This window comes from Pseudomonas sp. IAC-BECa141, assembly GCF_020544405.1.
In the GTDB taxonomy this organism is placed as follows: Bacteria; Pseudomonadota; Gammaproteobacteria; order Pseudomonadales; family Pseudomonadaceae; genus Aquipseudomonas.
The window spans coordinates 3,033,479-3,091,149 of record NZ_CP065410.1; the positions used below are offsets into that span (position 1 = coordinate 3,033,479).

The 57,671-nt window shown below is 59.6% G+C and carries 45 protein-coding genes and 1 tRNA gene (1 of these 46 cut by a window edge); 26 read left to right on the forward strand and 20 right to left on the reverse strand.

Annotated features, from left to right (window positions below; translation table 11 throughout):
- From I5961_RS13835 to I5961_RS13845, 3 genes are all read left to right on the forward strand, one after another.
- Positions 1-834, forward strand: the 3' end of a protein-coding gene (locus I5961_RS13835; RefSeq protein ID WP_227235523.1) for an ATP-dependent DNA helicase. 1,485 nt of this gene lie to the left of the window's left edge; 834 of the gene's 2,319 nt are visible here — the last part of the coding sequence; its start codon lies off the left edge, out of view; the stop codon is at positions 832-834.
- Between the two features lie 10 nt (positions 835-844).
- Positions 845-2,764 carry a PAS domain-containing sensor histidine kinase gene (locus tag I5961_RS13840; RefSeq protein WP_227235524.1) on the forward strand — a complete coding sequence of 640 codons (1,920 nt, stop codon included), beginning with the start codon at positions 845-847 and terminating at the stop codon, positions 2,762-2,764.
- Between the two features lie 70 nt (positions 2,765-2,834).
- The gene (locus I5961_RS13845) at positions 2,835-3,371 is read left to right on the forward strand and encodes a hypothetical protein (RefSeq protein WP_085696192.1); all 537 of its coding nucleotides are present in this window, start codon (positions 2,835-2,837) and stop codon (positions 3,369-3,371) included.
- Between the two features lie 13 nt (positions 3,372-3,384).
- On the opposite strand, the gene I5961_RS13850 is transcribed toward I5961_RS13845, so the two are convergent.
- The 4 genes from I5961_RS13850 to I5961_RS13865 form a co-directional block, all read right to left on the reverse strand.
- Complete coding sequence (locus tag I5961_RS13850) at positions 3,385-4,743, reverse strand: cation:proton antiporter (RefSeq protein WP_227235525.1); 1,359 nt, start codon at positions 4,741-4,743, stop codon at positions 3,385-3,387.
- A 48-nt stretch (positions 4,744-4,791) separates the two neighbouring features.
- Positions 4,792-5,403 carry a Yip1 family protein gene (locus I5961_RS13855; RefSeq protein WP_085696190.1) on the reverse strand — a complete coding sequence of 204 codons (612 nt, stop codon included), beginning with the start codon at positions 5,401-5,403 and terminating at the stop codon, positions 4,792-4,794.
- A 90-nt stretch (positions 5,404-5,493) separates the two neighbouring features.
- Positions 5,494-6,351, reverse strand: coding sequence for a glucose 1-dehydrogenase (locus I5961_RS13860; RefSeq protein WP_085696189.1), 858 nt, complete (start codon positions 6,349-6,351; stop codon positions 5,494-5,496).
- 95 nt (positions 6,352-6,446) lie between these two features.
- Entirely contained in the window at positions 6,447-7,595 is a 1,149-nt protein-coding gene (locus I5961_RS13865) for a MalY/PatB family protein (protein WP_227235526.1), read from the reverse strand.
- A 362-nt stretch (positions 7,596-7,957) separates the two neighbouring features.
- Between I5961_RS13865 and I5961_RS13870 the strand changes: the two genes are divergently transcribed.
- From I5961_RS13870 to I5961_RS13905, 8 genes are all read left to right on the forward strand, one after another.
- Positions 7,958-8,905, forward strand: a complete 948-nt coding sequence (locus tag I5961_RS13870) for an IS110 family transposase (RefSeq protein WP_227234178.1) — start codon at positions 7,958-7,960, stop codon at positions 8,903-8,905.
- 188 nt (positions 8,906-9,093) lie between these two features.
- Complete coding sequence (gene fdnG, locus I5961_RS13875) at positions 9,094-12,159, forward strand: formate dehydrogenase-N subunit alpha (protein ID WP_227235527.1); 3,066 nt, start codon at positions 9,094-9,096, stop codon at positions 12,157-12,159.
- Between the two features lie 14 nt (positions 12,160-12,173).
- On the forward strand, positions 12,174-13,109 hold the full coding sequence (gene fdxH / locus I5961_RS13880) for a formate dehydrogenase subunit beta (protein WP_085696185.1): 936 nt from the start codon (positions 12,174-12,176) through the stop codon (positions 13,107-13,109).
- A complete protein-coding gene (locus I5961_RS13885; RefSeq protein ID WP_085702988.1) occupies positions 13,106-13,759 on the forward strand; it encodes a formate dehydrogenase subunit gamma in 654 nt (217 codons plus the stop codon). The genes fdxH and I5961_RS13885 overlap by 4 nt, the downstream gene beginning before the upstream one ends.
- A gap of 3 nt (positions 13,760-13,762) precedes the next feature.
- The gene (fdhE, locus tag I5961_RS13890; protein WP_227235528.1) at positions 13,763-14,689 is read left to right on the forward strand and encodes a formate dehydrogenase accessory protein FdhE; all 927 of its coding nucleotides are present in this window, start codon (positions 13,763-13,765) and stop codon (positions 14,687-14,689) included.
- Positions 14,690-14,735: 46 nt separating this feature from the next.
- Entirely contained in the window at positions 14,736-16,145 is a 1,410-nt protein-coding gene (gene selA / locus I5961_RS13895) for an L-seryl-tRNA(Sec) selenium transferase (protein WP_227235529.1), read from the forward strand.
- On the forward strand, positions 16,142-18,052 hold the full coding sequence (gene selB, locus I5961_RS13900) for a selenocysteine-specific translation elongation factor (protein WP_227235594.1): 1,911 nt from the start codon (positions 16,142-16,144) through the stop codon (positions 18,050-18,052). The genes selA and selB overlap by 4 nt, the downstream gene beginning before the upstream one ends.
- Before the next feature lie 6 nt (positions 18,053-18,058).
- Positions 18,059-18,154: transfer RNA gene (locus tag I5961_RS13905), tRNA-Sec, on the forward strand.
- 8 nt (positions 18,155-18,162) lie between these two features.
- Here the strand turns inward: I5961_RS13905 and I5961_RS13910 are convergent.
- Both I5961_RS13910 and I5961_RS13915 read right to left on the reverse strand, forming a co-directional pair.
- Positions 18,163-19,446 carry an OprD family porin gene (locus I5961_RS13910; protein WP_227235530.1) on the reverse strand — a complete coding sequence of 428 codons (1,284 nt, stop codon included), beginning with the start codon at positions 19,444-19,446 and terminating at the stop codon, positions 18,163-18,165.
- Between the two features lie 99 nt (positions 19,447-19,545).
- A complete protein-coding gene (locus I5961_RS13915; RefSeq protein WP_085696179.1) occupies positions 19,546-22,167 on the reverse strand; it encodes an EAL domain-containing protein in 2,622 nt (873 codons plus the stop codon).
- A 179-nt stretch (positions 22,168-22,346) separates the two neighbouring features.
- On the opposite strand from I5961_RS13915, the gene I5961_RS13920 reads away from it, so the two are divergent.
- A complete protein-coding gene (locus I5961_RS13920; RefSeq protein ID WP_227235531.1) occupies positions 22,347-24,533 on the forward strand; it encodes an OsmC domain/YcaO domain-containing protein in 2,187 nt (728 codons plus the stop codon).
- A gap of 150 nt (positions 24,534-24,683) precedes the next feature.
- Here the strand turns inward: I5961_RS13920 and I5961_RS13925 are convergent, their stop codons facing one another.
- Together I5961_RS13925 and I5961_RS13930 are read right to left on the reverse strand one after the other, a co-directional pair.
- Positions 24,684-25,982 carry a carbohydrate porin gene (locus tag I5961_RS13925; RefSeq protein WP_227235532.1) on the reverse strand — a complete coding sequence of 433 codons (1,299 nt, stop codon included), beginning with the start codon at positions 25,980-25,982 and terminating at the stop codon, positions 24,684-24,686.
- Between the two features lie 84 nt (positions 25,983-26,066).
- The gene (locus tag I5961_RS13930) at positions 26,067-28,472 is read right to left on the reverse strand and encodes a glucose/quinate/shikimate family membrane-bound PQQ-dependent dehydrogenase (protein ID WP_085702982.1); all 2,406 of its coding nucleotides are present in this window, start codon (positions 28,470-28,472) and stop codon (positions 26,067-26,069) included.
- Between the two features lie 348 nt (positions 28,473-28,820).
- On the opposite strand from I5961_RS13930, the gene I5961_RS13935 reads away from it, so the two are divergent.
- The 8 genes from I5961_RS13935 to I5961_RS13970 all read left to right on the forward strand — a co-directional run bounded on the left by I5961_RS13935 (position 28,821) and on the right by I5961_RS13970 (position 37,471).
- A complete protein-coding gene (locus tag I5961_RS13935) occupies positions 28,821-30,608 on the forward strand; it encodes a thiamine pyrophosphate-requiring protein (RefSeq protein WP_227235533.1) in 1,788 nt (595 codons plus the stop codon).
- A 139-nt stretch (positions 30,609-30,747) separates the two neighbouring features.
- Complete coding sequence (locus I5961_RS13940) at positions 30,748-31,407, forward strand: carbonic anhydrase (RefSeq protein WP_085702980.1); 660 nt, start codon at positions 30,748-30,750, stop codon at positions 31,405-31,407.
- 362 nt (positions 31,408-31,769) lie between these two features.
- Positions 31,770-32,501, forward strand: a complete 732-nt coding sequence (locus I5961_RS13945; RefSeq protein ID WP_085696174.1) for a GntR family transcriptional regulator — start codon at positions 31,770-31,772, stop codon at positions 32,499-32,501.
- A 132-nt stretch (positions 32,502-32,633) separates the two neighbouring features.
- Positions 32,634-33,923: an MFS transporter gene (locus I5961_RS13950; RefSeq protein WP_085702129.1), complete on the forward strand. Its 1,290-nt coding sequence runs from the start codon at positions 32,634-32,636 to the stop codon at positions 33,921-33,923.
- 29 nt (positions 33,924-33,952) lie between these two features.
- On the forward strand, positions 33,953-34,798 hold the full coding sequence (locus I5961_RS13955; protein ID WP_227235534.1) for an amidohydrolase family protein: 846 nt from the start codon (positions 33,953-33,955) through the stop codon (positions 34,796-34,798).
- 293 nt (positions 34,799-35,091) lie between these two features.
- Positions 35,092-36,477: a GntP family permease gene (locus I5961_RS13960; RefSeq protein ID WP_227235535.1), complete on the forward strand. Its 1,386-nt coding sequence runs from the start codon at positions 35,092-35,094 to the stop codon at positions 36,475-36,477.
- 137 nt (positions 36,478-36,614) lie between these two features.
- On the forward strand, positions 36,615-37,049 hold the full coding sequence (locus I5961_RS13965) for a YeeE/YedE family protein (protein WP_085702126.1): 435 nt from the start codon (positions 36,615-36,617) through the stop codon (positions 37,047-37,049).
- 2 nt (positions 37,050-37,051) lie between these two features.
- The gene (locus tag I5961_RS13970; protein ID WP_227235536.1) at positions 37,052-37,471 is read left to right on the forward strand and encodes a DUF6691 family protein; all 420 of its coding nucleotides are present in this window, start codon (positions 37,052-37,054) and stop codon (positions 37,469-37,471) included.
- 88 nt (positions 37,472-37,559) lie between these two features.
- Here the strand turns inward: I5961_RS13970 and I5961_RS13975 are convergent, their stop codons facing one another.
- Together I5961_RS13975 and I5961_RS13980 are read right to left on the reverse strand one after the other, a co-directional pair.
- Complete coding sequence (locus I5961_RS13975) at positions 37,560-40,697, reverse strand: autotransporter domain-containing protein (protein WP_227235537.1); 3,138 nt, start codon at positions 40,695-40,697, stop codon at positions 37,560-37,562.
- Between the two features lie 320 nt (positions 40,698-41,017).
- On the reverse strand, positions 41,018-41,464 hold the full coding sequence (locus tag I5961_RS13980) for a cupin domain-containing protein (protein ID WP_227235538.1): 447 nt from the start codon (positions 41,462-41,464) through the stop codon (positions 41,018-41,020).
- A gap of 288 nt (positions 41,465-41,752) precedes the next feature.
- Here I5961_RS13980 and arcD point away from each other — a divergent pair, with 288 nt between their 5' ends.
- Entirely contained in the window at positions 41,753-43,246 is a 1,494-nt protein-coding gene (arcD, locus tag I5961_RS13985; RefSeq protein ID WP_085696135.1) for an arginine-ornithine antiporter, read from the forward strand.
- A gap of 9 nt (positions 43,247-43,255) precedes the next feature.
- Here arcD and I5961_RS13990 read toward each other — a convergent pair whose 3' ends face one another.
- The gene (locus I5961_RS13990; RefSeq protein WP_227235645.1) at positions 43,256-43,453 is read right to left on the reverse strand and encodes a hypothetical protein; all 198 of its coding nucleotides are present in this window, start codon (positions 43,451-43,453) and stop codon (positions 43,256-43,258) included.
- Between I5961_RS13990 and I5961_RS13995 the strand changes: the two genes are divergently transcribed.
- Positions 43,382-43,864: an Hsp20/alpha crystallin family protein gene (locus I5961_RS13995; RefSeq protein ID WP_227235595.1), complete on the forward strand. Its 483-nt coding sequence runs from the start codon at positions 43,382-43,384 to the stop codon at positions 43,862-43,864. The two genes, I5961_RS13990 and I5961_RS13995, sit on opposite strands and share 72 nt — an antisense overlap.
- A 55-nt stretch (positions 43,865-43,919) precedes the next feature.
- Here I5961_RS13995 and I5961_RS14000 read toward each other — a convergent pair whose 3' ends face one another.
- The 8 genes from I5961_RS14000 to groL all read right to left on the reverse strand — a co-directional run bounded on the left by I5961_RS14000 (position 43,920) and on the right by groL (position 51,722).
- A complete protein-coding gene (locus tag I5961_RS14000; protein WP_085702076.1) occupies positions 43,920-45,062 on the reverse strand; it encodes an ABC transporter permease in 1,143 nt (380 codons plus the stop codon).
- Positions 45,059-46,543, reverse strand: a complete 1,485-nt coding sequence (locus I5961_RS14005) for an efflux transporter outer membrane subunit (RefSeq protein WP_085702075.1) — start codon at positions 46,541-46,543, stop codon at positions 45,059-45,061. Before I5961_RS14005 ends, I5961_RS14000 begins: the two co-directional genes overlap by 4 nt.
- The gene (locus I5961_RS14010) at positions 46,543-47,430 is read right to left on the reverse strand and encodes an efflux RND transporter periplasmic adaptor subunit (protein ID WP_085702074.1); all 888 of its coding nucleotides are present in this window, start codon (positions 47,428-47,430) and stop codon (positions 46,543-46,545) included. Before I5961_RS14010 ends, I5961_RS14005 begins: the two co-directional genes overlap by 1 nt.
- Positions 47,427-48,059, reverse strand: coding sequence for an ABC transporter ATP-binding protein (locus I5961_RS14015; protein ID WP_227235539.1), 633 nt, complete (start codon positions 48,057-48,059; stop codon positions 47,427-47,429). Before I5961_RS14015 ends, I5961_RS14010 begins: the two co-directional genes overlap by 4 nt.
- Positions 48,060-48,124: 65 nt before the next feature.
- Positions 48,125-48,379, reverse strand: coding sequence for an Lpp/OprI family alanine-zipper lipoprotein (locus tag I5961_RS14020; RefSeq protein ID WP_085702072.1), 255 nt, complete (start codon positions 48,377-48,379; stop codon positions 48,125-48,127).
- Positions 48,380-48,555: 176 nt separating this feature from the next.
- Positions 48,556-49,116, reverse strand: a complete 561-nt coding sequence (locus I5961_RS14025) for a nitroreductase family protein (protein WP_085702071.1) — start codon at positions 49,114-49,116, stop codon at positions 48,556-48,558.
- Positions 49,117-49,150: 34 nt separating this feature from the next.
- The gene (locus tag I5961_RS14030; RefSeq protein ID WP_227235540.1) at positions 49,151-50,038 is read right to left on the reverse strand and encodes a universal stress protein; all 888 of its coding nucleotides are present in this window, start codon (positions 50,036-50,038) and stop codon (positions 49,151-49,153) included.
- 67 nt (positions 50,039-50,105) lie between these two features.
- Positions 50,106-51,722, reverse strand: coding sequence for a chaperonin GroEL (gene groL / locus I5961_RS14035; protein ID WP_085702069.1), 1,617 nt, complete (start codon positions 51,720-51,722; stop codon positions 50,106-50,108).
- Between the two features lie 258 nt (positions 51,723-51,980).
- Here groL and I5961_RS14040 point away from each other — a divergent pair, with 258 nt between their 5' ends.
- The 4 genes from I5961_RS14040 to I5961_RS14055 all read left to right on the forward strand — a co-directional run bounded on the left by I5961_RS14040 (position 51,981) and on the right by I5961_RS14055 (position 55,237).
- The gene (locus I5961_RS14040; RefSeq protein WP_227235541.1) at positions 51,981-52,478 is read left to right on the forward strand and encodes a BCAM0308 family protein; all 498 of its coding nucleotides are present in this window, start codon (positions 51,981-51,983) and stop codon (positions 52,476-52,478) included.
- A gap of 63 nt (positions 52,479-52,541) precedes the next feature.
- Positions 52,542-52,772, forward strand: coding sequence for a hypothetical protein (locus I5961_RS14045; protein WP_227235542.1), 231 nt, complete (start codon positions 52,542-52,544; stop codon positions 52,770-52,772).
- A 181-nt stretch (positions 52,773-52,953) separates the two neighbouring features.
- On the forward strand, positions 52,954-54,795 hold the full coding sequence (gene ftsH / locus I5961_RS14050; RefSeq protein WP_227235543.1) for an ATP-dependent zinc metalloprotease FtsH: 1,842 nt from the start codon (positions 52,954-52,956) through the stop codon (positions 54,793-54,795).
- Positions 54,796-54,811: 16 nt separating this feature from the next.
- Positions 54,812-55,237 (forward strand): potassium channel family protein, encoded by a 426-nt coding sequence (locus I5961_RS14055; protein WP_227235544.1) that lies wholly within the window; start codon positions 54,812-54,814, stop codon positions 55,235-55,237.
- Positions 55,238-55,241: 4 nt separating this feature from the next.
- On the opposite strand, the gene I5961_RS14060 is transcribed toward I5961_RS14055, so the two are convergent.
- Positions 55,242-57,617 (reverse strand): phosphoketolase, encoded by a 2,376-nt coding sequence (locus I5961_RS14060; protein WP_227235545.1) that lies wholly within the window; start codon positions 57,615-57,617, stop codon positions 55,242-55,244.
- Positions 57,618-57,671 lie beyond the last annotated feature (54 nt).

Genomic DNA, 57,671 nt, shown 5'->3' on the forward strand with positions numbered 1-57,671 from the left:
CCGTTATCGCAGCTGTGCCTGCGCAACGTGGTGCCGGCGGCGTTCATCGGCCCGCGCCTGAGTGCGGCGCGCAGCAGCGTGCTGTTTTCCGCAACCCTCAGCCCGCGCCACTATTACGCCGACTTGCTCGGCACGCCGGCCGCCACCGTCTGGATCGATGTCGAATCGCCGTTCAGCGCCGAACAATTGCAGGTGCGGATCGTCAGCCGGATTTCCACCCGTTTCACGCACCGTCAGGCATCGCTGGAGCCGATTGTCGAGCTGATCGCCCGCCAGTTCAGTGAGCGTCCGGGCAACTACCTGGCGTTCTTCAGCAGTTTCGATTACCTGCAACAGGTCGCGCAGTTGCTCGCCGAGCGGCACCCGCACATCACCCGCTGGCAGCAATCCCGGGGCATGACCGAAGGCGCGCGGCAGGACTTTCTCGATCAATTCACCGCCGACAGCCAGGGCGTCGGTTTTGCCGTGCTCGGCGGCGCGTTCGGTGAAGGCATCGATCTGCCCGGCGCACGGCTGATTGGCGCATTCATCGCCACCCTCGGGCTGGCCCAGCTCAATCCGGTCAATGAACAGATGAAGCGGCGCATGGCCGCGATCTTCGGTGCCGGTTACGACTACACCTACCTGTTCCCCGGCGTGCAGAAAGTGGTGCAGGCCGCCGGGCGGGTGATCCGTACCCAGCAGGATCGCGGCGTGGTGATGCTGATCGATGATCGCTTTGCCGAAAGTCGCATCCGCCAATTGCTGCCACGCTGGTGGCACCTCGATCTCGCAGAAGCACCTTTCCAATCCGCCGGTTTGCCGCATACTCCGGTGATTGAAAAACTGTTTTGAGCCAAGCCTGATGAGCGAGAACAAGAAGTCCGCTGCAATTGAAGACATGCGCTTTCGTTTGCTGATCGATGCGGTGGTCGATTATGCGATCTACATGATCGACCCCGATGGCATCATCACCAGCTGGAACTCCGGCGCCAAACGCTTCAAGGGATACGAAGAATCGGAAATCCTCGGCGAACACTTTTCCCGTTTCTACACCGATGAAGACCGCGCAAAAGGTTTGCCGCAGCGAGCGCTGGACACGGCGATCCGCGAAGGCCGGTTCGAGGGTGAAGGCTGGCGGGTCCGCAAGGACGGCACGCACTTCTGGTGCCACGTAGTGATCGATCCGATTTTCAGCCCGGGCGGGCAACTGCTCGGGTTTGCCAAGATCACCCGCGACCTGACCGACCGCAAGATGGCCGAAGAAACCCTCAAGCAGAGCGAACAACAGTTCCGCCTGTTGGTGCAGGGCGTCACCGACTATGCGATCTACATGCTCAGCCCCGAAGGCCGGGTGACCAACTGGAACCCCGGTGCCCAGCGAATCAAGGGATACAAGCCGGATGAAGTGATCGGCAAGCATTTCTCGATGTTCTACACCCCGCAAGACCGTGAGGCGGGTGAACCCCAGCGCGCCCTGGAAACCGCGGTAAGCGAAGGCCGTTTCGAGAACAGGAGCTGGCGCCTGCGCAAGGACGGCACGCGGTTTCTGGCGCATGTGGTGGTCGATGCGATTCGCGGCGACACCGGCACCTTGCTCGGCTTTGCCAAGATTACCCGCGACGTCACCGAAGCTACCGAAGCGCAGCAGGCCCTGGAGAAAACCCGTGAAGCGCTGTTCCAGGCGCAGAAAATGCAGGCCATCGGCCAACTCAGCGGCGGCATTGCCCATGACTTCAACAATTTGCTGACGGTGATTCTCGGCAACCTGGAAATCGTGCGCAAACGCCTGGGCGAGGACCCTAAAGTCAGCCGTCTGCTGGAAAACGCCACGCAGGGCGCATTGCGCGGCGTTTCGCTGACCCAACGCATGCTGGCTTTCGCCCGGCGTCAGGAGCTCAAGACCGAACCGATCGAAATCCCGAAACTGGTGCAGGGCATCACTGGGCTATTGCGCAGTTCGCTGGGGCCGGGGATCCGCATCGAAACTCTATTCCCCGATGATCTGCAAGCCGTGTTGGCTGACAGCAACCAGCTCGAACTGGCGGTGCTTAACCTGGCGACCAACGCCCGCGACGCCATGCCCGATGGCGGAAGCGTCATCATCCGTGCCGAGCCAGAAGTTGTGCTCGAACAAAACGACTCGACCATGACGGCCGGGCGTTACGTCTGCCTGAGGGTGATCGATACCGGTGAAGGCATGGACGCTGACACGCTGGCATCGGCGACCGATCCGTTTTTCACCACCAAAGGCCTGGGCAAAGGCACCGGGCTTGGGTTGTCGATGGTCCACGGCTTCATCGAACAACTGGGCGGGCGATTCATTCTGAAAAGTACCAAGGGGCAGGGTACGACCGCTGAGCTGTGGTTGCCGGTAGCCATCGACAGCGTCGCCGCCACACCGCATGCCCCGGTTTTGTCCACCGACACGGTGCCACGCCTCAGCGTGCTGGTAGTGGATGATGACAGTCTGGTGCTCACCAGCACCGTCCTGTTGCTGGAAGACCTTGGCCATCGGGTAATCGGCGCCACTTCCGGCGCCCAGGCGCTGGAACTGTTCGATCAGGGCCAGGTGATCGACCTGATGATCACCGACATGGCCATGCCACAGATGAGCGGCGCACAACTGGCTCACGCCGTACGCATGCTCAAGCCGGATCTGCCGATCATCCTCGCCACCGGTTATGCCGAGCGCCTCGAAGGCTTTGCAGCCGGCTTGCCACGACTGTCGAAACCGTTCAATCAACTGAATCTGATGGAGATCATTGCCCGGTCGATGAAGTGAATCGGGGCAATCGAGCTGAACTTGTCCGGGACGTGGCGCCTCCAAACGCTTTGTCCTGGAGCGCTCTACCGTGCCACGCATATTGACCGAGCCGACCGCCGAAGAAACCCTGAACGAACATAACGCCAAAATGTTCGGCTCACCCAAGGAGCGGCTGGATTTCTACCGACGGGAAATCCAGTACGAAACCAGCATCCTGGCCAATCGAACCGACGCCTACCTGGCGGCGCAATCGTTTCTGGTGATTGCCTTCGCGTCCTGCATGGCCAACCTCAACCCCGAGTGGGGCAAGTTGTTCACGCTGGTGGTGCCACCGTTCCTGGCCTTGCTTGGCATGCTCAGTTCGCTCAATGCCTGGCCGGGGATTCGTGCCGCTTACGACATCATCGATCATTGGCATTTCAAACAGAGTGAATTGCTGCGCAGCGAACCCCTGATGGGGCTGGCTTATGACGAATCGCCTTTGTTCAGTGAGATGGAATCGAGCCACAAGGGCTATCGCAAGTCACTGCTGTTTTCCATTCGAACGCCGTGGATCTTTGCCACGTTCTGGATGTTGCTCGGCACGTATGCCATCTACATTCAGGTGACCAACCCGGGAAGCTGAAGCAGCACCGCGCTCAAGAGCGGTCTGTCGACTTGTCCGGCTGTTTACGCTGCTCGTAGCGGGCGAGGATCGGCTGGGTGCTGACGCCGTGCAGCAGAATGCTCAGCGCCACCACCGACAGGGTCAGGTCGGTACACAGCGTGCCCACGCTGTTGTCCAGTCCATGGTTCAGCGCATAGAAAAGGTAGAACAGACTGCCGATGCCTCGAATGCCGAACCAGCCGATCAACAACCGTTGGCGCCCCGCGAGTAGCGATCCCCATGGCATCAACGCTACGCAAACGGGGCGAATCACACAAAACAGTACGCCGCCGACCAGCAACGCCCGCCAGTCCCAGTGACTGACCAGCACCACGCCCAGCAGGGTCACCAGAAACACTTCCATCGCCCGCTCGACCAGACCTCCGAAAGACAGCATGTCGCCCATCATGATGCCGGCGGCCACTTGGCTGTCTTCCAGTCGTTCGGTATCGCCATGGACCGCCTGCTGCGGTTCGACGTTCTGATGGCCGACCACCGGTTGCACTAGATGCTCGGCGGGTGGTTGGTGGGCGCCGGTGAATTTGACTTCCTCCTGCCGCAACCCCAGGCCGGCGGCAAACACTGACAGAAAGCCGTAGCCACCAATGGATTCCGCCGCCACGTAAGCCAGTGCGATCAATGCCAGCGCCAGATAGTCGTTGGGGCTGAGGGTGCTGTCATCGTTGCGGATACGCAGTGACAAAGTCAGGCGGCCGATGCCACGGCCCATCCAGTAACCGCAAAGCAAGCCGGCGGGCACGGCCCAGAGCACGCTGCGTAGCACCCAGTCGGGCCACTCGGCGGCAAAACCTTCACCGTGCAGCAGCAACAGCCCGAGGATCACGAAAGGAAAGGCAATCCCGTCATTGAGCCCGGCCTCGCCGGACAGGCCGAACCGCACGCTGTCGACGTCCCGTGCATCGTTGACCTGTACCAGCGCAGCGAGTACCGGATCGGTCGGCGCCAGAATCGCCCCGATCAGCAACGAAGGGCCCCAATTCAGGTTAAAGCCGAAATGCAGCAGCAGGCAGACCCCAATGATCGTCAGCACCATCACCGGACCTGCCAGGCCGAATGCGATCCGCCAACGTTTGTCGCGCAGCGGCAATCGCAGTTTCAAACCGCAGACAAACAGAGAAAATAGCACCGCGACTTCGGTCAGGTGCTCCATCCACAAAGAGGCTTCGTCCAGCGGCAATTTCAGCAAATCAAGCCCGACCGGCCCGATGCCGACACCCAACAGCAGGCATACCGCAGATGTCGTCACCGGCATCCATCGCAGATAGGAGGACGTCAGTGCAAGCATGAGCAGCACGGCGCCGAGCACCGCGACCCAAACGATGAAGCTCACGACGGGAGGCCCGCCGCGCCGATTCGATGTCGCCGCAACATGCCCGACCTAACCCGCGGTCGTGCGCAGGTATTGCGGCGTCAGCACGTTGAACCACAGCAGAATCATCGATACCAGCAACGTCACCAGCACCAGCAGCGCAACGCCCCAGACGCTCGCCGAATACAGCAAGCCCTGTTCCTTGCGCTCGTGCATGAAGGTCGGCAGGCCAACGAACAGCAGAAACGTCGAATAAATCGACGCCGCGCCCAGCACCAGTACCGCCAGCCAGCGGCTCGGGTACAGGCCGGCGATCCCGGCGAGGAAAAACGGGCTGACGGTATACGCCGCGAAACCTATGCACTGATTGAGCGTCGGCCGCGCATCGAAGGTGCGCGACATCCAGCGGATGAAACCGCCGATGATCGCCACACCGACGACGATAGTGAGGTAGAGCATGACACTCAGCTGCAGAGCGCTGGCACTGCTGAGCCTGACGGTTTCACCCGCCGCCAGGCTCCAGCCGACATAAGTCGTGCCGATGAACAGGCACACCGCCGGAACAAGTGCCAGTAACAGCAGATGGGCGAGGTAATGACGCGGATGCGCTTCTTCTTCGCGGCGGATATCGGTCCAGGCGAAGTTCGGCTGGGTGAAGAGTTTGACGATAGGTGCGGACATGACGACCTCCTGATCTCTTGCAACCCGAACGGGCCATGAAGGTATGGAGAGGTCGCCTTGTCCAGCGGTTCACTTTTTTCGGCGGTGTGATCAGAGCATGGGTTTGCCGCCGGTCACGCCATAGCGCTGACCGGTGATGTAGCTGGCTTCGTCCGACGCCAGCAGCACATAGATCGGCGCGACTTCCACTGGCTGGCCGGGCCGGCCGAGTGGTGTCTGCTCGCCGAAGTTCTGCACTTCTTCATCCGGCATGGTCGAGACGATCAGCGGCGTCCAGATCGGCCCCGGCGCGACGCAGTTCACGCGAATCTCCCTCGGCCCGAGTATCTGGGCCAGACCACCGGTGAAATTGGCGATGGCGCCTTTGGTGGTGGCGTAGGCGAGCAGGGTGGGTTTGGGCATGTCCGAGTTGACCGAACTGGTGTTGATGATCGAAGCGCCGGGGCCCATGTGTTTGATGGCGGCCTGGCACAGACGGAAAATCGCGGTGATGTTGACGTCGAAGGTCATCACCCATTCATCGTCGGGAATCTCCTCGAAGGTTTCATGAGTCATCTGGAAGGCTGCATTGTTGACCAGCACGTCGATGCGGCCGAAGCGCTCGACAGTTTGGTCCACCAACGCCTGGCACTGGGCCTTCTGGGCAATGTCGCCGGGCAGCAGCAGGCACTGGCGGCCGGCCTGTTCGACCCAGCGCGCGGTTTCCTTGGCATCTTCGTGTTCGTTGAGATAGGCGACCGCTACATCTGCACCTTCACGAGCGAAGGCAATTGCCACCGCCCGGCCGATGCCGCTGTCGGCGCCGGTAATCAGCGCAATCTTGCCGGCCAGCCGACCGGAGCCGGTGTAGCTTTGCTCGCCGCAATCGGGGTAGGGCTCCATCTTGCGCTGGGAGCCAGGAACCGGTTGTGCCTGTTTCGGGAATGGGGGTTTTGGATAGTGCGTCATCGTCAATCTCCGGGTCTCATGTCAGGTAGGCCGGTTGACCCGGCCTGTCTTGAGTGAGTTCGATCGGATTGACGCTTGGGTTTGTCCTGACGTGATTACCGGGACTTCAAGGCTCGCTCCATCCGCGAGATCCCTTCTTCCAGCATCGAGCGCGGGCAGCCGAAGTTCAGGCGCACGAACTGTTGGCTGAGATCGCCAAAATCCAGGCCAGGGCTGAGGCCGACGCGGGCGTGCTCCAGGAAGAATTTCTGTGGGTCGTCCAGATCCAGCGCCGAGCAGTCGAGCCACGCCAGATAAGTGCCTTGTGGAACGTTGATCGTTACGCCGGGCAGACGGCTGCGAACCGCTTCTACCAGCCAGTCACGGTTGGCTTGCAGGTATTGCTTGAGTTCCTTCAGCCACGGACCGGCCTCGCTGTAGGCCACGCGGGTGGCTTCCATGCCCAACGGGTTGACGCTGTCGACCATGCCGCAACGGGCGTGGTTGACGCGTTCGCGCAGGGCGGCGTCCTGGATGATCATGAACGAGGTCTTGAGACCGGCGATGTTGTAGGCCTTGCTCGCCGACATCAGGGTGATGGTGCGACGGGCGATCTCCGGGCTCAGGGAGGCGGTCGGGATGTGCACACGGCCGTCGTAGCACAGCTCGGCGTGGATCTCGTCGGAGATGATCCAGGCGTCCTGCGCCATGCAGATGTCGGCCACCGCTTGCAGTTCTTCACGGCCGAAGACCTTGCCGATCGGGTTGTGCGGGTTGCTCAGCAGCAGGGCGCCGCCACCTTTCAGGGATTCACGCAAGGCATCCAGCGGCGTGGCGTAGGTGCCGTCGGCCAGAGCGTTGAATTCCAGTTCGACCTTGTTCAGGCCCCAATGGCCCGGCGCATGGCGCAGCGGCGGGTAGTTCGGGGTTTGCACCACGACGTTCTGCTGAGGCTGCACCAGCGCCTTGAGCGCCATGTTGAAACCCGATTCAACACCCGGCAGGAAGATCAGCTCCTGCGGTTTGACCCGCCAGGCGAACTTGTTCCAGAGGTCGGCAACGATGGCCTCGCGCAGGTTGTCCTGGGCCACGCTGTAACCCACCAACGGGTGCAGCAGGCGCTGTTGCAACGCCTCGATGACCACTGGCGGCGCAGCGAAATCCATGTCAGCGACCCACATCGGCAACACGTCGGCCGGATAGCGGCTCCACTTGGTGCTGCCGGTGTCGTGGCGGTCGAATACCTGATCAAAATCGAAAGTCATGCGCGGTCTCTGAAGGCGGAGATGGGTCGTGCCCGCCATGATAAGCCCATGCTCCTGAAGGAGCACACAAAACCTGTGGGAGCGAGCTTGCTCGCGAATGCGTCTGGTCAGGCAGCATCAATGTTGAATGACACACCGCTTTTCGCGAGCAAGCTCGCTTGTATGCTGGTACTTGAAGGGAGGAGGAGGGACAAGGCTCGATTCTGACTGTTGGCGCAGTACAGATCCGTGGGAGATTTCTCCCCTCCTCCTTTCACCCAAGCGCCGATAAAGAATGCATCTGGCTAGACCGACGATAGGAACAAGCCTGCGCCTCTGGGTGAGCCCTTCAAGTGCTCAAAACCATATCTCGGGGGTGTTCAATGGCAATGTCGGTTTCTGTTTCCAAGCCAATCGTGGGCGTGGATGTCGCCAAAGATGAGCTGGTGATCTACCAGACCGAACTGGATCTGCTGGAAACGCTTCCCAATAACAAGCCAGCCATCAAGAAATGGCTGAAAACCTTGCCGGCACCGGTCGACATAGCAATTGAGTCGACCAATATCTATCACTTGGAATTCGCCGATCTGGCCCATGATGCCGGCTGCACGATTTACATGGTCGGTGGCTATGAACTAAGCCACTACCGCAAAGGTGTGAAGGTTCGCGCCAAAACCGACGCGCTGGATGCAAAGCTGCTCGCCCGTTATCTGAAAAACGAATATGAAGAGCTTCACCCATGGACTCCACCATCGCCGCTGTATCGTCAGCTCTTGAGCCTTTTCCGCCGGCGCGCCGCGCTGGTTCAGGCACGAGTTGGCCTGGTACAGAGCTGGGCAAATGAGCCGCTGCTCAAAGCCGCTTTTGCCGAGCAAATAGCCTCAATGCAGAGGCTTGAAGTGCTGGTCGAGAAGATGATCAACGACCTCCTTAAAGAGGCCGGTTTACTTGTCCATCTAAGGCGCTGCATGAAAGTTGAAGGCATAGGCTTTTTGACTGGAGCTCGCCTGATCGCGGCGTTTCAACGGGGCGAGTTTAAAAACGCTGACGCATTCATCGCTTTTTTGGGGATGGATTTACGGGTTTCACAGTCGGGGCAGAAGGACGGTCGTCGCAGTCTGACAAAACGAGGTGATCCGGAGGCGCGCCGACTTTTGCACAATGCAGCCATGTCGGCCAGCCGAACAGCGACCTGGAAAGGTTTTTATGAAGAGCAACGAGCTAAAGGGTTCAGCACCACTCAGGCACTGGTGATTCTGGCCCGTAAACTTGCTCGGGTCGTATTCGCACTACTAAAGGGGCAGAGCGAATACCAGCCGAAAGCAAGTTGAGGGTTTCCCCTAAACCATAGAATCTCCCACAGGGAGGTGGTGATCCGACAAACGGCCGACGGTCGGTTTTCACACTGGCCAACCACACGTTGTCTACAGTGAAAAAGTCGGCACTCAAGTGCCGCAACCGTGATTGTCCAGAACAGACCCGGCACCAGTACCGGGTTCCACCTGATCAGGAGTGCACGATGGATCTCAGCCGTCGTCAGTTCTTCAAGGTCGCCGGTATCGGCCTTGCAGGCTCTAGCCTGGGCGCGTTGGGCATGGCCCCGACGCTGGCCTTCGCCGAGCAGGTGCGCCACTTCAAGCTTGCCCACACCCATGAAACCCGCAACACCTGCCCGTATTGCTCGGTCGGTTGCGGGTTGATCATGTACAGCCAGGGCGATGCCGCGAAGAACGTTGCGCAAAACATCATCCATATCGAGGGCGACGCCGACCACCCGGTCAACCGTGGCACCCTGTGCCCGAAAGGCGCGGGCCTTCTGGATTTCATTCACAGCCCCGGCCGCCTGCAGTACCCGCAGGTGCGCAAGCCCGGCAGCAGCGAATGGACCCGGATCACCTGGGACGAAGCCCTCGACCGCGTCGCCGACCTGATGAAGGCCGACCGCGACGCCAATTTCGTCGAGCAGAACGCCCAGGGGCAGACGGTCAATCGCTGGCTGACTACCGGTTTCCTCGCGGCGTCTGCAGCGTCCAACGAAGCGGGCTACATCACCCACAAGGTGGTACGCAGTCTCGGCATGCTGGGGTTCGATAACCAGGCGCGTGTCTGACACGGCCCGACGGTGGCAAGTCTTGCCCCGACGTACGGCCGTGGAGCCATGACCAACACCTGGACCGATATCGCCAACGCGAATCTGATCCTGGTGATGGGCGGCAACGCAGCAGAAGCCCATCCTTGCGGCTTCAAATGGGTGACCGAAGCCAAGGCGCACAACGCCGCGCGGCTGATTGTGGTCGATCCGAGGTTTACCCGGACCGCGTCCGTGGCCGATTACTACGCGCCGATTCGCACCGGCAGCGACATCGCGTTCATGGGCGGGCTGATCAATTACCTGCTGACCGAGGACAAGATCCAGCACGAATACGTGCGCAACTACACCGACGTGTCGTTCATCGTCAAAGCCGGGTTCGGCTTCGAAGACGGACTGTTCACCGGTTACGACGCAGCCAAACGCAGCTACACCGACAAATCCACCTGGGGTTACGAACTGGGTGACGACGGCTTCGTCAAAGTCGACCCGACCCTGCAGGACCCGCGCTGCGTCTATCAATTGATGAAGCAGCATTACAGCCGCTACAACATCGACCTCGCGAGCCAGATCTGTGGCATGCCGGTCGACGCGATGAAAAAGATCTGGGAGGAAATCGCCACTTGCTCGCAACCGGGCAAGACCATGACCATCCTCTATGCGTTGGGCTGGACCCAGCACTCGATCGGCTCGCAGATCATCCGCAGCGCAGCCATGGTGCAACTGTTGCTGGGCAACGTCGGCATGCCCGGCGGCGGGGTCAACGCCTTGCGCGGGCACTCGAACATTCAGGGCCTGACCGACCTCGGCCTGCTGTCCAACGCGCTGCCGGGTTACCTGACCCTGCCCACCGACATGGAGCAGGACTACAACGCCTACATCAAGAAACGCACGCAAGTACCGCTGCGGCCGGGGCAATTGTCCTACTGGCAGAACTACAGCAAGTTCCACGTCAGCCTGATGAAAGCCTGGTACGGCGCCAATGCCACCGCCGAGAATCAGTGGGCCTACCACTACCTGCCGAAACTCGACATCCCCAACTACGACATCCTCAAGGTGTTCGACCTGATGGGGCAGGGCAAGGTCAACGGCTACATGTGTCAGGGCTTCAACCCGATTGCCGCGTTGCCGGACAAGAACCGGGTGATGGCCGCATTGGCCAAGCTGAAATGGCTGGTGGTCATGGACCCGCTGGCCACCGAAACCTCGCAGTTCTGGGAACACGTCGGGCCGTTCAATGATGTGAAGAGCGCCGACATCCAGACCGAAGTGATCCGTCTGCCGACCACCTGTTTTGCTGAAGAGGACGGTTCGCTGGTCAACAGCAGCCGCTGGCTGCAATGGCACTGGAAAGGTGCCGACGGCCCCGGCGAGGCGCGCACTGACGTGCAGATCATGAGTGCGCTGTTCCTGCGCCTGCGTGAGCGTTATCAGGCCCAGGGCGGCAAATTCGCCGATCCGCTGTTGAAGCTGTCGTGGCCGTACAAGATCGCCGAAGAACCCTCGCCGGAAGAGATCGCCAAAGAGATCAACGGCTACGCCACCACGGATTTCACCGACGCCACCGGCGCGACGATCAAGGGCAATTCGCAACTGGCCGGGTTCGCCCAGCTCAAGGATGACGGCAGCACCGCGTCCGGCTGCTGGATCTTCTGCGGCAGCTGGACCGAAGCCGGCAACCAGATGGCCCGCCGTGACAATAACGACCCTTACGGCATGCATCAGCATCAGGGTTGGGCGTGGGCCTGGCCGGCCAACCGGCGGATTCTGTACAACCGCGCTTCTGCGGACGTCGCCGGCAAACCGTGGGATCCGAAAAAACGCCTGGTGTGGTGGAACGGCAAGGCCTGGGGCGGCACCGACGTGCCGGATTACAAGGCCGACGTGCCGCCGGAGGCCGGGATGAACCCGTTCATCATGAACCCCGAAGGCGTGGCGCGGTTCTTCGCCGTCGACAAGATGAACGAAGGGCCATTCCCCGAGCACTACGAGCCGTTCGAAACCCCGATCGGCATCAACCCGCTGCACCCGGAAAACAAGAAAGCCATCAGCAACCCTGCGGCACGGATTTTCGATTCGGTGTGGGACAGCCTTGGCGTCGCCAAGGATTACCCGTACGCCGCCACCAGCTACCGGCTGACCGAGCATTTCCACTTCTGGAGCAAGCACTGCAAGTTGAACGCGATTGCCCAACCCGAGCAGTTCGTGGAAATCGGCGAAGTGCTGGCCAAGGAAAAAGGCATCGCTGCCGGCGACCGGGTGCGGGTCACCTGCAAGCGCGGGTTCATTGAAGCGGTAGCGGTGGTGACCAAAAGGATCCGGCCGTTGCAGGTCAACAACCAGGTGGTGCACCAGATCGGCATTCCGCTGCACTGGGGCTTCACCGGCCTGACGCGTCACGGTTACCTGACCAACACCCTGGTGCCGTTCCTCGGCGATGGCAATACACAGACCCCGGAATCCAAGTCATTCCTGGTCAACGTGGAGAAGCTCTGATGGAGAATCTTTAGATGGCCAGCCAAGACATCATTGCCCGCTCGGCCACCACCACACCGGCGCCGTCGATACGCGACCAGGAACAGGTGGCCAAACTGATCGACACCACCAAATGCATCGGTTGCAAGGCTTGTCAGGTCGCGTGCTCGGAATGGAACGAGTTGCGCGACGAGGTCGGCCACAACCACGGCACCTACGACAACCCGCAGGACCTGAGCGCCGATTCATGGACGCTGATGCGCTTCACCGAGCATGAAACCGACGCCGGCAATCTCGAATGGCTGATCCGCAAGGACGGCTGCATGCACTGCGCCGAGCCCGGTTGCCTGGCGGCGTGCCCCAGCCCCGGCGCGATCATCAAGCACGCCAACGGCATCGTCGATTTCGACCAGGACCACTGCATCGGCTGCGGTTATTGCATCACCGGTTGCCCGTTCAACATCCCGCGCATTTCGCAGAAAGATCACAAGGCCTACAAATGCACGCTGTGTTCGGACCGGGTGGCGGTGGGGCTTGAGCCGGCCTGTGTGAAAACCTGCCCGACCGGTGCCATCGTGTTCGGCACCAAGGACGATATGAAGACCCACGCCGCCGAGCGCATCGTCGACCTGAAAAGCCGTGGCTTCGACAATGCCGGCCTGTATGACCCGGAAGGCGTCGGCGGCACCCACGTCATGTACGTGTTGCACCACGCCGACACGCCGAAAATCTACGCCGGACTGCCGGACAACCCCGAGATCAGTCCGCTGGTGGGCTTGTGGAAAGGCATCAGCAAACCGCTGGGCCTTTTGGCCATGGGCGCCGCGGTGCTGGCCGGGTTCTTCCATTACGTGCGGATCGGCCCGAACCGGGTCGAAGAAGATGAACATCCCGATCCGCCCGACACCTCGGTGCACGTCGTCGATCCGGCAGTGCACACCTTCGACCCACGCGGGGAGGGCCGGCCATGAGCAACAAGACGATCCTGCGCTACACCGCCAATCAGCGCACCAATCACTGGCTGGTGGCGATTCTGTTCTTCATGGCCGGACTGTCGGGGCTGGCTTTGTTTCATCCGTCGATGTTCTGGCTGACCCACCTGTTCGGAGGCGGGCCTTGGACGCGGATCCTGCATCCGTTCATGGGCGTGCTGATGTTCGTGTTTTTCCTCGGCCTGGTGTTTCGCTTCTGGCGCTCGAACTTCTTCATCGACAACGACTGGAAGTGGCTGCGGCGAATTGACCGGGTAATGGTCAACGACGAAGAAACCGTGCCGCCGGTGGGCAAGTACAACGCCGGGCAAAAACTGCTGTTCTGGACTTTACTGCTGTGCATGCTCGCATTGCTGTTCACGGGACTGGTGATCTGGCGCGCGTATTTCAGTCATTACTTCGGCATCACCACGATTCGCTGGGCCATGTTGCTGCACGCACTGGCGGGGTTTGTGCTGATCCTGAGCATCATCGTGCACATCTACGCCGGGATCTGGATCAAGGGTTCGGTGGACGCGATGATGCACGGCTGGGTCAGTCGCGCCTGGGCCAGGAAACACCATGCACTCTGGTATCGCGAGGTGGAAAGCCAGGATCCGCCAGAGCGACCGGTCACGAAAAAGGGCTGACAGTTGCCAACCATCCTTGAACCCGGAGAAATCGAAGCGGCCGCCAGTTCGCCGCCGTTTCTGCACTTGCCACCGCACAACCTGTTCATGTTGCGGGCCCGGCGTCTTGAACGTTTGGCCGAAGGTCATCCGCTGGCCGACTACCTGCAGTTGATTGCCGGGCTGTGCCAAGTCCAGCAGCAGATCCTCGATGATCCGCCCTCGACCGCGTCGCTTGATGAACAGCGGCTCGAAGTCTGCCGGCAACACGGCATGCCGCCGTTCGCCGCCGACACATTGATTCGCGAGGACACCTGGCAGCTTTATCTCGAAGCCTTGCTGCAGCGTTATGTCGCCCCCGAGCAACCTGCTGTGGTCGAGGCCGTGACCACGCTGCGCCTTGCCAGCCCCGGCCAGTTGCGCGCCTGGGCCGTGGCGCTGGTCAGCGGCCAATATTCGCTGGTGCCCGCGGCGCTGGTGCCGTTTCTCGGCGCGGCGCTGCAAGCGGCGTGGAGTCATTGGCTGCTCAGCGCAGCGAATCTGCAACTGACACCCGGCGACAGCCTCAGCCAGTGCCCGGCCTGTGGTTCGCCGGCCATGGCCGGGGTGATCCGCCATCGCGGCAAGCACAACGGCCTGCGTTATCTGGTGTGTTCGCTGTGTGCCTGCGAATGGCATGTGGCGCGGGTCAAGTGCGTGTATTGCGAACAGAGCAAAGGGCTTGAATACCTGAGTCTTGAGGATGACCGCCACGCCGCCAATCAGGCGCCGTTGCGCGCCGAAGTCTGTCCGGGCTGCAACAGCTATCTGAAGCTGCTGTATCTGGAAAACGACGCGGAGGGCGAGGCGCTGTCGGCAGATCTGGGCAGTCTGCTGCTCGACATGCGCCTGGCTCAGGACGGTTATCAGCGGCTGGCGCCGAATCTGCTGCTGGCACCAGGAGACGAATGACGCAAGGGTCTACACTCAGGCGCATCGGTTTTTTCCGGAGTGCCTGATGTCCGTCAGTGTCTTTGCCTTGCGTTTACCTTCCATCGACAGCCTGTTGCGCCATCCCGCGTGTCAGCCATTGGCCGAGCGTTACGGGCGCGAGGCGCTGTTGACGGGGTTTCGCCAGTTGTTGGATGACTTGCGCGAAGCCGTGCTGGCGGGGCAATTGACCGCCGTTGAAATCAGCCCCGAAGCCCTGGCCGGAAGGGTGGCCGAGCGTCTGGCGTTGAAGCAGCGCAGCCAGGTGCGCCGGGTGTTCAACCTGACCGGCACCGTGCTTCACACCAACCTCGGGCGCGCCTTGTTGCCCGAAGAAGCCATTGACGCGGTGCAACTCGCGGCGCGCTATCCGTTGAATCTGGAGTTCGACCTGGCCAGCGGCAAGCGCGGCGACCGCGATGACCTGATCGAAGGCCTGATCCGCGAACTGACCGGCGCCGAAGCCGTGACCGTGGTCAACAACAATGCCGCCGCCGTACTGCTGACCCTCAACAGCCTCGGCGCGCGCAAGGAAGGCATCATTTCCAGGGGCGAGCTGATCGAAATCGGCGGCGCGTTCCGCATCCCCGACATCATGAGCCGCGCCGGCGTGCGTCTGCACGAAGTCGGCACCACCAACCGCACCCATGCCCGCGACTACGAAGCCGCCATCAGCCCACGAAGCGGCCTGATCATGCGCGTGCACGCAAGCAACTACAGCATCGAAGGCTTCACCGCCCGGGTCCCGACCGCCGAACTGGCCGCGTTGGCCCATCGGCATGATCTGCCGCTGCTGGAAGATCTTGGCAGCGGCAGTCTGCTGGATCTGACTCGCTGGGGCCTGCCGGCGGAACCGACGGTGCGCCAGGCGCTGCTCGATGGCGCCGACATCGTCACCTTCAGCGGTGACAAATTGCTCGGCGGCCCGCAGGCGGGGGTGATCGTCGGGCGCAAGGAGTTGATCGCGAAGATCAAGAAGAATCCGCTGAAACGCGCGTTGCGGGTCGACAAACTGACCCTGGCCGCACTGGAAGCGGTGCTCGGTCTCTATCGCGACCCGGATCGTCTGGCCGAACGTTTGCCCAGCCTGCGCCTGCTGACCCGGCCGCAAGCCGAGATTCTGGCCCAGGCCGAACGCCTGCAACCGGCCATGTCCGAATTGTTGGGCGAGGGCTGGACCGTCACCGCAGAACTTGCGCTGGGCATGATCGGCAGCGGAAGCCAACCGGTGGCACGCCTGCCGAGCGCAGCGCTGTGCCTGCGCCCGCAGGTATCGAAACGCCTGCGCGGACGTAGCCTGCTGAACCTGGACGCCGGGTTGCGCGCCTTGCCGATCCCGGTGCTCGGGCGCATCGATGACGACGCGTTGTGGCTGGATCTGCGGCAACTCGACGATGAACCGGCGTGGCAGGCGCAACTCGGGCAATTGCAAACGTGATCATCGGCACGGCAGGGCACATCGACCACGGCAAGACGTCATTGCTGCAAGCGCTCACGGGGCAAACCGGCGACCGCCGCCCGCAGGAACGCGAACGCGGCATGACCATTGACCTCGGTTATCTGTACGCAGAACTGGCGCCGGGCGCCGGGCTGACAGGTTTCATCGACGTACCAGGTCACGAGAAATTCACCCACAACATGCTCGCTGGCGCGCAAGGCATCGATCTGGTGTTGCTGGTGGTGGCGGCGGATGACGGAGTGATGCCGCAGACCCGCGAGCATCTGGCGATTGTCGAGCTGCTGGGCATCCCCCGGGCGCTGGTGGCGATCACCAAGTGCGATCGGGTTGAAGCGGGCAGGGTGGAAGAAGTCCGCCGACAGGTTGGAAGCCTTCTGGCGTCTGGCCCCTATGCCGGGGCGCCGCTGTTGACGGTTTCCAGCGTGACGGGCGAGGGTGTCGACGCGTTGCGCCAGACGTTGCTGCAGATAGAAAGCGAAGAACGCAGTCGCGACGGTGGATTTCGTCTGGCGATCGACCGGGCGTTCAGTGTCGCCGGCGCCGGCATCGTGGTGACGGGGACGGCGCTTTCAGGCGCGGTCGCCGTGGGTGACAGACTCAGCCTCGGCCCGGCGGGCAAAACCGTGCGAGTCAGGGGACTGCACGCGCAGAATCAGGCCGCCGAGCAGGCATTCGCCGGCCAGCGCGTAGCCCTGAACATCAGCGCGGATCGTCTGGAACTTGGGCAGATTCATCGCGGCCAATGGTTGCTCGCCGAATGGCTGCACGCACCGACCCAGCGGCTGGACATCGAATTCCGGTTGTTGCCGGGCGAACGGGTTTTCCAGCATTTCCAGCCAGTGCACCTGCATCTGGGCACGCAGGACGTGATCGCCCGGGTCGCCTTGCTGGAAGGCTCGAGCCTGGCGCCCGGCGAGCGCATGTTTGCGCAACTGCTGACGAACGTCCCGGTGCACGGCGTCCACGGTGACCCGCTGATCCTGCGTGACGCCAGTGCCCAGCGAACGCTCGGCGGTGGACGCGTGCTCGATCCCTTCGCGCCAGCCCGTCAACGGCGCAGCCCGGAACGGCTGGCGCAGCTGCGCGCACTGGCGATCAACTCCGAGCTGGAACAGGCCTTGCCGACGTTGCTGGAATACAGCGAAAGCGGCCTTGATCCGCAGCGCCTGGAGCGTCAGTTCAATCGTCCGCGTGAGCGTTGGTCATTGCCGGATAACGTCCGCCTGATCGAAACCCGGCAAGGACCGATGCTGTTCAATGCGCAACGCTGGGGCATGCTCAAGTTCACCTTGCTGGAGCAACTGGCACGCTTTCATGAGCTGGAGCCCGATCAGATGGGGCCGGATCGCGACCGTCTGCGACGCTTCAGCGGTTTGAGTGTCGAACGTGCAACGTTCATCAGCCTGCTGGAAGAACTGCTCGGCGCCGGTTCACTGGTCGCCAGCGGCCCGTGGCTGCATTTGCCCGAGCACCAGGTACGCCTGAGTGCCGACGACGAAACCCTGTGGCAGGCGCTCCAGCCATTGTTCGAACAAAACGGTTTCGATCCGCCGTGGGTACGCGACATGGCAAAAGTCGTCGACCAGGAAGATGCGACCGTGCGTTTGCTGCTGCGCAAACTGGCGCGCCTTGGCGTGACGCATCAAGTGGTGCGCGACCTGTTTGTCACCGACATCACGTTGCGGCAAATGGCGGCGGTGTTGCTGCGCCTGGCTGAAGAAAATCCGCAAATCGAAGTCACGGCATTCCGTGATGCGCTAGGCTTGGGACGCAAACGCAGTATTCAGATCCTTGAATACTTCGATCGGCTGGGCCTGACCCGGCGCGTCGGCGAAGGCCGGCAGATCCGCTTCGACAGTGCGCTGGCCAACTCTGGCGCCAGCTGAGTTCAAGGAAGGCAATCGCGCCCGGTGGCGCGGCCGGGCTTCAAACCCGGTTGGGGACGGCATCCGTTCCCGGGCAGGTTCGACTCCGGCTGCCTTCCGCCATTTTCCCTTCAAAAACCCAGCGGGTACTGGATCACCACGTAGATCCGGTCGATATCATCCCCTGCCTGGGCGCTGTTGGCCCGGTGTGAAACGTGGGACAGCTGCACTGACAAATCCTTGGCCGCGCCGGACTGGACGATGTAGCGCAGATCGATATCGCGCTCCCAGTGTTTGCCGCCGTCCCCTTGCTGTGGCTGGAATTGCCCGCTGTCCGCGTCGAACGGGTTATAAGCGCCGCCCTTGGGTGCGTGGGTGCCGTCGATGTGGCCGCCGGAAACATAACGGGTCATGAAGTTCAGCCCCGGAATGCCGAAGGCGCCGAGATCGAGGTCGTAACGCGCTTGCCAGGAGCGTTCGTGGGCACCGTTGAAGTCGGCGTATTTGATCGAGTTGGCCAGGTAGATCGAGTCGCCACCGACGAAATCGAACGGCGTGTCGCCATTGATGCGTTGCCAGCCGAGCATCACCGCATGGGCGCCAAAGGTGTATTTGCCCGAGAAACTGAACGCGGTGTTGTCGATGTCGCCGGCCAGCGCCTGACCGGTATCGCGGGTGTGGTAGACGTTGGCATCGAGCAACAGACCGGACTGTTTGAAATGCAGGTTGGCGTAGTACTGGCGCCAGGTGTCGCTCAGATCGGACGCATACAGCGCGCCACCCACCGGGCTGTCGCTGAACAGGTCGGTGCCGACGAAACTGATGCTTTCGCCTCGGGTGCTGGCGCCGTAGCCCTGAAAATCGCCTTTGCCGGAAGAACTGTCCTGGTTCTTGAATGCCGTGAAGCGCCCGGCGACAAGGCGCGCGTTTTCGATCTCGTGGCTGTCGAGCAGAAACCCCGTGGCGTATTCCGGTTGCAGCCGTTTGTCCGAGGTGTCGAACACCGGCGTTTCCACGGTCATTTCACCGAAGGCGAGGGTAGTCTTCGAGGCCTTGAGCTTCAGCGCACCGCCGGCGCTGGAATAGTCGCTTGCGCTACGGCCGTCACTGTCCACCGGCAACAGCCCCGTGCCGGAGTGCCCTTTACCGCCATCAAGTTTCAGTCCGTAAAAAGCGTGGGCATCAAGGCCTAATCCGACGGTTCCATCCGTGAAACCGGATGCAAAAGTGCCGATAAACCCCTGAGCCCATTCCTGTTTGTAGTTTTTGCCGGTGGGTGAGGGCGAGCGGTAGTCGTTGCTCAGGTAGAAGTTGCGGCTGAGCACTTCGGCCTTGGCGTCGTCGAGAAATCCGCTGGCAAATGCCGAGTCGGCCATTGCGCAATACAAGAGTGCCAGGGCAAAACGCGGTTGCATGAAAGCTTTCATGTGTCAGTGACCGGCCGTGAGGGAAGTCGCCGGATACTGAAGCAAACCGTCGTGCTGCGATTGAGCGGATGTGCTGAGTCAGCGTCCTCAGTTCACCCGGCCTTTTCGCTGTCTGGCAGGCTCGACAGGGGTGGCTCTTGATGCCTGCAGAAGACTGGCGAAGGCCGCCTTGTCGATCGGGCGACTCATGAAATAACCCTGCACTTCGTTGCATTGATCCTTGCCCAGGATGTCCAGTTGTTCCTCGGTTTCAACGCCTTCGGCAGTCACGGTCAGCCCCATCGCTTTACCCAGGCCAATGATGGCCTGGACCACCGCCCGATCATTGGCGCCGGTGCTGATGGAAGCAATGAAACGTTTGTCGATCTTGATGCCGTCGAACGGGTAGGCGCGCAGATAGCCAAGGGATGAATAACCGGTGCCGAAGTCATCCATGTTCAGGCGCACGCCCAGTTCCTTGAGCGCGTTCATGGTGGTCAACGCGCCGTCGGTGTCGTTGAGCATGACGTTCTCGGTGATTTCCAGTTCCAGTCGGCTGGCCGGGAAGCGAGTGCCGACCAGCACCTCGCGTACATCTTCGACCACATCGCTGATCGCAAACTGCGCGGGGGACAGGTTGACCGACAGCAAAATGTCCGCCGGCCAGGTCAGTGCCGTTTCACACGCTTCACGCAGGACCCAGCGGCCCAAGGGGACAATCAGGTCGGTCTGTTCGGCCAGCGGAATGAAGACATCCGGCCCGAGCAACCCTTTGACAGGGTGCTGCCAGCGCACCAATGCCTCGACCGAGACGATTTTCTTGCCATCGACCGTGTATCGGGGCTGGTAGTGCAGCACAAACTGATTGTTCGTCAGGGCGCGGCGCAGTTCATCCTCCATCTGCCGGCGCGTCTGGATCTGATCGCTCATGTGCGCTTCGAAATAGCACCAGGTGTTCTTGCCTTCGGATTTGGCCTGGTACAGCGCAATGTCCGCGCAACGGATCAGCTCGCTGGCAACGTACCCGTGACGCCGGCTCAGGGCGATTCCGACACTGGCGCCGATGTGCAACGGTTGCTGTTCGAAGAGGATGGGCTGATGCAGGCTGCCGATCAGGCGTGTGCAGAATTTGTCGATCTCCTGATGCGTGTCCATGCCGCAGAGCACCACGACGAACTCGTCACCGCCCAGACGGGCGACGATATCGTGGTCGCGCGTGCATTCGCGCAAGCGGCTGGCGACTTCTTGCAACACAGCATCGCCTGCCGGATGCCCGAGCGAATCGTTGATCGGCTTGAAGTTATCCAGGTCAATCATCAGCAGCGACAAAGGCGGGGCGTGCTCCTTGAGTAACAGGGCGTCGTCCAGATAGCGCGACAGCTTGTTGCGGTTGGGCAGGCCCGTCAGCGCGTCATGCAGGGACAAGTGCTGGATCTGCGCATGGGCGGCGACTTCATCGGTGATGTCGCTGGCCGTGCCGCGATAACCGACGACTGCCGCACCCTCCACGATGGGCCTGGCCGAGAGGCGGCAGTGGCGCTGTTGTTCCTTGCGGTCACGGTAGGTGCAGCGCAGGTCGCTGGCGTTGCTCCCGTCATCGAGTTTTTTCAGCCACAGATCCAGTGGCGTGGTGTCGCAGACCAGCAAGTGCCCGATGTGTTTGCCGATCCACTGGGCCTGCTCATAGCCGGTGACTGCACTGAACCGGGCCGACAGATAGGTGATGGCCAACGCTTCATCCACTTCCCAGATCCAGTCGGAAGCCGCTTCGGCCACCGCCCGGAAGCGCTCCTCGCTGGCTTCAAGGGCGCGGTTGGACGCCAGCAGTGCCTGATTCGAGGCCTGCATCGCTTCAAAACTGTCGTCGACGTAGCGCGAGGAACGCAGCGCATGGCGAAAGAACCACGCGGTCAGGGCCATCAACACGATCAAAGCGGGGCCGAGGGTAGGCAACAACGACCACAGCAGATGCTGGCCCGGTCGCTCCAGATCAGCAACGAGGCTGTAGCCGGTACTGTCCAGCGGGACGCGGGGCTGGCCGGGGTCGATGGTGCCATCCGGTGCCAGCTTCAGATTGTTCAGCCCGTACCCGCTGCCGATCTTGCGCAACTTGGTGGGCGTCAGCTTGTCGACGAAGACCAGCACGGAGGTTTTTTGTGGATCGCCCACCGGACGCTCATCGTTGGGAAGGATCGCCGCAGCGGTGACCAGCGCCGGCCAGCCTTCGAACAATGAATAAGTACTGACAGGCCTGGTCAGGTCCGGCTGGTTCTGCACTTGTTCCACCAGGCTGAGCGCCGGAACCTCAAGAAACTGGCGCATTTGCGCATCGAGCAATTGCCCGCGAACGACGGTGTATTTGGTGCGGTCCCGATCCAGCACGAACAGACCGTCATAGCCGTCGTTGGTAAACAGGGTCTTGCCCATGTTCTGCTCGGTGTACGCCCAATTCGTGTCGACTGTGCCGCCCAAACGTTCATACGCTGTCGTCCAGTAGGCGTAACTGCTGATGTAGTTCTTCGATGCGGTGATCCGGTTTTCCAGCGCTCGCGCCGAATAGAACCGCACGTCGTCGACGTCCTCCTCATCCAGATGAGTGGCAATACCGAGCAACGCGGCAGTTGCCGCCATCACCCCGGCAATGAACAGAGCACCCACCGCCACAGCCAGACGCCGGGTGACAGGGCCCTGAAGGTTGGGGAGTGGCGTCGAATGGCTGGAGATATCCATCTGCTCGTCCTTGATCCGGTGTCTGTTCAATCTAGAACATCTTCAGCCTGGGGATGTTCAGAAGTTGTGCCAGTCGTGTCTGACCGCTCGGACGTCCTTGACCCGAAAGCACAAGACTTCACGCTCAAAAACCGGATAATGGCGGCCAATTTGTTTAGCTCGCTATTCTGGTAACCCGCATGGAAATCAAGGTCAATTTTCTCGACAACCTCCGACTCGAAGCCAAGTTCGATGACTTCACGGTGGTGGCCGATCAACCGATCCGTTACAAGGGCGATGGCTCTGCACCGGGTCCGTTCGACTATTTCCTGGCGTCGTCGGCCTTGTGCGCGGCTTACTTCGTAAAGTTGTACTGCAGCACCCGCAATATCCCGACCGAAAACATTCGTCTGTCGCAGAACAACATTGTCGATCCGGAAAACCGCTACAACCAGATCTTCAAGATCCAGGTCGAGCTGCCGGCGGACATCTCCGAGAAGGATCGCCAGGGCATCCTGCGCTCGATCGACCGTTGCACGGTTAAAAAGGTTGTGCAGGCCGGGCCAGAGTTTGTGATCGAGGAAGTCGAGAACCTCGACGCCGATGCCCAGGCCTTGTTGATGCCGGTTGCAACGTCCGGCGCGGGCACCCGCATTGCCGGCAAGGACCTGCCGCTGGAGCAAACCATCGCCAATATGTCGGGGATTCTGGCCGACCTGGGCATGAAGATCGAAATTGCTTCGTGGCGCAACATCGTGCCCAACGTCTGGTCGCTGCACATCCGCGATGCGCAGTCGCCGATGTGCTTCACCAACGGCAAGGGCGCGACCAAAGAAAGCGCGCTGGCCTCGGCGCTGGGCGAGTTCATCGAGCGGCTGAATTGCAACTTCTTCTACAACGATCAGTTCTGGGGCGAAGAGATCGCCAATGCCGAGTTCGTGCATTACCCGGACGAGCGCTGGTTCAAGCCTGGCGCCAAAGATGAGTTGCCTGCGGAAATCCTCGACGAATACTGCCTGGGCATCTACAACCGTGACGGCGAACTGCGCGGCTCGCACCTGTACGACACCAACTCCGGCAACACCCAGCGCGGCATCTGCTCGCTGCCGTTCGTGCGCCAGTCGGACAACGAGGTCGTGTATTTCCCGTCCAACCTGATCGAAAACCTGTTTCTCAGCAACGGCATGAGCGCCGGCAACACCCTGGCCGAAGCGCAAGTGCAGTGCCTGTCGGAAATCTTCGAGCGGGCGGTCAAGCGCGAAATCCTCGAAGGGGAAATGGCCCTGCCGGATGTACCGCAAGAGGTACTGGCGAAATACCCGGGCATCCTCGCCGGGATCAAGGCGCTGGAAGAGCAGGGCTTCCCGGTGCTGGTCAAGGACGCGTCGCTGGGTGGTGAATTCCCGGTGATGTGCGTGACGCTGATGAACCCGCGCACCGGCGGCGTGTTCGCCTCGTTCGGCGCGCACCCGAGCTTCGAAGTGGCGCTGGAACGCAGCCTCACCGAATTGCTGCAGGGCCGCAGCTTTGAAGGCCTCAACGATCTGCCGCAGCCGACCTTCTCGGGCCAGGCCGTGACCGAACCGAACAACTTCGTCGAGCACTTCATCGATTCCAGCGGCGTGGTGTCGTGGCGTTTCTTCAGCGCCAAGGCCGATTTCGAATTCGTCGAGTGGGACTTCTCCGGCAATGGCGAAAACTCCAACGCCGAAGAGGCCGCGACGCTGTTCGGCATCCTTGAAGACATGGGCAAGGAAGTCTACATGGCGGTCTACGAGCACATCGGCGCCAAGGCTTGCCGCATTCTGGTGCCGGACTACTCGGAGATCTATCCGGTAGAGGACCTGATCTGGGACAACACCAACAAAGCGCTGCAATTCCGTGCCGACATCCTCAACCTGCACAACTTGAGCAAGGTCGGCCTGCGCAATCTCGTCAAAGGCCTGGAACACAGCGAGCTGGACGATTACACCGACATCACCACGCTGATCGGCATCGAGTTCGACGACAACACGCCATGGGGCAAGTTGACCATTCTCGAACTGCGCCTGCTGATCTACCTCGCCTTGCAGAAGTACGAGCAGGCCAAGGATCTGGTCGAAGCCTTCCTGCAATACAACGACAACACCGTCGAGCGCGGCTTGTTCTATCAAGCGGTCAACGTCGTGCTGGAAATGGAGCTGGACGAGGATCTGGAGCTGGAAGACTACGAAGCCAACTTCCGCCGCATGTTCGGCGACGAGCGCATGGATGCGGCGATCGGCTCGGTCAATGGCAGCGTGCGCTTCTACGGCCTGACGCCGACCAGCATGAAGCTGGAAGGGCTGGATCGGCACCTGCGCCTGATCGAGAGCTACAAGAAATTGCACGCGGCGCGCGTCAACTGATGACTTTGATCGGTTGAACGGCCTTTTTTCGTCTGTTGCTCGCACGAAAACAAACGCCCCAACCAAGTCGGGGCGTTTGTTGCACTGGCCTTCAGTGCGTTTTCACACAGTCTGTCCGGGTGCTTTTTTTGTGGTCGCTAAACGTCGGTATCAGAGCGCGGCTTTCACCTGCAATCCAAACACCAGTGCATTGTCGATGTCCTGTCCGGAAAACGCGCCCGGCTCGATGATGTACTGCACATTCGGGCGCAGCGTCAGCCATGGAGTGGCTTGATAGCCGTAACCGAGTTCGATCAATTGCTCGGCACTGTCGAGATTGGGGAACGCAGCGCCATTGGCGATTGCGGCGTCCTGCTGCACATCGCGGCTGCGCGGATTCGGCACTGCGCGGCCATAGCCCAGGGCCACGGTGTCACGCGGGCGGCCTTCGAACGGTTTGTACAGAACCAGCCCGGTGCCGTACCACTTGCTGAATGGCGACGCGGCTTCGCTGGCCGCCGAGTATTGGCCGAAAGCGTGCAGGCTGCGGCCTTCGGAGGCGTCCGAGGCCCAGACGGCCTGGTCGATCAGGACGTAATGGCCGCCGCGTCCGGACACTTCCTTTTCACTGCCGATGCGTTTGACGTCGGAGCTGTCGTAGTAATAACCGACCTTGTACTCGCCCGGCAGTTTGCCCGCCTGCTTGTAGACCAGTTCGATCGGCACCACGGTGCCGGTGGTGTGTTTCGGGCCCAGGTGCCAGGCACGGCTGGAATTGCCGTTGCTTTGCGGGTCGACATTGAACGCGGCCACGCGCAGTTGCCAGGCCGGGGAGAGGTCGTATTTCACCCGAACACCCAGGTGGGCGTTGGGGTAGTTGGTCCAGCCGCTGCCGCCGGACATGTTCAGCGGATGGCCGCAGAAACCGGCGTTCATGAAGTTGCAGAGAATGCCACTGTCGAGACCGCCGAGGTCGTTGCCCATGGCCATGTAGCCGAGTTTGACGTTCAGCGCCGGGGTAAACAGGCTGCGTTCGTAACTGAGTTCGGTCAGGCGCGTGTAGAGGCCACCGTAGTTTTCCTGGATGGGCAGACGGTTGCCGACCAGATCTTCGGAGGCACTGTTGCCGCGTCGGTCGTTGATGCTCAGCTGGATCTTGCCGGCGTTTTCGACGCCGTACAGTTTGCTCAGGTCGAACTGCGCGCCGAGCTTGATGTTTTGCGAGTAGCGCGCCGAGCGATGCAGGCCACCGTCGGCGTTGTAGGCGGTTTCGCCGGTGTAGTCGCCGGTGAACTTGATGCCGTCTTCGTCGAACTGGTGGCGCAGTCCGCCCCAGTCGCCGGTCAGGGTATTGCGGGTAAAAACGCTCGAATCGGTATCGGCGAAAGCGGGCAGGGCAGCGCCGCAGGTGAGACCGAACAGCATGCCGGTGAATACGCCGGCGTGAGAAAAGCGAACAGCCAATGACATTGCGCAAATCCAGAGCGAAGGACATAAAACGACGCGGCACCCGAAGGCGCCGCGCACAAGTGAAATAAAGGAGGGCGCTGCGGTTTACGGCAGCGCGTACGCCATCACGTAGTCGCCACGATCGGTCGACTGACGGGCGCCACCCGCGGTGATGACCACGTACTGCTTGCCGGTTTTCGGCGACACATACGTCATCGGGCCGCCCTGGCTGCCGACCGGCAGACGAGCTTTCCAGATTTCTTCACCGTTGCCGCTGTTGTAGGCGCGCAGGTAGAAGTCCTGGGTGCCGGCAATGAAGATCAGGCCACCTTGAGTCGACAGGGTGCCGCCGAGGGTTGGCAGACCGATCTTGATCGGCAGGTGCATGCGAATACCCAGTGGACCGGTGTCTTCAACGGTGCCGACCGGCACTTGCCAGGCGACTTTCTGGGTCTTCATGTCGATCGCGGTCAGGGTGCCGAACGGCGGTGCCTGGCAGGGAATGCCGGCGACCGACAGGAAGCGGTTCTTGTTGACCGCGTACGGCGTACCTTTCAGCGGCACAGCGCCCATGCCCGTGTTCAGCGCTTCGCCACCGGAAGTTGCCTGGCCCTTGTTCTGCGACGGGATCATCTGAATCCACAGCCCCAGGCGCATGTCGTTGACGAAGATGAAGCCGTGCACCGGGTCAGTCGAGATGCTGCCCCAGTTCATGCCGCCCAGCGAGCCCGGGAAGCTCAGGGATTTGTCAGTGCCTGGCGCGGTGTACAGACCGTCGTAGCGCATCGACTTGAAATCGATCCGGCACAGCAACTGGTCGTACGGGGTTGCGCCCCACATGTCCGACTCGGTCAGGTGCTGGGCACCGATCTGCGGCATGCCTACCGATTTCGGCTGGGTTGGCGAGTAGGGTTCGTTTGGAATGTTCGACGCCTTGACCGGTACTTCTTTAACGTCGGTCAGCGGTTTGCCGGTGGCACGGTCGAGCACGTAAATCTGTCCGGCCTTGGTGCCGATCACCACCGCGGGCACGGTTTTGCCGTCCTTGGTGAAGTCGATCAGGCTTGGCTGCATCGGCAGGTCGAAGTCCCAGAGATCGTTGTGCACGGTCTGGTAGACCCACTTTTCTTCGCCGCTGTTGGCGTCCAGCGCCAGGATCGAGGCGCCGTAGGTGTGATCCAGTTTGCTGCGCTCGACCCCATAGATGTCGGTGGACGAACTGCCCATTGGCAGGAAGATTGTGTTGGTTGCCGGGTCATAGGACATCGGCGCCCAGCTGTTCGGCGTGCTGCGAACATAGGTTTTGCCATCGGCCGGTGCCTTTTTATCCTGCGGATTGCCCGGGTCGAACGCCCAGCGCATGGCACCGGTCATCACGTCGAAACCACGGATCACGCCGCCCGGCATGTCGGTCTGCACGTTGTCGGCCACACGACCGCCAACCACCACGGTGGTGCCGGCCATCAGCGGCGCGGATGACAATTGATAGTAGCTGTCGGGCACATCGCCCAGACCGGCCTTCAGATCAACCTGGCCGTTGTTGCCGAAACCCTGGCAGAACTCGCCGGTGTCGGCATCGACTGCGATCAGGCGGGCGTCGATGGTGTTGGTCAGCAAACGACGGGTGCAGTTGGCAGCAGAAGCGGCCGGGGGCTCGGTGACAGGCGAACCGGCCGGTTTGGCGACGGCTGCGCTGGCATCGAAGTAGGCCATGCCACGGCAACGCTGCCAGACTTTGGACTGAGCGTTGATCGCGTTTTTCCAGAGTTCTTTACCGGTGTCGGCATCCAGCGCGATCAAGTTGTTGTGCGGGGTGCAGATGAAGACTTTGTTGCCGATCTGCAGTGGAGTCAGCTGGTCTTCGGCCCCGTTGCCGTCGCTTTCGGCGATGTCGCCGGTGTGGTAGGTCCACGCGACTTTCAATTTGTCGACGTTGCTGCGATTGATCTGGTCCAGCGCAGCGAAGCGACTGCCGCCCTCGGTATTACCGTAGTGCGCCCAGTCTTTCTGCGCCTTTTCCGGCTCCACTGGCGTCAGGCCCGGGCCAGTACCGGTAGGCGCGACGGTCGGGTGCGTAACGAACATGTTGCCCGCGGCCACCGCCAGTCCAACCGCCAGAACAGCCGCAACACCGTAAGCACCGCGACCCGCGACGCCGCCATCGGCGCGTTTGAGCATCGGGTAGACCAGCGCGACCACCAGGCCCACGGCGCTGAACATGAACAGACGCGAGAACACCGGCCAGAACACCAGCCCTGCATCGATCACTGCCCAGATCGCCGTCCCCAGCAGGAACGCCGCAAACAGCCAGGCGCCGGCAGGCTTGCGGCGGGCGATCAGCAGACCGGAAACGGCCATCGCCAGACCGCCGACCAGGAAGTACCAAGAGCCTCCCAGGCTGACCAATTTCACACCGCCAGCGGCCAGTGCCAGGCCGAGCAGGGCGATGATCACGCCCAGCCCGACCAGAATGAATGTTGATATGCCCGAGAGGCGTTGACTCTGCTTCACGTTGAATGTCCCGTTGAAATGAGGGGGCATTATATAGTTAGGTAACTACCTAGTTAAATCACTAATTCAGAATGAAGTGTAGTTTGCTGCTCAATGGCGTGCTCTAGCACCGAAAGCGCAGCCAGCGGGCTCCACGCCAATGTCCAAGGGGCGGTAAAAATTCGCCTTTGTGTCAGCAGAAATGGAATTTGTGACAGCTACAGATAACTGCTGATGCCCGGAGCAACCTCAAGCAGGATTGCAATCAGCCCATGCGTCACTTGATGGAGGGGCTCGACATCCACACGAACTTCGCCGTCCGCCGGACTGTCCAGTCCTTTACATGCACTGGGTGAAGGCGAAAACGACATGACAATGACTGTAGGCGATTTTCTGGTCGAGCGACTGAGCGAGTGGGGCGTGACGCGGTTTTTTGGGTATCCGGGCGACGGCATCAACGGCGTTTTCGGCGCACTGAGCCGGGCGCGGGGAAAGATCGAATTCATTCAAGCGCGGCACGAAGAGATGGCCGCGTTCATGGCCTCGGCGCATGCCAAGTTCACCGGCGAGCTGGGGGTATGTATCGCCACGTCAGGCCCTGGTGCCTCACATCTGATCACGGGACTCTACGACGCGCGCATGGATCACGTACCCGTGCTGGCGATTGTGGGGCAACAGGCCCGCGCGGCACTCGGTGGTCACTATCAGCAGGAGCTCGACCTGCTGTCGATGTTCAAGGATGTCGCCGGTGCCTTCGTGCAACAGGCGTCAGCCCCGGCGCAGGTTCGCCACTTGATCGACAGGGCGGTACGCACGGCTGTCGGTGAGCGGCGCGTCACGGCAATCATCCTGCCCAACGATTTGCAGGACATCGAATATGAAGCTCCGGGACGAACCCATGGCACTGTGCATTCCGGGGTGGGCTATACCAAACCGAAAGTCGTGCCTTATGACGCGGATCTGCAACGTGCCGCCGAGGTTCTGAATGCAGGCGAAAAAGTGGCGATCCTGGTGGGGGCCGGTGCGTTGCAGGCAACCGACCAGGTCATCGCCGTGGCGGAAAAGCTTGGCGCCGGTGTCGCCAAGGCGCTTCTCGGTAAAGCGGTACTGCCGGACGAACTGCCCTGGGTCACGGGCAGCATCGGTTTGCTGGGCACCGAACCCAGCTACAAGCTGATGACCGAATGCGACACCTTGCTGATGATCGGCTCTGGGTTTCCGTATTCTGAATTTCTGCCAAAGGAAGGTCAGGCACGCGGGGTGCAGATCGATTTGCAACCCGACATGCTTAGTTTGCGCTACCCCATGGAGGTCAATCTGGTAGGTGACGCCGGAGAAACCCTCGCTGCACTGTTGCCATTGCTTGAGCACAAAACTTCACGCAAATGGCGCAAAAAGGTCGAGGGCTGGCGCGCTACCTGGGAGAAAACCCTGGAAAAACGCGCCATGGCCAAGGCCGATCCCGTCAATCCGCAACGGGTGGTGTTCGAACTGTCGCCACGTCTGCCGGAACTTTCGATCATCGCCAGCGATTCCGGCTCTTGCGCCAACTGGTACGCCCGCGATCTGAAAGTGCGGCGCGGCATGAAGTGTTCCCTGTCTGGCGGCCTGGCCTCGATGGGCGCCGCTGTGCCTTATGCGATTGCGGCCAAATTCGCGTTCCCGGAGCGTCCCGTGATCGCGCTGGTGGGCGATGGCGCGATGCAGATGAGCAATATGGCGGAGTTGATCACCGTGGCCAAATATTGGCGGCAGTGGGCAAGCCCCAAATGGATCTGCGCCGTCTTCAACAATGAAGACCTCAATCAGGTGACTTGGGAGCAACGGGTCATGGAGGGGGATCCGAAGTTCGAAGCGTCGCAGAGCATTCCCGATGTTCCTTATCACCTGTTCGCCATCTCCATTGGGCTGAAAGGCATATTCGTCGACCGCGAAGACGACGTGGCCGCCGCGTGGGAGCAGGCGCTGGCTTCGGATGTCCCCGTGCTGATCGAGTTCAAGACCGACCCCAACGTTCCACCGCTTCCCCCGCACATCAAGCTCGAGCAAGCGAAGAAGTTCGCCACCACGTTGCTCAAGGGTGATCCGGACGAGGCGGGGATTGTCGTGCAAACCGCCAAACAGGTGTTAGGGGCTGTGCTTCCGCGCAAAAAATGAGTTCCGTCAGGAGCCGCCTCACCCGTCGTGGATTGAATACATCCAATGCGCGTGAGGTCTGCAATAATGAGCACCATTGCGGCACGAGGTCATGTCGAGTGCTCGTGTCGGTATCCGGCAGTTTGATTTGGAGGATTCCATGCGTGACATTATTGATGGCTTTCTGCGTTTTCAGCGCGAGGTGTATCCACAGCGCGTCGAGCTTTTCAAGCAGCTCGCGACAGAACAGAACCCCAAGGCGCTGTTCGTCACGTGCTCGGACAGTCGTGTAGTGCCTGAACTCCTCACACAGCGCGAACCGGGCGAGCTATTCGTGATCCGCAACGCCGGCAACATCGTGCCGTCGTACGGACCTGAACCGGGTGGGGTTTCGGCCACTGTCGAATATGCGGTTGCCGTGCTCGGCGTAAAGGACATCGTGATTTGCGGCCATTCGGATTGTGGGGCGATGGGCGCGATTTCACGCTGCACCTGTCTGGATCATCTTCCGGCCGTTGCCAACTGGCTTCGTCACTCGGATGCGGCGAAAGCGATTAACGCCGCGCATGAATTCGATACGCCACGTGACAAGCTCGATGGCCTCGTTCGCGAAAACGTGATTGCACAATTGGCGAACCTGCGCACTCATCCATCGGTGGCGCTCGCGCTCGAGCAGGGGAGTTTGAATCTGCATGGCTGGGTCTATGACATCGAGGCAGGTTGCATCGATGCGCTGGATGGCGCCACTCGGCGTTTCGTCAAACTTTCCGATTCACCGACCACCGTTGCCGTTGCTGCGCGCAACGTTGATCACGTGTAACAGCGACGGACGAGCCAGGACGGAGATGTCTTCGTCCTGGTCAAGCAGTACCAGGCCCGAGATAAAGGAACTGCCGGCGAACGGAGTCATCGGCAGCGTCGAGCAGTAAACTGCTTGGGCGGATTTTCCTCACGAGACGGATTTTTTACCCCGACGCGACAACCACTTGACGCATTTTTTAGCCATATCGGCATTGCCTCACCTAACCCGTGATTGAACCAGCGGGCTTGTCATCTTTATCTGAGGCTATTGACTCCACTCGTCAGCGCGATGCCGTTGCCCACCTTGACAGTTCAGTTGTCTGGCGAAATACTCGCCCCAAGATTCATATAGATGACTAGATAACAAGGTGAATAAAGTCGATGAATTCTCTTTCCAGTGATGCTCGCCTGCCGCTTTACCAACGCCTGCGTGACCACTTGGCTGAACAGATCGCTAACAACCGCTGGCGTCCAGGCGAGGCTATTCCCACTGAGGCCGCACTGTCAGCGGAATACCAGTTGTCTACTGGCACCGTGCGCAAAGCGGTCGATTCGTTGGTCAGCGAGGGAATTCTTGAGCGGCAACAAGGCCGAGGCACTTTCGTTCGCCGACCCCAGTTTCAATCGTCGTTGTTTCGATTCTTTCGTTTTCAAACCGCTGCCGGCGAACGCCAGGTACCGGAGAGTCGCATTCTGTCCATCGAAGCAGTAGCCGCGCCTTCAGCTGTAGCCCAAGCGTTAGGGTTACCGGTCGAAGCGCCGGTTATCCGCATTGTCCGTGTTCGATTGCTCGAAGTTCAGCCCGTGCTTGCCGAAGAGATCTGGCTGCCGCGCAACCGCTTTCAAGCACTGCTGGAAGTTGACCTCAGCCGGAAAGGCCCACTGCTATATCCGATCTACGAAGAAATCTGCGGTCAGGTCGTCGCCTACGCCGAAGAGACACTCACGGCTGAATCGGTGAGTGAGGTGCATGCTCGACTGCTGCAGGTACCGGTCAGCAGCCCAGTGGTAGTGATCGAGCGATTGGCTCGTGATTACGCCGGCACACCACTGGAGTGGCGTCGTTCCCGTGGGCATGCGGAGCACTTCCGATACAGCGTGGATATCCGCTAGCACCTACCTGTGTAGTGAATCGTTGAGCGGCGAGTAAGTCGCCGCTGGTTTCCTGTTTATTGCCAAAAATGGCCCTGTAGCGGAGCGGTTCGCTTTCGGCTGCCTTAAGTTCCACTTATAAGGATAAGAATCATGTTCAGCTGGTATCGCCAAATCACTCCTCGGGAGCGCAAAACGTTTTGGGCCTGCTTCGGCGGATGGTCGCTCGACGCACTGGAAGTACAAATGTTTGGCTTGGCGATTCCGGCGCTGATCGCCGCATTCGCCCTGACAAAGGGTGACGCGGGACTAATCAGTGGCGTTACGCTGGTTACTTCGGCCATCGGCGGATGGGTAGGGGGGACATTGTCCGACCGCTACGGCCGGGTACGCACGCTGCAATGGATGATCTTGTGGTTCTCGTTCTTCACCTTTCTGTCGGCGTTCGTCACTGGTTTCCATCAGTTGCTGATCGTCAAAGCACTTCAAGGCTTCGGCATTGGCGGTGAGTGGGCGGCCGGCGCGGTGCTGATGGCCGAGACCATCAACCCTGGACTTCGTGGCAAGGTAATGGGTACGGTGCAAAGCGCCTGGGCTGTGGGTTGGGGCCTGGCGGTCGGTGTGTTTGCGTTGATTTATTCGTTCGTGCCGCAGGATATGGCCTGGCGTGTGATGTTTATCGTTGGCTTGCTGCCGTCGTTCCTGATTATCTGGGTACGGCGCAATGTTGAGGAGCCTGATAGTTTCCAGCGCCTGCAAAAAGAAAAAGCCATCCCGCAAAGTTTCTTCAAATCCCTGGCAGGTATCTTCCGTCCTGAACTGATTCGCGTGACGCTATTCGGTGGTCTGTTGGGCTTGGGCGCGCACGGTGGTTACCACGCAGTGATGACCTGGCTGCCGACGTTCCTCAAGAGCGAGCGTAACCTCTCGGTGCTGAACTCTGGTGGTTACCTCGCAGTGATCATCTTCGCCTTTTGGTGCGGATGCGTGGTCAGTGGATTTTTGATCGACCGCATTGGCCGTCGTAAAAACATCGTGCTGTTCGCGTTGTGCTGTGTCGTCACTGTGCAGTGTTACGTGTTCCTGCCACTGACCAATACCCAGATGCTGTTCCTGGGGTTCCCGCTCGGCTTTTTTGCGGCCGGTATTCCCGCAAGCCTTGGCGCGTTATTCAACGAGCTATACCCGGCAGACGTGCGCGGTGCCGGTGTGGGCTTCTGCTACAACTTTGGCCGAGTGCTGTCAGCGGTATTCCCGTTCCTGGTCGGCCACATGAGCGACTCCATGTCCCTTGGCTCTGCGATTGGTATCGACGCCGGGATTGCCTATGGCGTGGCGGTGATCGCGGCACTTTGTCTGCCGGAAACCCGTGGACGCAGCCTCGAAGCTTCAAATACATCGGTGGCAGTAGCGATCAACGGCAACGAGAGTGCGCGGGCCTGATGCCCATTACCTTCTATTAGATGAATGCTATGACTGATACCTGCTCTACACCGATCACCGGCATCGACTCCCATGCTCATGTGTTTAGCCGTGATCTGAATTTGATCGGTGAACGGCGCTACACCCCTGATTACAACGCCACGCTTGAGCAGTATCTGACGCACTTGCACGCTCATGGCCTAAGCCATGGCGTATTGGTGCAACCGAGCTTTCTCGGTACTGACAATAGCTACTTGCTGGCGGCGTTGAGGCAAGCGCCGGATCAGTTGCGAGGCGTGGTTGTGCTGGAGCCAGGCGTCAGTCGCGCCATGTTGAATGACATGGATCGCCTGGGCGCGGTCGGCGTTCGCTTGAACCTGATGGGCAAGGCGTTACCTGATTTTCGTAACAGTGCCTGGAGAGCGTTTTTCAGCCACATTGCTGATCTTGACTGGCATGTCGAATTGCATCGGGAGGTAAAGGATCTGCCTGGGCTGATTCATCAATTGGCCCCGTTCGGTTTGAAGTTGGTGATCGATCACTTTGGCCGGCCGGATGCCAATTCGGGCGTCGATCAGCCCGGTTTTTGCGAGTTACTGGAGTTGGGGTCAAAAGGTTCGATCTGGATGAAGGTATCGGGAATCTATCGTTTGGGAGGTACGCCGCAACAGAACATCAATTTCGCTCGAGTGGCATTACCGCTGCTGGAACAAAGTTTTGGCGTTCGCCAGTTGGTGTGGGGTAGCGACTGGCCGCATACGCAGCATGAGCAAAGCATCGGTTTTCGCACCGTAGTCGATCAGTTAAAAGCCCTGGAGTGTTCGCCGCAGGTTAGCTATTCGCTTCTGGTGCAAGCCCCTCGAAGGTTGTTCGGTTTTGCGAAAGGCAAAAGCTGAAACTTGCGCCTGCATTCGCAAATGCCCATTCATCTCTCCCATTTAAATCAATACCTACAGAACGTTCGACGTGCGACGTTGCATTAAAACCTGCCGTGCCTCATCGGGACGTTTTGTGTAGCAGCTGATTCCAATTACAAAAGAGCAGATTCCATGAACATGTCATCCGAAATCGAAATTGAACCCACCCAAACGAAGCTTCGCTTATTACATGCACCGACAGGCGTTACGGTTTCAAACTTTTCTTTCAAATCCGAGTGCAGTTTTTGCGTCGGCCCAACCGAGATCCTTTCATGACCCCCTTAGATATAGACCTGTTACTGACCGCATTGGTGAGCGTCCTGGTGCTGGTGGGGCTCATCGTGTCACGTCTCAAAATGCACCCGCTCCTGGCCTTGCTGGTGGTTTCCGTGGGCGTCGGCTTTGCAACCGGAATGGAGCCGGAATCCATCGTCTCCCACGTGATCACCGGCGCCGGAAAGACACTGGGTGCAGTAGGGGTGGTCATCGCGCTTGGAGCGATGCTGGGCAAAATTCTTGCTGACGCAGGTGTCACAGAGCAGATCGCCGAGGTCATCCTCAAGCGGACATCGGATCGGATGATCCCTTGGGCCATGATGATGGTTGCATTTGTAATTGGTATTCCCATGTTTTTCGAGGTAGGCCTGGTGATCATGCTGCCGCTGATATTCAGCGTGGCGCGAAAACTGGAAAGCCAGGCTCGCTTCAAAGGTTCAGCGTATGTGTATGTGGGTGTTCCGGTGATTGCGGCACTTGCAGCCATGCACGGGATGGTACCGCCGCACCCTGGCCCCTTGACGGCCATCGCCGCGCTCAAAACCTCGGTTGGGCCCACAATGCTCTATGGCTTCCTTGCCGCAATTCCTGCAATGATTTTGGGCGGCCCGCTTTATGGCGCATTCATTTCGCCGCGTATGAGCACCCGGCCGGATCAGGTTTTGCTGGATCAGTTCACCCTGGCTGAAAAAGCCGACGATCAACCAAGCACCAGCGTATGGCTTGGCGTGCTGGCAGCCTTGCTACCGGCGATCCTGATGCTGATTCATGCCGTCGCCGAGATGCTATTACCCAAGGGCAATGCAATCCTGAAGATGGCCAGTTTCTTGGGCAATCCCCTGATAGCCATGCTTCTGGGCGTTCTGTTCGCAGGGGCGAGTCTGGTACTCGCGCGAGGTGGCGATGCAGGGCAACTGCGCGAATCCCTGGGCAAGAGCCTCAAGCCCATCGCTTCAATCATCATGATCATCGCCGGCGGTGGTGCCTTTCAGGAACTGCTGACCAGCGCCAAGGTAGGCGATGCCATTGTGCACCTGACCCAGCAGTCTGCGTTCCCTCCGCTGATCCTGGGTTGGTTGATCGCCATGCTGCTCTCGGTATCTACCGGTTCAGCCACTGTAGGTATCGTTGGTGCTGCGGGTTTGCTGGCGCCGCTTGCAGGTGCTGATCCCAGCCTCAACCTGCCGCTGCTAGCCTTGTCCATAGGCTGTGGCTCGCTGTTCTTCAACTATGCGAACCATGCGGGCTTCTGGATGGTGAAGGAATCCTTTGGCATGACTATGGGCGAAGCCACCAAAACCATTTCGGTGGTTCAATCCATCGTAGCCGTGGTCGGTTTGATTGTGGTGTTGATGTTGAATGCGGCTGTCACGGTGACTTGAGTCAGGATCTGTTCGCAGATAGCAACCGTGCCCGAGCGAGTCAGTCGAGGGGTCAGGCACAGGCTCCTCTACCACAGGAGCAGACACTTGCTCTTCGGGCTCAGGCTTAACCAGCACTTGTGTACAGGAGATACAAAATGCACATCGATTGGATCAACTTCACACCCTGGACGTCATTAGGCGGCGGCGCCTTGATAGGGCTGGCGGCCAGCTTGTTCGTTCTCGCTAATGGTCGTATCGCGGGCATCAGCGGCTTGCTAGGTAGCGTGATGCAATTTGATAGTGAAGGCTGGAGCGAAAAGGCGTTGTTTCTTCTTGGTCTTTTACTTGCGCCCTTGTTGTGGGGAGCGTTGACCGTTTTGCCGGAAATAGAGATCAAGACAGAGTGGCCGGCCCTGATTATTGCGGGGCTGCTCGTCGGCGTGGGAACCCGTTACGGCTCGGGCTGTACGAGTGGTCACGGCGTGTGCGGGATCTCCCGGTTGTCTCCTCGCTCCATCGTGGCAACGGTGTGTTTTATGACCGCCGGCTTCGCAACGGTGTACGTCATTCGTCATGTTTTGGGAGCTTGAAGATGATCAAGTTGAGCGCATTTTTTGCAGGGTTGATCTTTGGCTTAGGTCTACTCCTGGCAGGCATGGCGAACCCTGCCAAGGTATTGGCTTTTCTTGATGTCGCCGGAGCTTGGGATCCGTCACTTGCTCTGGTGATGGGAGGGGCGATTGCAGTGGCGATTATTCCCCTGAATTGGGCGCGCAAGAACAAGCAATCCTTGCTGGGTGCCCGCATGCAGATACCCGTAAAGCGAGAGCTGGACTCCCGCTTGATTGGCGGCAGTCTAGTGTTCGGTGTTGGTTGGGGAATTGCGGGGATTTGTCCTGGGCCGGCTGTAGCTACTCTGCTGACGGGGCACTGGCAAATAATCATTTTCGTGTTGGCTATGTTGGCCGGTATGTATTTGTTCTCTGTATTGGAAAGCCGACGCGTGTGTTGATCAGGTGATAACCATGGACGTAAATGACGGAAACGCTGTCCGATACCTCCACCCTCCGAGTGTTCTATTGAGACGCCGCTCCCTGATATCAGAATCGCGTTGCAAGTCTGAGCATCAGCGCATGAGATCTGGAGTCGTCCCCCAATCCGTATGACCCTTGATAGGTCACGCCTGTCGTCAAGCCACCGGGCAGTGAGAAGTCAGCTCCCAGTGCGACGGTCATCAGGTTTTCGCTTTGCCCCTGGGTGGACACGCCATAGGTGGCGTCACTGATGTCGGCGTACCCCATGTGCGCCGTGCTGTCACCGCTGAAGGTGTGGCTGTATTCGAGGCGACCACGCAGCGTCACTTCCGTCGGCTTCAGCGACAGGCCATATTGCCCCCGCAAACCACCGGTTCCGGACAACACGCTCATGCGTTGTGCCGCGTATGCAAGGTCGAACGCGCCGCTGCCGGATTCGCGAAATCCATCGAGCTTCGTCGATGACACGTCGACACGGCCATAAGGTGCGATACGCCAGGTGTCTTCCCTGAATTCATAACCCGAGCTGAGCGAGCCGAAGATCTGATCGCCGTCACGCGAGCCCTTGGCGTATCCGCCGTTATCGGTCACATAGCGGCGACTGTCGAACGACAGGTTGCTATACCCAAGCAAGCCGTCGATGAACACGCGGCCAGGGTGGAAGCTGCCGTAGATCGCGCCGCTGAATGAATCGCCTTTGCTGTGGCTGCCTTCGGAGCCGATATCGCTGGAGTCCCGGCCGTACCCGAAACCGATGCCGGCGGTGAAGGCATCGAAGAAGCGATAGTCGACGCCGGCGCTCATACCGACCATGGTGCTGTCGAGCTTCACATCGTCTCGGCGGGTATCACTGACGTTGACGTAGCCACCACTCCAGAACGACAGGTTCTCATCTCCCAGCAATCCGCTGTTTGAGCCGGGGGCTGCGGACAATTGTGGGGAGGCTGTGCGATCGCTGCCACTGAGTGACGACAGTGCCTGGTACATCTCCGAGGCGCTGGTATTGCCGGTGCGTGACTGGCGTGATTGCGGCAAGCCGAGTTGCAGGTTGAAGCTGCTGCCACGACGGTTCTCTTTGTCGTGCAGTTGTTCGAGGCGGTCGTTGAAGTTGTCGATCTGTGCGCGGGCAAAACGTGCGGCACTTTGCGCTTGGGCGCCGAGCATGCCGATCACTTCCTGGTCTTTGCTCGGGTCGGAACGTCCGGCCACTTGCAGCGTCAGGGTGATGGGTTGCGACGCGCCCCAGCGATTGCTGAGGGTGTAACGGATGATCGCAGCGCCTGAAGCTTGTGCGGCAGCCACAAATGTCAGACTCGTCCCGCTGAGCGTCGTCTGTCCCATGGCTTTGGAAGGCGTGTCCACCAATGCCGCGCCGGTGAATGGCCCGCCGCTGATGCCATCCGCCAGGTTCACGGTGACTGCCTGCCCGGCGTACAAGGATGCGCTGCGGTCGGCGCCGCTTGGCAACGTGCCGCCGATGCTCAGGCTGTAAGCGACATTGAGCGTCGCACCGGTGGCGTCCGTGATTTGCACGGCAATGGTCGCCGAGCCTGCTTCCGAAGGTGTGCCGGAAATTGTCCCGGAGGAGGCATCGATGTTCAGGCCCGACGGCAGACCAGTGGCGCTGAAACGATAGGGGCTGCTGCCACCGCTTACGCTCAATGCTTGTGAGTAACGGGCACCGATTGTTGCCGCTGGCAGCGATCCGGCGGCGGGGGAAACGATCAGGGTAGGGGCTGAAATCGTCAGATTGACCGTCGCTGCCGGCGAGGTGCCTGAGGCATTACTGGCGGTGTAGGTGAAGCTGTCCGTCCCGGAGAACCCGGCCACTGGCGTATAGGTGATCGTCAGGCCTCGGGCCATCGCACTGCCGTGCATTGGTGCAGTGACAACCGCGACCGACGTGGCTGTTCCTCCCGCCAGAGACAGCGCAATACTGCCGCTGCTATTGGCAGCGATGGCGGCGGAAACCGGGTTGGCCACAGGCACTGGCCCACCCGCAATGCTCAGCGTGTAATTGGCATTGCCGACGGCGCCATGTTGATCCGTCACGCTGACAGAGAGGTTGTAGCTGCCAGGACTGGCGGGCGTACCACTCAGAACGCCACTGGCTGCATCGAGAGTCAGCCCTGCGGGAACTCCGGAGCTTGTATAGCTGTAAGGCGCCGAGCCCCCGGTCGAGCTGAATGATTGACTGTAGGCCGTTCCCGCCTGACCGGCAGGCAACGCACCGGCAGCCGGGGTCAACACCAGTGTCGGCGCCGTCACCGTTAGCGTGACCGTCGCGGGGGAGGAGGTGCCCGACAAGTTACTGGCGGTGTAGGTGAAGCTATCTGGGCCTGAGTAACCTGATGCCGGCGTATAGCTGATGGAGGTGCCGCTGGCGGTGGCAAGCCCGTGTAAAGGGGCGGATGCAACGGCAACCGACGTCGCAGTGCCGCCTGAGAGGGCCAAAGTGATCGGATTGCCGGAACTGTTGGAAGCCACGGTCGCGGAGACATTGCTCGCATCCGGCGCAGCGACGGCCCGAGTGACCGTGATGGTGTACAGGTGCGTGGTACTCCCGTCCTGGGCAGTACCCAATACGCTGATCGTGTTCGACCCCGTGTTCAGGCTGATTGCTGGCGATGTAGCACCCGAGCCCACACTCATTCCGTTGATCGTGATCGTAGCGTTACTGTCGGAGGCCGTCGGCGTGAAGGTGATTGAAGATACGTTGCTCGCGACCGCGACATTGTAGGTACTGGTGCCCGATGAAAATGAAGGCGACAAGGTACCGGCTGAAGGGATCAGGTTCGACAGGGTGGCATCGCTGGAAACCGCCGCACCACAGTTGATGGTCACCGTGCTCAGGTAGGTGCCGACCTTGGTGCTGATGAACAGCCCGTTGGTCAGATTTGCAGCCGAAGCACTGCCCGCATGACTACCTGCACTGCCGGTGTTGCTGCGGTAGTCGAAGTAGGGCGAGAACGTGGTCGGGTTGCGCAGGATCACGTTATCGGCGGACGACGGATTGCTGTTGCCGACGTTGCCGCCGTTGTCACTGAACGTGACCGAGACGCTCTCGCCGGCAGAAAAGGAACCAGCAGGAAAGGAGCGAGAAAAGCTACCCGAACCGCTCAAACCGTTGAGCGTCGTGCAGCTGGCCGATAACGCGTACGCCGAAGATGAAACAAACAGCAGGCTGCAAATGGCGAGTGCCATGAACACAAAAAATCTGGAAACCCTGAATGAAACGTACCGACCGTTCAGTACCGTTGTTTTGCAGACAAGCTTTTGCGTTGAATACATGCAGAGAAACCTGATTCAGAGGCGGAGCGCGCGCGATGCTGCCCATTCTGGCGACTCGTACGATATCGACTGCGCAGAATGAGTCTTTAAGCCGTAGTTAGAGGTGACTTGCGTGAATCTGAATGGCAGCGGGGAAGAGGTGAAAGCGCAGAGCGCCGCTCTAAAGGATGCTCCGGACATCACTATCGCCCAGAGCGGCGCCTTGTTTGACCGAATAGGTTTCTACCGAGGTATCAAAACATCTTCTTTAACATAATATACATTACACGTAACAAAATATTACAACGTGAAACCGCTTCGCTGATCAACCCGAATCCATTCTCGCCATTCAGCAATCTGGATGCTTTCCAGATTCCGCCCGGTACGTGGAACTGCAGTTGCTGTCCAGCCAGGACGTCACTACCCATCACCAATGTCTGTAGTGAACCGTCTGCATGAATCAGGCTGTATTCGATGGCGTCGCCCAGATGGAAATAATGCAGGATGTCGGAATGATTGAAATGAAACTGGCCCACCGGCGATTCCTCGGTCAGCAAGTAGTAAATCGACGTCATCAGATACCGCGGTCCGCCGATAGTTTCGAGCATGTCCCGGTGGTCGGCCTGATAGGTTCTGCGAAAAAAACCGCCTTCAACGTGCGGTTCCAGATCCAGAGCAGTGATCACGTCCTTGGCGGTCATATGACTTAGTTTCATAGGCTTTCCCAGTCATTTTCGATGTGCTTCGTGTATAGCTCAACTAAACATCTATTTACTTGAGCTAACTATAAGCGCTCCTGGAGCAGGAGGATTTGCTGTCACATCTGCCCTCCTTTGGCTCAAAACTATGCGGCCGCAGCTAGTGAGACCGACGCCCTCAGGTTTTTCCCTGCAGTTGATTTTAATCAAACACACATGCGCGCTTCTCGACGAAATTAATCCTCGACGTTCGCGGTCAATGCCGACCATTCCGTCTCGTGGAGGTACGTCATGGCTACTCAACTACAAGACATCCAACCGGGCGCTACCCCCGCCCAACATCCCCCACTGGCCGGCAGCTTACCCAAAACCGAGCCCAAGCGACTCACTCTGAGCCTTCTGGTCGCTCTGGTGGTGGGATCGATGATCGGCAGCGGGATTTTCAGCCTTCCTCAAAACATGGCGGCCAGCGCCGGGGCCGGGGCGATCCTCATTGGCTGGCTGATCACCGGCGGCGGCATGCTATCGCTGGCACTGGTCTATCAGTCCCTGTCCAACCGCCAGCCGGCATTGGATAACGGTGTGTTTGCCTATGCTCGGGCACTCGGTGGTGACTTTCTCAGTTTCAACTCTGCCTGGGGCTACTGGATCAGTGCCTGGATCGGCAACGTCAGCTATCTGGTGATTCTGTTTGCCGCGCTCAGTTACTTCTTTCCAGCATTTGGTGAAGGCAATAACAAAGCAGCGATTGCCGGCGCGTCAGTGGTGCTCTGGTCCTTGCACTGGATGATCTTGCGGGGCATGCGTACGGCGGCTCGTGCCAATGCCTTGAGCACCGCGGCCAAGATTGTGCCGCTGTTGCTGTTCATCGGCTTCGTGATCGCGGCGTTCCGGCGCGACACGTTCGCCATGGACTTCTGGGGAACACCGGGGCTGGGCAGCACTCTCGACCAAGTCAAAAGCACAATGCTGGTGACGGTTTGGGTGTTTATCGGCATCGAAGGCGCCAATGTGTTTTCTGCCCGCGCGGCAGAGCGCGCCGATGTCGGACGCGCCACTGTCATCGGTTTTATCATCACCTTATTGTTGTTGATCGCGGTGTCCCTGCTGTCACTGGGCATACTCAAACAACCGGAACTGGCCGCCCTTAAAAATCCTTCGATGGCCGGCGTACTGCAGGCCGCCGTCGGACCATGGGGTGCCGTGCTGATCAGCATCGGTTTGATTGTTTCGGTCGGTGGCGCCCTACTCGCCTGGACACTGCTGGCGGCTGAATCGGTGTTCACACCGGCGAAAGAAAAGGTCATGCCACCGTCGCTTGGTAAGGAGTCCGCCCGGGGCGTGCCTGCCCACGCTTTGTGGCTGACCAACGGATGCATCCAGCTGTTTTTGCTGTTGACGCTTTACTCGAGCGCCAGTTACCTGGCACTGATTTCTCTTGCCACCTCGATGATCCTGCTGCCCTACCTGCTCAGCAGTCTGTATGCATTGAAAATGACCTGGCAGGGCGAAACCTACGCCGGTCATCGCGCCTTGCAAGTGCGAGACCTGGCCATCGCGCTGGTCGCCACGCTGTATTGCGTCTGGTTGCTGTACGCCGCAGGCCCCAAATACTTGCTGCTCAGCGCGTTGCTCTACGCCCCTGGCTCACTGATCTACCTGGGCACACTGAAAGCCCGTGAGGGTCAGCCTCTTGGCGGTCCCGAGACAGGTTTGCTGATCATCATCTGGATCGCAGCGGCCTATGCGGGCTGGATGCTGTGGTCCGGGACGTTGACGCTGTAAGGAGTTCTTTCAGTCTGCGCGGTTCGCCGACAGGACGTCCGACGCTGCGCCTTCAATCCGAGAGGAGTACCGAAAATGAGCAATTCCTTGAAAAAGATGCAGGAACATGCGGAAGCAAAATCCAGTCAGGTGCCCGTGACGACCGATATCTGGCGCCCACTCGAAAAGCTGCGGCAGCAGGTTGATCACCTGTTCGAGGATTTTCACCGTGGATCATTGATGTCACCCTTCAGCCGCGGGCTGTTTGATGTAGAACCGTTCTTCTCGCGTGACGTCTTCTCCCCCAGCATGCCGGCCGTGGATATCACCGAAAAGGATAAAAGCTTCGAAATCACGGCCGAACTGCCCGGCATGGACCAGAAGAACATCGAAATCAAACTGTCCAACGGCAGCCTGATCATCAAGGGCGAAAAGAAAGAGGACAAGGAAGAAAAACGCAAGGGCTATTACTTGAGCGAGCGTCACTATGGTTCCTTCGAGCGTGTGTTCAACCTGCCCAAAGGGGTCGACGCCGAGAAGATCGATGCGCACTTCAGCAAAGGCGTATTGAGCATCTCGCTGCCGAAAAAGCCCGAAGCGATGAAAGCGGACAAGGTCGTGCCGATCAAGGGCGAATGAATCCGCAGATGTATGCCCCTTGCCGGAAAACTGGCAAGGGGCTTTTTCTTGGGCCTCAGCCTCTGAAAATGTCGAACGGCTCGATCTTCAGCACCTTGCGAATGCCCAGGTAGCTGGAAAACCCGGCAATCAACAGCACCAGACCAAACGCCAGTCCCAGATTCCAGAAAGTGACGATCGCAGCGTAGTTGGGAAGATAGGTTCGTGCGATGACGATCATCAGAGTCACCAGTCCGATGCCCAGACCATAACCGGTCATCGCGGTGAACATGGCCATGAAGAAGATCATGTAGACCATCTCCCGGTTCTTGGCGCCGATGGCTTTCAAAGCGGCAAACTTATCCAGGTTTTCCAGAATGAAACTGTAGAACGTCTGACCGGAAATCGACAGGCCGACCAGAAAACTGATGACTGTCATCATCAGAATATTGGTCCCGACACCGGTCTGATAGATGTAGAAGTCGGCAATACGCCGGTTGAACTCATCCCTGGTCAGGGCGATGTAGCCCAACCGCGCCACTTGCTGCTTGATGGCTGCCTCACCTTGCCGGCTTCTGGGCTTGAGCAAGATGTATGACACGGTGAAGCGTGTCGTAGGGATGTATTCGATGGCACGCCGGTAGGTTGTGTAAAGCGTCGGCACTCCGGTCAATCCACCGACCAGAACCCTGGCGATGCCGACGATGATGCCCCGGTGGTCGTTGAGCTCGAACGAGGTACCGATGGCAGGGTTGCCCAGTTTTGCGAATTCAGCATCGTGAACCACGATGAACGCGTTTTCGGCGTAGATATCCTCGATGGCGCCCTGCTCCAGGGCCGGACGACCGAGCAGGCTGGTGTCGTCCAGACCAATCACGCTAACCCCTTGATATGTGCCATTTTCCAGGCGCACCTGGGCGCTGCCAATGAATACCGGGACGGCGTATTCCACCTGCTGCATGCTGCGCACTGCGTCCAGCAGGTAGTCCGGCAACGGGATGGCAATCGTCGGGGTGTTGACCGCCGGATCGATGATCCACATCGGTGCTCCGACATTGGTGACCGTCGAATAGGCGCGGTTCAGGATGCCAGCGAACATGGCGGTCATTTGCATCATCAGGAACACTGAGAAGGTGATACCCACCAGTAACGCCGAGAATTTGGCGCGATCATTGACTAGGAGTTTGTACCCGATGCGCAGAATTCCACTGTATTTCATGGCCAGTTTCCGCTAATGCCAGTATCGGGCCGGTTCCACCAGCCACCGCCCAGCGCCACGAACAACGCAACCGTGTCCTGATGCCGCTGCGCCAATGCTTGAAGGTAAGCAATATCGACCTGATGCAACTGCACGTTGGCCACGAGCAGATCCAGATAGGTCACCAAACCCGAGCGATAGTTGGCCTGTAATAATCTCAAGGCCTCTCGGGCAGCGGCCTGCGCCTCGGCCTGCTTCTGTAACGTTTGCGCATCGAGCTCTATTGCCCTGAGCACATCCGCCACCTGCGCGAAAGACTCCAGCACCACTTGTCGGTAGTTCGCCGCTGCTTGCTGATAGGCGTCAATTGCCGACTGGCGGCTGTACCACAGGCGCCCTCCCTGAAACAGCGGAATATCGATCGACGGCCCGAAGTTCCAGAATCGTCCGGCACCGGCAAACAGTGAACCGGTGTACGACCCAGCCGCCCCGTAGGTACCGCTCAAGCTGAAGCTGGGAAACATAGCCGCCGTGGCGACACCGATTTGCGCGCTGGCCTGATGCAATTGCGCCTCGGCGGTGAGGATATCCGGACGCTGGCGCACTAGGTCGGAAGGCAGACTGACCGGCAGATCGTGCGGTAACGAAAGTGCTGTCAAGCGAATGTCGGGAAGTTTGAGTTCTGCAGGCATCACGCCTTCGAGCGTGGCCAGCAAGTGCTCGCTTTGACTGACTTTCTGTTTGAGCGCCGGTAACGAGGCCTCGTTAGTCGCGATCAGGCTCTGCAGGCTCAATGTCGCCGAATAAGGCACCGTTCCGCTGCGCACCTGAACCTGGGTGGACTGCAGCTGCTGGCGCTGCAAACCGATCAATTGTTCCGTGGCCTCGATCTGCGCGGTATAGGCTGCCCGGGCAATGGCCGTATTGACGACATTGGCCGTTAGCGTGAGATAGGCCGCCTGAGTCAGCCAGGTCTGGCGATCGACCTGGGCTTGCAAGCCCTCCACGGCACGTCGCTCGCCGCCAAAGACATCGAGGGTGTAGCTGATCGTGCCACTGAAGATCATCACGTTAAAGATCGAGCCTGCCGTCGTCAGCCCTTGCTGGACCGGCGCGCTGCGCTCACGACTGGCGCTGAAGCGGGCATCGAGCTGCGGATAGAAGACCCCGTGACCGGCTCTGAGCGCGTTCTGGCTTTGACGCAAACTGGCCTCGGCCGCCTGCACGGTCATGTTATGGGTGATCGCCTGGCGCACCAGTGCATCAAGCGCCGTCGAGTGGAAAAAACGCCACCAGTCCGGTGTGACCTCACCGCCGGGCACGAACTGTTGAACCTCGCCCTGCGCCGCAACAGTCCCCGGCAGCGGCTCGTTCAGATAACGCTCTGACACAGGCGTGGCCGGAGGCGAAAAATCCGGGCCGACCGTGCATGCGCTGCCCAGCAACAGGCTCAGTGCAAGGCAGAAGCGTCCAGTGCGGCGTAACCGGTCTACCCTTTCCATTATTTCTGACCTATGAACACATCCACCAACTGCCCCGGGTAGACGTTCGGCAGATCTTTCTTCTCGAAGCGAAAAATCACCGCCAGCACCCTCAGGTCAACTTTTTCCCGGCGCTGGTTGGACAGCTCGATTTTCGGCGATACGTAGGGCTGCACCCGCACGAAGGCCAGCGGCACACGGATGTCCGTGCCGTGAATCAGCATCTGCGCCTGCATGTGCTCGGGCGCTGGTAATCGGGCGATCAGAATCTCGTCCACATAACAGCGCACAGCCAGATGCGCCTGATCGGCGCTCATGACCAGCAGCGGCGCGAACCCTTGGGTGTAAACGTCATAGGCCCCCTGGGGCGATACATAACTGCCCACTGCGCTGTTAATAGTCATCACCACACCGTCCGCTGGCGCCTTGATGAGGTATTGCGCCAGCAACGCCGCCGACGCCTTGAGGGCAGCCTGCGCCTGGGTCACGGAATTGCGCGCGGTGTCCAGGGTATCTTTGCTGATCGATTTCGGATCAATGTTGTAAGACGCCAAGCGCTTGTTGTACTGGTCGCGGGCGGTGGCCAGGCTGGCCTGGGCCAGTTCAAAATTGGCGCGTGGCACCGCGTCGTCAAGTGTGACCAGCGGCTCCCCGCGTTTGACCGTCTGCCCCTCCTGCACCCACACCCGGGTTACCGGCGCGGCCACCTGCGGATAGATCACGATATTGCTGCCACCGGGCTGCTCGCCCTCGATGATGCCATTGGCATAGATCGCGCTGGCATCGTTGCTGCTCGCTGGTGCGAAGGCGGGCGGCAGCGGCTGCGGTGTCCGCCCGAGCAGATAGGCGGCGATCAGCCCCCCGAGAACACCGACTACCGCCAGCGTAAACAGCAGGGACTTTTTCACGATATGGCATGCCCGGTTTCGCTGATTCGGCCGTCAGCCATGTAGATGATACGGTCGGCGTACTCGTTGATCCGTGCATCGTGAGTGACAATAAGGATGCAGCGTTGCTGATTGAGTACTCTCTCCTTGACGAACGCGATGATCATTTTTCCCGTGTCCCCATCCAGAGATGCCGTAGGCTCGTCCATTATCAAGATTTGCGGCTCCCCCACGATGGCTCTGGCAATGGCAACGCGCTGTTGCTCCCCTCCGGAAAGCTTCATGGGCAAGATGTTCCCCCGATCCTTCAGGCCCACCACCTCCAGACTCTGGCGGGCCTTCGAAAGCGCATCGTTCCATTTGTGATGCCTAAGGATCAGGGGGATGGCGACGTTCTCGGCCGCCGTCAACCGCGAAAACAAGTGATAGTCCTGGAACACGAACCCGATGTGATCCAGGCGCAGTTCGGCCAATCTGTCGCTATTCAGGCTCCAGATGTCCAGGCCATTAATCAGCACCGTTCCAGAGTCGGGTCGCAGGATGCCGGAGAGGATGCTCAATAGTGTGGTCTTGCCGCTACCCGAGGGGCCGACGACAAACACCATTTCGCCGAACTGCGCGACCAGCGCCACCTGGTCGACCGCTTTCATGCGCGTACTGCCTTCGCCAAACCACTTACACAACCCGCTCGCAACGATGGCCGGGTGGGGGGTCATTATTTGCGACTCGCCTTTTCAAGCATTCGGCTGGCGCGTTCATTGGCCTCATCGGCGGTGCGTTGTGCCTGACTGGCCGCGGCCTGCGCCTGTTCCGCTTTTGAATACGCGGCATCGGCTCTGGATTGCGCAGCAGCGGCAGCGCTTTGTGCCGAATCGATACGAGCATTCATTTCTTGCACATGCTTATGACTGCACCCCGCCGTCATCGCCAGAAGGACGCTCAGCACAACAACAGATAAACGCTTGTTCATGGTGGTTCTCCTCAGTTGAGTGAGCCGGGAACACGCCGGCACCCCTCAAAGTATCCGCCCCCCCTGCGCCGGCACTGTGATTTTTGTCAATGAATGGCCAACCCGGCGTGCCGGTTAATCACTCGTCGCAATAATGTGCGCGTGCCCGCTCATCCGGATGAATGCTCAGCGGTGCATCAACCAATCCAGCGAATCTCTGGTGCCTGATGGGCAACAGGCGCCGGCGCGGCTTTCGGATGGCCGACGATGATCGGTGCTACCGGAACCCACGCCTGTGGAAGATTCAGCATTTGCTTGCCCTGTTGAGTATTGAGATACGGCTGGGCAAAACCGATCCAGCAAGTGCCCAGTCCTTCTGCACAGGCACTGAGCATCAGGTTCTGGGCGGCCAGCGCACAGTCTTCGACCACCCATTGCCCGGGTGCGTCAGCCGAGATCAGGATCAGTACCGGTGCGTGATAGAAAATCTGAAAGTGCTCGTCATCGAGCAACGCGTGAAAGCGCTCTGATTGTGATCCCGGTGCCAGCGTCTTGAGCATGCAGGCTTTCGCCTCGCGTGAAATTCGATCCAGCAACGCTTGGTCGCGAACCACGGTGAATCGCCAGGGTTGTTGGTTCATCGCACTTGGCGCCAAGGTGGCGGCACCGATCAAGCGCACAATGACCTCTTCATCGACAGCCTGCGCCGTGTATTCACGTGTCGAATGACGGCCAGAAATGGCCTGGTCAATGTTCATGAGCATTCCTCCTACAGGGACCTCCGGCGCGGTGCTACACAGCCAGAACGTTGCAAGGGACCTGATACAGAATGTGCTCGGTGGTACTGCCGAGCAGCTTGTCCAGACCGTGGAATTGCACGCGCCCCATGACGATTACATCCACCTGATGCTCGTCTGTGAACTCGCTGAGCGCCGCAACGGGGTTACCCACCACAAAATGCCGGCGATCAGCCGGTACGCCATGCTGACTGGCCCAGTCGAGGTAGGTCTTTTCAAACTCACGGCGCAAGCCTTTAGTCAGTTCGGCGATTTTCAGGCCATCGCCCAGTTCTGCCAGGTATTCCTGCGAAACGTCATAGGCATACAACAGGTGCAATTCGGCATCACACTGGATAGCCAGCGCAGTGGCCTGCTGGATGATGCGCTCGTTCAACCGATTATTTTCCAAGCCGTTCGTAGAGACATCGACCGCGGCTACAACCTTGCGCGGTAATGCATGGGCCGCGCCGCCAAGCAGGTACACCGGCACTTGGCATTGGCGCAAAAGATACCAGTCCAGTGGGGTGAAGAATGCACGTTTGAGCAGTGACTCGTGTTGCACTTCCTTAATAAGCAAGTCGGGATTCAACTCTGTAACGTGATCAGAAATCTCCTGTTTTATGTCGTCCGCCCAAGCGACTTCGCAGGTCACTGCTACGCCTCGGCCAGACAGTTTCTCCGCCTGGGACTTCAACCAGTCGCGTTGGTTCTGAAGATAGCTTTCCCGAACCTGTTTCCTGCTGCCCTCGTCAAGTAGCCACAGAATGTCCAGTGTCTTGACGAGGGCGACGATGTGCAATGTCGCACCACTGGCCCTGGCCAGCGCGCCGGCATGGTTGATTGCCGGAGAGCGGCGCAGGAGCGGGTTGATGATCAGCAAAAGGCGTTGATATTGGCTCATGATCTGTCTCCCGTCAGGCAGGTCGCGAGACCGGCCTTGCTCAAACGCCCGGCGACACTGCCGGACCTCATTCGCTGAACCCAGGCGGGATCGGCGACTCTTTCTCCGGAATATCCGTCAATATTGCCTCGGTCAGCAGCAGGATGCTGGCCACTGACACTGCATTTTCAAGGGCGATCCGCACCACTTTGGATGGGTCGATGATTCCGGCCTCGTAAAGATCGACGTAGCGATTGACCGACGCGTCGAAGCCAATGTTGCCAGGCTCCGCCAACATCCTCGCAACAACGACGCCGGCATCCACTGCCGAGTTTTCAGCGATGACCCTGGCCGGCGCCTCCAAAGCGCGCCGCATGATTTGCAGACCCGTGCGGGCATCCCCCTCATACTGCATCTCCTCGGCGGCAATCTTCGGGACGGCCTTGAGCAAAGACATGCCGGCGCCTGGCACAATGCCTTCGGCGATGGCTGCACGAGTGGCGGAAATGGCGTCATCCAACGCATCCTTGCGGGTTTTCATCTCGGCTTCCGAAGGCGCTCCGACCCGGACCACCGCGACGCCGCCCGAGAGCCTGGCCAAGCGTTCCTGTAGCTTTTCACGGTCGTAGTCGCTGGTAGTCGTCTCCATTTGTGCGCGGATTTGCTGCATCCGCGCCTCGATGGCCTCGCGATTGCCAGCCCCCCCGATCAACGCCGAACTGTCCCTTTGCACCACCACCCGATGCGCCCGGCCCAATTGACTCAACTCGATCTGTTCGAGGGCAAAGCCCAGGTCATTGGAAATCACCGTTCCTGCGGTCAGAACGGCCATGTCCTGCAGCATCTCCTTGCGCCGGTCACCGAAGCCCGGAGCTTTGATCGCCACCGCTCGCAGCACACCGCGTATCTGATTGACCACCAGCGTGGTCAACGCCTCCCCTTCTATGTCATCCGCGATCAACACCAGGGGCTGGCCGCTCTTGGCCACGAGCTCCATCAGGGGCAGCAACTCCTTGAGATTCAGAATCTTGTGGTCGCAAAACAACAGGTAAGCGTCATCGAGTTCCACCTGCATCTTTTCGGTATCGGTGACGAAATATGGCGAGACATAGCCTCGGTCGAAGCGCATGCCTTCCATGACCTCGACCACCGTTTCAGTGGTTTTTGACTCCTCGACGCTGACCACTCCTTCAATACCAACCTTCTCCAGGGCATCGGCTACCAGTTGGCCAATGACCGCATCGTTATGCGCGGATAGCGTCGCGACCTGGACCTTTTCCCTGGGCGTACTCACTGGTCGCGACAGCGTCCTCAACGACTCCACAACCAAAGCGAGTCCGCGATCGAGCCCGCGTTTGAGGTCGATCGCACTGGCACCCGCCACCACATTGCGGATACCGTCCGCGAGGATGGCCTGGGCCAGCACCGTTGCAGTGCTGGTACCGTCCCCCACCGCGTCACCGGTGCGCTCGGCAGCCTGACGCAACATTTGCGCACCGAGATTTTCTTCCGGATCCAGCAGGTCGATGCGCCTGGCGATCGTTACACCGTCATTGCAGACTGTTGGATTGCCCCATTTATTCTGAATCAGCACCGATTTGGACTTGGGGCCCAGCGTCACGCGCACGGCATCCGCCAACTGAGTGGCACCGCTGAGAATCCTCTCGCGGGCGGCGCCGCGAAATACCAGTTTGCTGTGAGCCATCGGATCGCTCTCCTGCCGATTCCACATTCAAGCAGGGTCCATTAACCACTCCCGACGACGTTGACTTTTATCAACAAAGTCCTGCGCAGCCCGGTCTTCCTGTCGCCTCATGCCTGAACGCGGACCATTGGTTCGAGCTGCCTTCCGCGCTTGCATCGCAGTTGATAAAAATCAACCTGCTGGAACCCGGATCGCGTCGAAATGAGCAGGTGCGCTTCAGCAAGCGCCGGTTGTTTTGATCATCTCTGGAGGAACATCATGGACAAGTTTCAGCAAAGCCAAAAAGACAAACTGTTCAAGAACGTCTCACATGACCCTTATAGCGCCCCACGCACGGAGGGCCCTGCCGTTTGCCCCAAATGTGATGCCGTGTATACCGCGGGAATCTGGAGCTGGAAACGCCAGGAAAACACCGTGGTTCACGGTGCGCAAACAATGATCTGTCCAGCCTGTCGGCGCATCGAAGACAACAGGCCTGCGGGTATCCTGACCCTGTCCGGCGGCTACGTGCACCAGCACCGTGGGGAAATCGTCCAGCTGATTAAACACACTGAGGAAAAGGAAAAGGCCGAGCATCCCCTTGAGCGCATCATCAAGCTCGATGACGCGTCCGATGAGCTGGTCGTGACCACTACTGGCATTCACCTTGCCAATCGTCTTGGGCACGCCCTGAAAGGTGCTTTCAAAGGCAACTCTGAATACCACTACAGCGATAGCGAATATGGCATGAGCGTGCGCTGGTCTCGTGAGGAATAACCCGGACAGCGCAGTTGTTGTACATCCCCGACTCGACTACCTGTCTGCTCAAGGTCAACGGCCATGCCCATCAATGAATCAACGAACCCTTATGTGGCCGACAGCGACGCCATCAAACACTGCAAGGCGCTGTTTCTTGAAGCTGATCGTCTCACCGATCAAGCCTACTCCGTTCTGGATGAACCCTTTTCCTCCCAGACCATGCTCAAGTTCTCGATCGCCAAAAAATGTGCAGATGAGAAATACCGGCAGGCTTGGCAAGCATGGCTGCTTGCAAGAAAACACGCTCAATAGGCTGCTTGATCTGCACGAAGCCTGGCGGTCGCGGCATGGTCTTCAGCGGCGTTCAGTCGGGCGTCGAACGGGCATTGTTGATATTCCTCAAGGATTTTTTGCCACTCAGGTGTAGAAAAAAACAAGGCGACCGTGCCCTGCTCTCTTGCATCGTGGCCACCGTCTTCGTTGAGACAAGACCATGAAAAACAACCACCAGTGGAACCTTTCGTACTTCCTGATCGCCTTCATTGTTCTGGCACTCGTGCAGTTTTGGTTTGCCGAACGTCATGCTGTGCAGAGCATTCCGTACAGCCAGTTCCTGCAACTGGTGAACGACCAGAAGGTCAACGATCTGCGGGTCGAGAAAGACCAGATCAGCGGCAAGTTACTGGAGCCCATCGACGGCCATGAACTATTCACTACGTTCCGGGTGGATTCGACGCTGGCGGCGGACCTGGCGCATTCGGGGGTCAGATTCAGCGGCGCCAATGAAGACACCTTGCTCAGCGGGCTGTTGGGCTGGTTACTACCGTTGATCCTGATCACGGTGGTCTGGCACTTTGCGTTCCGCGGTTTCGCCGAAAAGCAGGGCCTTGGAGGGTTGATGAGTATCGGCAAGTCACGGGCAAAGGTGTTTGTCGAACGGGATACAGGCGTCACATTTGACAACGTTGCCGGGATCGATGAAGCCAAGCTCGAACTGATGGAAATTGTGTCGTTCTTGAAGGATAAGGCCCGCTATGCCCGTCTGGGCGCACACATACCCAAAGGGACGCTGCTGGTCGGCCCGCCCGGTACCGGAAAGACGCTGGTGGCCAAGGCCATCGCGGGTGAGGCCGGTGTGCCGTTTTTCTCGATCTCTGGTTCTGAGTTCGTCGAAATGTTCGTCGGGGTCGGTGCCGCCCGGGTCCACGATCTGTTCGAGCAGGCACGCCAGGCCGCGCCCTGCATCATCTTCATTGATGAGCTGGATGCACTGGGCAAAATGCGCGGAGTCGGCGCGTTCGGTGGCAATGACGAGAAGGAGCAGACCCTCAATCAACTGCTCTCGGAACTGGACGGCTTCGACCCTCGCGAAGGCGTGGTATTACTGGCTGCGACGAACCGACCTGAGATTCTCGATCCTGCGCTGTTACGCGCTGGAAGGATCGACCGCCAAGTGCTGATCGACCGACCGGACCGCAAAGGCCGACAAGCGATCCTTAAGGTACACCTGCAGAAAATCACCGTGTCACCGACTATCGATAGCGAAAGGATCGCTGACATCACTACAGGATTCACTGGCGCGGATCTGGCGAACCTGGTGAATGAAGCGGCAATTGTTGCGACCCGCCGCGGCGCGGACGTGGTGGAACTCGTCGACTTCACCGCCGCCGTGGAACGACTGGTTGCCGGCATCGAGCGCAAGAGCAGCATCTTGCGTCCCGAGGAACGCCAGATAGTGGCCTATCACGAGATGGGCCATGCGCTCGCCGCGAGTCACTTACCGGCCATGGATCCGGTGCACAAAGTCTCGATCGTTCCCCGGGCCATCGGCTCGCTGGGCTACACCTTGCAGCGACCGACCGAAGACCACTTTCTTATCAGTTGCCAGATGCTCAAGGACCGGATGGTCGTGCTGATGGCCGGACGCGCGGCGGAATTTCTGGTGATCGGGGAGATTTCCACCGGCGCTGCCGATGATCTGGCCCACGCCACGGACATCGCCCGTCAAATCGTCACGCGTTTTGGTATGAGTAGCGAACTCGGCCAAGCGGTTCTGGAGCGGCGCAATGCGACCTGGCTTGGCGAGCGAGTGCCCGAATCCGGCGAAAAGGACTATTCGGAGCAGACCGCGCGGGAAATCGACCTCGCTATTCGCGCACTGCTGGACGACGCGTGGCAACGAGCCAAAGCCCTGCTCGAGAGGTTGCGTCCTGAGCTGGAGGCCGGCGCCCGCCTCTTGCTGCAAAAGGAAACCCTGACTCCCGAGGAGTTCGCCGCGCTAAGGCCGCTTGAGCGCACTGCGCAACCTGCACGGACTGACGCGGCATCGTCCTGACAAGGGAGGCTGGCGAATGCTGGCAGTCACGCTGATCAACACGTTGGTGGTGATCGTCACCGTGGTGATTCACTACGAATGCCTGCTGCGTCTGAATGATTGGTTGCCGCGCCTGAAAATGTGGCGCCGGTTCAGAATTGTCGTTGGCGTGTTCGGCAGTCTGCTGGCCCATGCCATCGAAGTCTGGGCATTTGCCCTGGCTTATTACCTGATGGCGCATTCCGGCCAGTGGGGCTATCTGACAGGCAACTTCGACGGCACCTTCATGGACTGCGTGTACTTCTCCTTCACGACCTACACGACCATCGGTTTCGGTGATATTTCCCCGGTCGGCCACCTCAAGTACCTGACCGGCCTTGAAGCGCTGACCGGTCTGGTCCTCATTACGTGGACCGCTTCGTTTCTGTTTCTCGAAATGCAGAAGTACTGGAAGGGTAAGTAGCCGTTTACGGGACCGGTGGAGACGTCCATTGCCAGTTGCGCACCTCGGGCAGATCCTCGCCATGCTCGATGAGATGGAGCTTGTGCCGCTCCATTTGCGACCAGTAGCGCGTCCGCGCCTCATGCACCAAGTCCTGCAGCCGAGGTACGCGCTCGAACACATCGAGCATTAATCGATAGCGATCCAGACCATTGATTACAGCCATGTCGAACGGGGTGGTGGTCGCGCCCTCCTCCGTAAAGCCGCGGACATGGAAGTTGTCATGGTTAGCGCGCTTATAAAGCAACCGATGGATCAGCGCCGGGTACCCGTGGAAGGCAAAAATCACCGATTTGTTGACGGTAAACAGCGCGTCGAACGCACTGTCCGACAAACCGTGAGGGTGCTGATACGACGGTTGAAGCACCATCAGGTCCACGACATTCACCACCCGCACTCGCAGGTCCGGTACGTAGTCGCGCAATAATGTCACGGCTGCGAGGGTTTCCAGGGTCGGTACGTCTCCGGCGCAGGCCATGACCACGTCCGGTGTCTCGTCATCGCGGCAGGCCCAGGCCCAGCGGCCGATGCCGGCCTGGCAATGGCGCTGCGCCGCGTCGATGTCCAGCCACTGCCATTCCGGTTGTTTGCCGGCCACGATGACGTTGATGTAATGGCGGCTGCGCAGGCAATGGTCGGCCACCGACAGCAGGCAATTGGCGTCCGGCGGCAGGTAGATTCGCGCGATGTCGGACTTTTTGTTCGCCAGCAGATCGATGAACCCCGGGTCCTGATGCGAAAAGCCATTGTGGTCCTGGCGCCACACATGGGAGGTGAGCAAAAAATTGAGCGACGCCACCGGCTTGCGCCACGGTACTTCGGCAGCGGTCTTGAGCCACTTGGCGTGCTGGTTGACCATCGAATCGACGATATGGATGAACGCCTCATAGCAAGATAGCAAGCCGTGGCGGCCGGTCAGCAGATAACCTTCCAGCCAGCCCTCGCATACCTGCTCGCTGAGTATTTCCATCACCCGGCCATCAGTGCTCAGGTTGAGGTCGTCAGGATCCAGCGGGTCGAGCCAGGTTTTGCCGGTCACTTCATACACCGCATCAAGTCGGTTAGAGGCGGTTTCGTCGGGTCCGAACAGGCGAAAATTATGCGTCGCCAGGCTGTTTTTCATCACGTCACGCAAGTATTTCCCCAGCACACGCGTCGCTTCGGCACGCACGCTGCCGGGCGTTTCGACCGGCACGGCATAGTCGGCGAACCGCGGCAGATCCAGTGCCCGTAGCAACAGGCCGCCATTGGCGTGGGGATTGGCACTCATGCGCCGCTGCCCAGTGGGTGCCAGCGCTGCAATTTCCGGCACCAGAGTCCCTTGGGCGTCAAACAGTTCTTCGGGACGATAGCTTCTTAACCACTCTTCCAACTGTCGCAGGTGAACCGGCTGACTGAAGTCGGCCAGAGGGACCTGATGAGCTCGGCAGGTGCCTTCAACCCGGTGTCCATCGACAAACTGGGGCCCTGTCCAACCCTTGGGGGTGCGCAATACCAGCATTGGCCAGACGGGCCGCTGCGACACGGCGTGGGCCGGCCGTCGACGCGCCTCACGCTGGATCCGACGAATCTTCAACAGCATCGTATCCAGGGTTTGCGCCATGGCCTGGTGCACCTGCACCGAGTCAGTGCCTTCGACGAAATAGGGATCGTAGCCGTAGCCACGCATCAGTGCCGAAAGTTCATCCTCGGGGATTCGGGACAACACCGTGGGGTTGGCGATCTTGTAGCCATTGAGGTGCAGGATCGGCAGCACCGCCCCGTCACACACGGGATTGAGAAACTTGTTCGAATGCCAGCTGGCGGCCAGCGTACCGGTTTCAGCCTCGCCGTCGCCGATCACGCAAGCGACGATCAGATCCGGGTTGTCGAACGCAGCGCCATAGGCGTGTGCCAGGCTGTAACCCAGTTCGCCGCCTTCGTGGATGGAGCCGGGAATCTGCGCCGACACATGACTGGAGAGGCCATACGGCCAGGAAAACTGCCGAAACAGACTCAACAGGCCATTGGCGTTGCGCTCGACCGTTGGACAAATTTCGGTGTAAGTGCCTTCCAGATACGTTTGCGCAACGACCGCCGGCCCGCCATGGCCGGGGCCGGCAACAAACAGCATGTTCAGGTCATACGTGGTGATCAGCCGGTTGAGATGGGTGTAAATCAGGTTCAACCCCGGCGTCGTGCCCCAGTGCCCTAACAGACGCGATTTGATGTCACTGCGACGCAGAGGCACCCTGAGCAAAGGGTTGTCTTTGAGGTAAATCTGCCCGACGGCCAGATAATTGGCTGCTCGCCAGTAAGCATCCAGACCGTCCAATTGCTCGGCACTGAGAAAATCGCTCATGAAATTGCCCGCCAGACCATTCAACGCCAGTTCCCAGATTCTGAAAGGCTGAAG

What these genes read in the sequence shown, in the direction of transcription:
- I5961_RS13840 (WP_227235524.1), top strand. Translation starts at nt 845, where the DNA reads ATGAGCGAGAACAAGAAGTCCGCTGCAATTGAAGACATGCGCTTTCGT.
- I5961_RS13855 (WP_085696190.1), bottom strand. Translation starts at nt 5,403, where the DNA reads ATGTCCGCACCTATCGTCAAACTCTTCACCCAGCCGAACTTCGCCTGG.
- I5961_RS13860 (WP_085696189.1), bottom strand. Translation starts at nt 6,351, where the DNA reads ATGACGCACTATCCAAAACCCCCATTCCCGAAACAGGCACAACCGGTT.
- I5961_RS13865 (WP_227235526.1), bottom strand. Translation starts at nt 7,595, where the DNA reads ATGACTTTCGATTTTGATCAGGTATTCGACCGCCACGACACCGGCAGC.
- I5961_RS13870 (WP_227234178.1), top strand. Translation starts at nt 7,958, where the DNA reads ATGGCAATGTCGGTTTCTGTTTCCAAGCCAATCGTGGGCGTGGATGTC.
- fdxH (WP_085696185.1), top strand. Translation starts at nt 12,174, where the DNA reads ATGGCCAGCCAAGACATCATTGCCCGCTCGGCCACCACCACACCGGCG.
- I5961_RS13885 (WP_085702988.1), top strand. Translation starts at nt 13,106, where the DNA reads ATGAGCAACAAGACGATCCTGCGCTACACCGCCAATCAGCGCACCAAT.
- selA (WP_227235529.1), top strand. Translation starts at nt 14,736, where the DNA reads ATGTCCGTCAGTGTCTTTGCCTTGCGTTTACCTTCCATCGACAGCCTG.
- I5961_RS13910 (WP_227235530.1), bottom strand. Translation starts at nt 19,446, where the DNA reads ATGCAACCGCGTTTTGCCCTGGCACTCTTGTATTGCGCAATGGCCGAC.
- I5961_RS13915 (WP_085696179.1), bottom strand. Translation starts at nt 22,167, where the DNA reads ATGGATATCTCCAGCCATTCGACGCCACTCCCCAACCTTCAGGGCCCT.
- I5961_RS13920 (WP_227235531.1), top strand. Translation starts at nt 22,347, where the DNA reads ATGGAAATCAAGGTCAATTTTCTCGACAACCTCCGACTCGAAGCCAAG.
- I5961_RS13925 (WP_227235532.1), bottom strand. Translation starts at nt 25,982, where the DNA reads ATGTCATTGGCTGTTCGCTTTTCTCACGCCGGCGTATTCACCGGCATG.
- I5961_RS13935 (WP_227235533.1), top strand. Translation starts at nt 28,821, where the DNA reads ATGACAATGACTGTAGGCGATTTTCTGGTCGAGCGACTGAGCGAGTGG.
- I5961_RS13940 (WP_085702980.1), top strand. Translation starts at nt 30,748, where the DNA reads ATGCGTGACATTATTGATGGCTTTCTGCGTTTTCAGCGCGAGGTGTAT.
- I5961_RS13945 (WP_085696174.1), top strand. Translation starts at nt 31,770, where the DNA reads ATGAATTCTCTTTCCAGTGATGCTCGCCTGCCGCTTTACCAACGCCTG.
- I5961_RS13950 (WP_085702129.1), top strand. Translation starts at nt 32,634, where the DNA reads ATGTTCAGCTGGTATCGCCAAATCACTCCTCGGGAGCGCAAAACGTTT.
- I5961_RS13955 (WP_227235534.1), top strand. Translation starts at nt 33,953, where the DNA reads ATGACTGATACCTGCTCTACACCGATCACCGGCATCGACTCCCATGCT.
- I5961_RS13960 (WP_227235535.1), top strand. Translation starts at nt 35,092, where the DNA reads ATGACCCCCTTAGATATAGACCTGTTACTGACCGCATTGGTGAGCGTC.
- I5961_RS13965 (WP_085702126.1), top strand. Translation starts at nt 36,615, where the DNA reads ATGCACATCGATTGGATCAACTTCACACCCTGGACGTCATTAGGCGGC.
- I5961_RS13970 (WP_227235536.1), top strand. Translation starts at nt 37,052, where the DNA reads ATGATCAAGTTGAGCGCATTTTTTGCAGGGTTGATCTTTGGCTTAGGT.
- I5961_RS13975 (WP_227235537.1), bottom strand. Translation starts at nt 40,697, where the DNA reads ATGGCACTCGCCATTTGCAGCCTGCTGTTTGTTTCATCTTCGGCGTAC.
- I5961_RS13980 (WP_227235538.1), bottom strand. Translation starts at nt 41,464, where the DNA reads ATGACCGCCAAGGACGTGATCACTGCTCTGGATCTGGAACCGCACGTT.
- arcD (WP_085696135.1), top strand. Translation starts at nt 41,753, where the DNA reads ATGGCTACTCAACTACAAGACATCCAACCGGGCGCTACCCCCGCCCAA.
- I5961_RS14000 (WP_085702076.1), bottom strand. Translation starts at nt 45,062, where the DNA reads ATGAAATACAGTGGAATTCTGCGCATCGGGTACAAACTCCTAGTCAAT.
- I5961_RS14005 (WP_085702075.1), bottom strand. Translation starts at nt 46,543, where the DNA reads ATGGAAAGGGTAGACCGGTTACGCCGCACTGGACGCTTCTGCCTTGCA.
- I5961_RS14015 (WP_227235539.1), bottom strand. Translation starts at nt 48,059, where the DNA reads ATGAAAGCGGTCGACCAGGTGGCGCTGGTCGCGCAGTTCGGCGAAATG.
- I5961_RS14020 (WP_085702072.1), bottom strand. Translation starts at nt 48,379, where the DNA reads ATGAACAAGCGTTTATCTGTTGTTGTGCTGAGCGTCCTTCTGGCGATG.
- I5961_RS14025 (WP_085702071.1), bottom strand. Translation starts at nt 49,116, where the DNA reads ATGAACATTGACCAGGCCATTTCTGGCCGTCATTCGACACGTGAATAC.
- I5961_RS14030 (WP_227235540.1), bottom strand. Translation starts at nt 50,038, where the DNA reads ATGAGCCAATATCAACGCCTTTTGCTGATCATCAACCCGCTCCTGCGC.
- groL (WP_085702069.1), bottom strand. Translation starts at nt 51,722, where the DNA reads ATGGCTCACAGCAAACTGGTATTTCGCGGCGCCGCCCGCGAGAGGATT.
- I5961_RS14040 (WP_227235541.1), top strand. Translation starts at nt 51,981, where the DNA reads ATGGACAAGTTTCAGCAAAGCCAAAAAGACAAACTGTTCAAGAACGTC.
- I5961_RS14045 (WP_227235542.1), top strand. Translation starts at nt 52,542, where the DNA reads ATGCCCATCAATGAATCAACGAACCCTTATGTGGCCGACAGCGACGCC.
- ftsH (WP_227235543.1), top strand. Translation starts at nt 52,954, where the DNA reads ATGAAAAACAACCACCAGTGGAACCTTTCGTACTTCCTGATCGCCTTC.
- I5961_RS14055 (WP_227235544.1), top strand. Translation starts at nt 54,812, where the DNA reads ATGCTGGCAGTCACGCTGATCAACACGTTGGTGGTGATCGTCACCGTG.
- I5961_RS14060 (WP_227235545.1), bottom strand. Translation starts at nt 57,617, where the DNA reads ATGAGCGATTTTCTCAGTGCCGAGCAATTGGACGGTCTGGATGCTTAC.